Source organism: Hymenobacter guriensis (assembly GCF_015773195.1).
GTDB lineage: Bacteria > Bacteroidota > Bacteroidia > Cytophagales > Hymenobacteraceae > Hymenobacter > Hymenobacter guriensis.
In genome coordinates, this window is record NZ_JADWYK010000023.1 from 1 (window position 1) to 57,671 (window position 57,671).

The 57,671-nt window shown below is 57.3% G+C and carries 50 protein-coding genes (1 of these 50 running past the window's edge); 19 read left to right on the forward strand and 31 right to left on the reverse strand.

The genetic code is table 11. The features are described 5' to 3' along the window. Together I5L79_RS22260 and I5L79_RS22265 are read left to right on the forward strand one after the other, a co-directional pair. Window positions 1-1,752, forward strand: a 1,752-nt coding sequence (locus tag I5L79_RS22260; protein ID WP_196957302.1) for a TonB-dependent receptor plug domain-containing protein, incomplete at its 5' end; no start/stop codon positions are given. Between the two features lie 13 nt (window positions 1,753-1,765). Beyond that, window positions 1,766-3,724, forward strand: a complete 1,959-nt coding sequence (locus I5L79_RS22265; RefSeq protein ID WP_196957303.1) for a histidine kinase dimerization/phosphoacceptor domain -containing protein — start codon at window positions 1,766-1,768, stop codon at window positions 3,722-3,724. 277 nt (window positions 3,725-4,001) lie between these two features. Here the strand turns inward: I5L79_RS22265 and I5L79_RS22270 are convergent, their stop codons facing one another. Both I5L79_RS22270 and I5L79_RS22275 read right to left on the reverse strand, forming a co-directional pair. Beyond that, window positions 4,002-5,129 (reverse strand): alpha/beta hydrolase, encoded by a 1,128-nt coding sequence (locus I5L79_RS22270; protein ID WP_196957304.1) that lies wholly within the window; start codon window positions 5,127-5,129, stop codon window positions 4,002-4,004. A gap of 95 nt (window positions 5,130-5,224) precedes the next feature. Further along, window positions 5,225-5,791: an RNA polymerase sigma factor gene (locus I5L79_RS22275; RefSeq protein ID WP_196957305.1), complete on the reverse strand. Its 567-nt coding sequence runs from the start codon at window positions 5,789-5,791 to the stop codon at window positions 5,225-5,227. 180 nt (window positions 5,792-5,971) lie between these two features. On the opposite strand from I5L79_RS22275, the gene I5L79_RS22280 reads away from it, so the two are divergent. Next, window positions 5,972-6,115, forward strand: coding sequence for a hypothetical protein (locus tag I5L79_RS22280; RefSeq protein ID WP_196957306.1), 144 nt, complete (start codon window positions 5,972-5,974; stop codon window positions 6,113-6,115). A 4-nt stretch (window positions 6,116-6,119) separates the two neighbouring features. Here I5L79_RS22280 and I5L79_RS22285 read toward each other — a convergent pair whose 3' ends face one another. Next, on the reverse strand, window positions 6,120-6,434 hold the full coding sequence (locus tag I5L79_RS22285; RefSeq protein WP_196957307.1) for a hypothetical protein: 315 nt from the start codon (window positions 6,432-6,434) through the stop codon (window positions 6,120-6,122). A 222-nt stretch (window positions 6,435-6,656) separates the two neighbouring features. Here I5L79_RS22285 and I5L79_RS22290 point away from each other — a divergent pair, with 222 nt between their 5' ends. After that, on the forward strand, window positions 6,657-6,857 hold the full coding sequence (locus I5L79_RS22290) for a hypothetical protein (RefSeq protein ID WP_196957308.1): 201 nt from the start codon (window positions 6,657-6,659) through the stop codon (window positions 6,855-6,857). A 26-nt stretch (window positions 6,858-6,883) separates the two neighbouring features. Here the strand turns inward: I5L79_RS22290 and I5L79_RS22295 are convergent, their stop codons facing one another. The 9 genes from I5L79_RS22295 to I5L79_RS23540 form a co-directional block, all read right to left on the reverse strand. Further along, window positions 6,884-7,147, reverse strand: a complete 264-nt coding sequence (locus I5L79_RS22295) for a hypothetical protein (protein WP_196957309.1) — start codon at window positions 7,145-7,147, stop codon at window positions 6,884-6,886. 25 nt (window positions 7,148-7,172) lie between these two features. Next, window positions 7,173-7,613: a hypothetical protein gene (locus I5L79_RS22300; protein WP_196957310.1), complete on the reverse strand. Its 441-nt coding sequence runs from the start codon at window positions 7,611-7,613 to the stop codon at window positions 7,173-7,175. A 39-nt stretch (window positions 7,614-7,652) separates the two neighbouring features. Beyond that, complete coding sequence (locus tag I5L79_RS22305) at window positions 7,653-7,892, reverse strand: recombinase family protein (RefSeq protein ID WP_196957311.1); 240 nt, start codon at window positions 7,890-7,892, stop codon at window positions 7,653-7,655. A 140-nt stretch (window positions 7,893-8,032) separates the two neighbouring features. Next, window positions 8,033-8,416: a hypothetical protein gene (locus I5L79_RS22310; RefSeq protein ID WP_196957312.1), complete on the reverse strand. Its 384-nt coding sequence runs from the start codon at window positions 8,414-8,416 to the stop codon at window positions 8,033-8,035. Window positions 8,417-8,620: 204 nt separating this feature from the next. After that, window positions 8,621-9,388 carry a response regulator gene (locus I5L79_RS22315; protein WP_196957313.1) on the reverse strand — a complete coding sequence of 256 codons (768 nt, stop codon included), beginning with the start codon at window positions 9,386-9,388 and terminating at the stop codon, window positions 8,621-8,623. Between the two features lie 205 nt (window positions 9,389-9,593). Then, window positions 9,594-10,064, reverse strand: coding sequence for a hypothetical protein (locus I5L79_RS22320; protein ID WP_196957314.1), 471 nt, complete (start codon window positions 10,062-10,064; stop codon window positions 9,594-9,596). Window positions 10,065-10,075: 11 nt separating this feature from the next. Then, on the reverse strand, window positions 10,076-10,909 hold the full coding sequence (locus tag I5L79_RS22325; RefSeq protein WP_196957315.1) for a ParA family protein: 834 nt from the start codon (window positions 10,907-10,909) through the stop codon (window positions 10,076-10,078). Window positions 10,910-11,234: 325 nt separating this feature from the next. Then, entirely contained in the window at window positions 11,235-12,230 is a 996-nt protein-coding gene (locus I5L79_RS22330) for a replication initiation protein (protein WP_196957316.1), read from the reverse strand. A gap of 918 nt (window positions 12,231-13,148) precedes the next feature. Then, window positions 13,149-13,271 (reverse strand): hypothetical protein, encoded by a 123-nt coding sequence (locus I5L79_RS23540; RefSeq protein ID WP_262894930.1) that lies wholly within the window; start codon window positions 13,269-13,271, stop codon window positions 13,149-13,151. A 1,772-nt stretch (window positions 13,272-15,043) separates the two neighbouring features. Between I5L79_RS23540 and I5L79_RS22335 the strand changes: the two genes are divergently transcribed. The 9 genes from I5L79_RS22335 (at window position 15,044) to I5L79_RS22375 (ending at window position 26,694) form a co-directional block, all read left to right on the forward strand. Beyond that, the gene (locus tag I5L79_RS22335) at window positions 15,044-15,823 is read left to right on the forward strand and encodes a hypothetical protein (RefSeq protein ID WP_196957317.1); all 780 of its coding nucleotides are present in this window, start codon (window positions 15,044-15,046) and stop codon (window positions 15,821-15,823) included. Between the two features lie 17 nt (window positions 15,824-15,840). After that, the gene (locus I5L79_RS22340) at window positions 15,841-17,340 is read left to right on the forward strand and encodes a DUF5712 family protein (protein ID WP_196957318.1); all 1,500 of its coding nucleotides are present in this window, start codon (window positions 15,841-15,843) and stop codon (window positions 17,338-17,340) included. 78 nt (window positions 17,341-17,418) lie between these two features. Further along, window positions 17,419-20,124, forward strand: a complete 2,706-nt coding sequence (locus tag I5L79_RS22345) for a TraM recognition domain-containing protein (protein WP_196957319.1) — start codon at window positions 17,419-17,421, stop codon at window positions 20,122-20,124. Between the two features lie 486 nt (window positions 20,125-20,610). Next, window positions 20,611-21,237 (forward strand): hypothetical protein, encoded by a 627-nt coding sequence (locus I5L79_RS22350; RefSeq protein ID WP_196957320.1) that lies wholly within the window; start codon window positions 20,611-20,613, stop codon window positions 21,235-21,237. Window positions 21,238-21,423: 186 nt separating this feature from the next. Next, a complete protein-coding gene (locus I5L79_RS22355) occupies window positions 21,424-22,455 on the forward strand; it encodes a Fic family protein (RefSeq protein ID WP_196957321.1) in 1,032 nt (343 codons plus the stop codon). Window positions 22,456-22,829: 374 nt separating this feature from the next. Continuing rightward, complete coding sequence (locus tag I5L79_RS22360) at window positions 22,830-23,093, forward strand: hypothetical protein (protein ID WP_196957322.1); 264 nt, start codon at window positions 22,830-22,832, stop codon at window positions 23,091-23,093. After that, window positions 23,045-23,227 carry a sigma factor-like helix-turn-helix DNA-binding protein gene (locus tag I5L79_RS23855; RefSeq protein WP_394368824.1) on the forward strand — a complete coding sequence of 61 codons (183 nt, stop codon included), beginning with the start codon at window positions 23,045-23,047 and terminating at the stop codon, window positions 23,225-23,227. Before I5L79_RS22360 ends, I5L79_RS23855 begins: the two co-directional genes overlap by 49 nt. Window positions 23,228-23,326: 99 nt before the next feature. Continuing rightward, a complete protein-coding gene (locus I5L79_RS22370) occupies window positions 23,327-26,212 on the forward strand; it encodes a PAS domain-containing sensor histidine kinase (protein WP_196957323.1) in 2,886 nt (961 codons plus the stop codon). A 56-nt stretch (window positions 26,213-26,268) separates the two neighbouring features. Then, entirely contained in the window at window positions 26,269-26,694 is a 426-nt protein-coding gene (locus I5L79_RS22375) for a response regulator (RefSeq protein WP_196957324.1), read from the forward strand. Window positions 26,695-26,737: 43 nt separating this feature from the next. On the opposite strand, the gene I5L79_RS22380 is transcribed toward I5L79_RS22375, so the two are convergent. The 15 genes from I5L79_RS22380 to I5L79_RS22450 form a co-directional block, all read right to left on the reverse strand. After that, entirely contained in the window at window positions 26,738-27,802 is a 1,065-nt protein-coding gene (locus I5L79_RS22380) for a chemotaxis protein CheB (protein ID WP_196957325.1), read from the reverse strand. Between the two features lie 501 nt (window positions 27,803-28,303). After that, entirely contained in the window at window positions 28,304-30,832 is a 2,529-nt protein-coding gene (locus I5L79_RS22385) for a T9SS type A sorting domain-containing protein (protein WP_196957326.1), read from the reverse strand. A 37-nt stretch (window positions 30,833-30,869) separates the two neighbouring features. Next, window positions 30,870-31,169, reverse strand: a complete 300-nt coding sequence (locus I5L79_RS22390; RefSeq protein WP_196957327.1) for a hypothetical protein — start codon at window positions 31,167-31,169, stop codon at window positions 30,870-30,872. A gap of 7 nt (window positions 31,170-31,176) precedes the next feature. Further along, window positions 31,177-32,187, reverse strand: coding sequence for a hypothetical protein (locus tag I5L79_RS22395; protein WP_196957328.1), 1,011 nt, complete (start codon window positions 32,185-32,187; stop codon window positions 31,177-31,179). 286 nt (window positions 32,188-32,473) lie between these two features. Beyond that, on the reverse strand, window positions 32,474-33,238 hold the full coding sequence (locus I5L79_RS22400; protein WP_196957329.1) for a helix-turn-helix domain-containing protein: 765 nt from the start codon (window positions 33,236-33,238) through the stop codon (window positions 32,474-32,476). Between the two features lie 225 nt (window positions 33,239-33,463). Next, on the reverse strand, window positions 33,464-34,033 hold the full coding sequence (locus I5L79_RS22405; RefSeq protein ID WP_196957330.1) for a hypothetical protein: 570 nt from the start codon (window positions 34,031-34,033) through the stop codon (window positions 33,464-33,466). 58 nt (window positions 34,034-34,091) lie between these two features. Continuing rightward, a complete protein-coding gene (locus I5L79_RS22410) occupies window positions 34,092-34,997 on the reverse strand; it encodes a hypothetical protein (RefSeq protein ID WP_196957331.1) in 906 nt (301 codons plus the stop codon). Window positions 34,998-35,112: 115 nt separating this feature from the next. Next, window positions 35,113-36,729 carry a conjugative transposon protein TraM gene (gene traM / locus I5L79_RS22415; protein WP_196957332.1) on the reverse strand — a complete coding sequence of 539 codons (1,617 nt, stop codon included), beginning with the start codon at window positions 36,727-36,729 and terminating at the stop codon, window positions 35,113-35,115. Window positions 36,730-36,735: 6 nt separating this feature from the next. After that, complete coding sequence (locus tag I5L79_RS23705; protein ID WP_196957333.1) at window positions 36,736-37,887, reverse strand: DUF4138 domain-containing protein; 1,152 nt, start codon at window positions 37,885-37,887, stop codon at window positions 36,736-36,738. A gap of 61 nt (window positions 37,888-37,948) precedes the next feature. Then, window positions 37,949-38,659 (reverse strand): hypothetical protein, encoded by a 711-nt coding sequence (locus I5L79_RS22425; protein WP_196957334.1) that lies wholly within the window; start codon window positions 38,657-38,659, stop codon window positions 37,949-37,951. 82 nt (window positions 38,660-38,741) lie between these two features. Next, complete coding sequence (locus I5L79_RS22430) at window positions 38,742-40,334, reverse strand: hypothetical protein (RefSeq protein ID WP_196957335.1); 1,593 nt, start codon at window positions 40,332-40,334, stop codon at window positions 38,742-38,744. Window positions 40,335-40,340: 6 nt separating this feature from the next. Further along, window positions 40,341-42,980, reverse strand: a complete 2,640-nt coding sequence (locus tag I5L79_RS22435; protein WP_196957336.1) for a VirB4 family type IV secretion system protein — start codon at window positions 42,978-42,980, stop codon at window positions 40,341-40,343. Beyond that, on the reverse strand, window positions 42,940-43,263 hold the full coding sequence (locus I5L79_RS22440; RefSeq protein WP_196957337.1) for a hypothetical protein: 324 nt from the start codon (window positions 43,261-43,263) through the stop codon (window positions 42,940-42,942). The genes I5L79_RS22435 and I5L79_RS22440 overlap by 41 nt, the downstream gene beginning before the upstream one ends. Window positions 43,264-43,324: 61 nt before the next feature. After that, the gene (locus I5L79_RS22445; protein ID WP_196957338.1) at window positions 43,325-43,768 is read right to left on the reverse strand and encodes a hypothetical protein; all 444 of its coding nucleotides are present in this window, start codon (window positions 43,766-43,768) and stop codon (window positions 43,325-43,327) included. Window positions 43,769-43,836: 68 nt separating this feature from the next. Next, the gene (locus I5L79_RS22450; RefSeq protein WP_196957339.1) at window positions 43,837-44,142 is read right to left on the reverse strand and encodes a hypothetical protein; all 306 of its coding nucleotides are present in this window, start codon (window positions 44,140-44,142) and stop codon (window positions 43,837-43,839) included. A gap of 186 nt (window positions 44,143-44,328) precedes the next feature. On the opposite strand from I5L79_RS22450, the gene I5L79_RS22455 reads away from it, so the two are divergent. The 6 genes from I5L79_RS22455 to I5L79_RS22480 all read left to right on the forward strand — a co-directional run bounded on the left by I5L79_RS22455 (window position 44,329) and on the right by I5L79_RS22480 (window position 54,357). After that, complete coding sequence (locus tag I5L79_RS22455; protein ID WP_196957340.1) at window positions 44,329-49,746, forward strand: toprim domain-containing protein; 5,418 nt, start codon at window positions 44,329-44,331, stop codon at window positions 49,744-49,746. Window positions 49,747-49,788: 42 nt separating this feature from the next. Then, complete coding sequence (locus I5L79_RS22460) at window positions 49,789-50,034, forward strand: hypothetical protein (protein ID WP_196957341.1); 246 nt, start codon at window positions 49,789-49,791, stop codon at window positions 50,032-50,034. A gap of 97 nt (window positions 50,035-50,131) precedes the next feature. Next, complete coding sequence (gene topA, locus I5L79_RS22465; RefSeq protein WP_196957342.1) at window positions 50,132-52,492, forward strand: type I DNA topoisomerase; 2,361 nt, start codon at window positions 50,132-50,134, stop codon at window positions 52,490-52,492. 156 nt (window positions 52,493-52,648) lie between these two features. After that, window positions 52,649-53,041 carry a hypothetical protein gene (locus tag I5L79_RS22470; protein WP_196957343.1) on the forward strand — a complete coding sequence of 131 codons (393 nt, stop codon included), beginning with the start codon at window positions 52,649-52,651 and terminating at the stop codon, window positions 53,039-53,041. An 88-nt stretch (window positions 53,042-53,129) separates the two neighbouring features. After that, window positions 53,130-53,501, forward strand: a complete 372-nt coding sequence (locus I5L79_RS22475) for a hypothetical protein (RefSeq protein WP_196957344.1) — start codon at window positions 53,130-53,132, stop codon at window positions 53,499-53,501. 142 nt (window positions 53,502-53,643) lie between these two features. Then, the gene (locus I5L79_RS22480; protein WP_196957345.1) at window positions 53,644-54,357 is read left to right on the forward strand and encodes a hypothetical protein; all 714 of its coding nucleotides are present in this window, start codon (window positions 53,644-53,646) and stop codon (window positions 54,355-54,357) included. 86 nt (window positions 54,358-54,443) lie between these two features. Here the strand turns inward: I5L79_RS22480 and I5L79_RS22485 are convergent, their stop codons facing one another. The 4 genes from I5L79_RS22485 to I5L79_RS22500 all read right to left on the reverse strand — a co-directional run. Further along, window positions 54,444-55,790: a M20/M25/M40 family metallo-hydrolase gene (locus I5L79_RS22485; protein ID WP_196957346.1), complete on the reverse strand. Its 1,347-nt coding sequence runs from the start codon at window positions 55,788-55,790 to the stop codon at window positions 54,444-54,446. Between the two features lie 114 nt (window positions 55,791-55,904). Next, a complete protein-coding gene (locus I5L79_RS22490) occupies window positions 55,905-56,168 on the reverse strand; it encodes a peptidase associated/transthyretin-like domain-containing protein (RefSeq protein WP_196957347.1) in 264 nt (87 codons plus the stop codon). A 179-nt stretch (window positions 56,169-56,347) separates the two neighbouring features. Then, window positions 56,348-56,929 carry a hypothetical protein gene (locus tag I5L79_RS22495; protein ID WP_196957348.1) on the reverse strand — a complete coding sequence of 194 codons (582 nt, stop codon included), beginning with the start codon at window positions 56,927-56,929 and terminating at the stop codon, window positions 56,348-56,350. Between the two features lie 63 nt (window positions 56,930-56,992). Next, window positions 56,993-57,671 carry part of the coding region annotated (locus I5L79_RS22500) for a TonB-dependent receptor plug domain-containing protein (RefSeq protein ID WP_394368823.1) on the reverse strand (this coding region is incomplete at its 5' end). Its footprint extends 1,070 nt past the window's final position, so 679 of the 1,749 annotated nt are shown.

Below are 57,671 nucleotides of genomic sequence, written 5' to 3' on the forward strand. Positions count from 1 at the left end.
GGCGGGGCGCTCAACGGCAAGACCGTGTTCATGCCCGGCTGGACCGAGCGCGAAATCATCGCCGGCGATGATAAGGCAACGATGTGGAAGCTGCTACCCTCGGTGCACTTTCTGGTGACGGACAAAATAAAAGCAATGGTGGAGTTCAAGCGGGCCCAGGGCACGACAGCTTACCAGTACACCAACCGCTACCGGTTTAAAAATATTGCTACGAATCAGTACCGGGCGGAACTGAAAAGCGACCGCTGGTTTGTCCGGGCCTACCAGACCCAGGACTTCGGGGAAGATTCGTACGATTTGTCGTTTACCGGTACGTATATGCAAACGGCAGTTGACCCACGCACCGGGACGGCGAACAGGAGTTATGCCCAGCAGTACTTCGGGGCCTATGCCCTGGCCTACAACACGTTTTTGGCCAACCCGGCCAACGCCGGCAACACGGCCGGGGCCGAGCAGGCCGCCCGCGCGCAGGCCGCCCCCTTCCAGCTCATGGCCGGCTCCCCCGAATTCAATGCACTCCGTAAACAAATTATTACGGATGAAATGCCCGGCAGAGGGACGCAGCTCAATCCAAGCTCCTTTTTAAGTGACCTGAGCACTCAGTACGAGTGGCGCTCACCGGTTGCGAATGGGGTAATTGGTGGGGGATATCGCCAGTACCGGCTGGGTTCTAACGGTCAGCTCTTCTCAGATCAGGATGGCAAGCGCATTATCAACGATGAGTATGGCATCTTTACGCAGCTCACAAAATCGGCCTGGAAGGATAAGCTAAAGTTTATGGGGGCAGCCCGCCTCGATGGGTTCCAAAACTTCCCGCAGCTCTTCTCACCCCGGGTTGCCATGATTTATTCCGCCGGCAAACAGGAACAGCATACCTTCCGGGCCAGTTTCGGGCAGGCTTTTCGTTCGCCAACCCAGCAGGGCCAGTACCTGCAACTGGATTTGCAGCGGCTTATTTTGCTGGGCAACGTGAATAAGGGCTTTCAGGGCTACAGCACGGAAATTGAAGGGGTGTTGCCAACAATCCTTTCTTCACAAACTCCGGCAGAGGCTACTTTACAGGCCTACGAAGTCAACATCAATAACCTAAAGCCGGAGCGCGTGGCCACGTGGGAAATCGGCTACAAAGGGCAGCCGGCCGCCAAGCTGACAGTAGACGCGAACTTTTACATCAGTAATTACCGGGACTTCATCCGGCAGGTGAGATTTATTGGTAATGTAGACGGGAGCCGTCCGACGCCGGCGCAGCTGGCGGCGGCAGCCACCGGGGCACGGCCACTGCAGACCGGCCCGACGCGCGTGATCCAGGTGCAGGCCAACGCGGCCCAGCAGGTGCACGCCTCCGGCAGCATGGCCTCGCTGACTTACAGGCCCCGCAAGCAGTTGAACCTGACGGGCAACTACACGCTCAGCCTGCTGGAGCGCAAGCGCCTGCCTGAGCGCTTCCAGGCCTACTACAACACGCCCCGCCACAAGTTCAATCTGGGCGCCTACGGGGAAGTGGGCAAGGCCTTCAACTACTCGCTCAACTACCGTTGGGCCGAAGGCCATCTGTACGAGTCTCCCTTTGCCACCGGCCAGCTCGAAAATTATTCGACCCTTGATGCCGATCTAGGCTTTCGGCTGCCGAAGCAGCATACACTACTACAGGTCGGAGGTACCAATCTGCTTAACTCGCGGAACATACAAGTGTACGGGGGGCCGCAGATCGGCCGGCTTGTGTACCTTGGCCTGACCGTAGAGGTAAAATAACTATTCTGTGAATATGAAAGATTTTACCCTGACAACGGTTTTCTCACCCTATGCCCTTCTCCTTACCAGTTGTTTTCTGATTCCCCTGTCGCTGATTGCGCAGCCAAGTCATTCTGATACGGGTGATTTGATTGAGCATGGGCTTTCTTACGAATCTACCCCCTCCCCTCCTGTCACCAGCATCAGGAATGCGCAGCATGTGCAGCAGCTAAATAAGACGGCTATGCTCATGGTGAATAATAGGGGCCTGGCTGCTGGCCGGCAGCATGCGGGTATAGCCCTGCAATATGCCCGCAAAGTAAAAGACATACCAGGCGAGCTGGACGCACTACGGTTATCCGGCTTGCTGGCCAGTGAGGATGGTGATCTGGGCGCCGCAATGCAGTACTATACAGTCGGGCTGAAAAAGGCCCGAAACTATAGCTACACGCAGGATTATTGGTCGTTTTACAATAGCATGGGGGCAACGGCCACCGATATGGGGAACCACAAGTATGCCGGCAAGCTGCTGCATGAGGCCCTGCAGAGTTATAAACGCTATCCGCCCCTGAGCAAAGATTCAGCAGTAGTCGCGGCATCGATCTGTTCAAATCTGGCGACCTGCTATTCACGTCTGGGCAATCATGGCAAAGCCTTGGCCTATGGACGTCGGGCGATTGCGACGCTGGCGCCTGTTCAGTACCGGGCGAGTGTCACCAAGCTGGTGGCAGGCTTGCTGGAAATGAAATCAGTTCATTACGCGGCCAGGGACTCCGCGCAGCGTCGGCTGCAAGCGGCGACAGCCATCCATCACCGCCAGAACAATGTGCTGGGCGAGGCGCACACGCTACTAGATCTGGCGGACTTCAACTTCAAACTGGGTAACCTGGCCACTGCTAACCGCCTGGCACTGGAGACAAATGAGCTGGCCCGCCGGATCAAGTCGGTTGGAATCCAACGTTCGGCCCTGCAGCTGCTCAGTCAGATAACCGTAGCGAAAGGCAACTTCCGGGACGCAGTTATGTATCGCGACCAGCTGGCGGCCTTGAATTCGACCATATTCACGATTGAAACTGCTCGTTCCCTGGGGCAGCAACGGGCCTCACTGGAAGCCCGGCAGCGGGAACATGACCGGATGCGGATTCAAAAGCTTACACAGGCCAACCTGGAAAACCGGAAGCTAAGTAATACCCAGCGTTACTGGATGATGATCATGTTGGGGTCATTACTGGTGGCCATCATCTGTATCGTAATCGTTACGTTGTATTACCGGAAGCTCAAAGAGCGGAATACCTCCCTCAGTCTGGCAAATGAGGAAATTCAGCGGCAGGCGGAGGAGAACCAGCGGCAGGCGGATGAAAACCACCGTCAGGCGGAGGAGAATCAGCGGCAGGCGGCAGAAAAACAGGTGTTGCTGCAGGAACTACACCACCGGGTAAAGAATAACCTTCAAATTATTAGCACCCTGCTGTCCTGGCAACAGGAAGTGGAGCCAGAGTTGGCCAGCGCTTTGGAAGCCAGCCAGGCCCGGATTCTGAGTATGGCGCTGGTCCATGAGCAGTTGTATGCGACCGACAACCTGGCGGAAGTACAGCTGGATGCATATCTGACCAAACTTCTCGACACGCTGCATACTTCCTACAACTCGACACAAAAGCCGATCATCATAACGAAAACACTGGCCCCGTTGATCATGACGGTCAAGGAAGCAATACCCTTCGGCCTGTTGGTAAACGAGCTGGTTACGAACTCCTACAAGCATGCTTTCGCTGGAAGGGCAAGTGGGCGTGTGCATGTCGAATTAAGTGGCCAAGGGGCCTCATTTCAGCTTTTGGTTGCCGACGATGGCTTGGGCTTACATAACAGCAACAAGGTTCCGACGGCCTCACTGGGTACGCAGCTAATCGCCAGCCTTGCCAAGCAGCTCAAAGCCATCCTGGAGGTCGAATCTGACTGCCATACCGGTACCCGGTGTACCCTTGCACGTGCGTAGTTGAATGCTACCGGCGGAGCTAACGTCAAATCCGAGCAGCCCATGCCGTAGCATGAGCAGATGAACGTGTGTTGAGTTCCATTGCTCGTGTAGGTCGCGCTTAGCCCTGCGGCACCAAGAAATTCGCTTGGCCTGTAACTTCATTGGCCTAGCGATGGCCGGAATAAGCCCTAGAAAATACTTTATAGATGAGGCACTAGCTTGTATAGCATGCATGGAAAAGCCCCGACTTCAGGGAGGAGTCAGGGCTTTTGTGAGTGGAGTACCGCGGGCAGGATTACTGCAGGGCGGACTTTAGGTCAGCCGTCGCTACCCCCTGAGCCTGCTTAGCGTCGGGCACCACGGCTGCCATACCGAAGAACTCATGGGTGGTGCCAGCGTAGAGTTTATAGTTGACCTTTACCCCAGCAGCTTGCAGCTTGTCCGCCAAGGCCTTGCCTTCGCTTTTGAGTGGATCATAGTCCGCCCCGATGATGGTCGTCGGCGGCAGGCCTTTCAGATTCGCCGCCACCAGGTTGATACGCGGGTCCTTGCCGTCGGCCGGTGTACGCAGGTAGTTCTTGAAGAACCACTCCATGCCCGCCTTATCCAGGGGTTTCGTTTCCGTGCTTGCTTGGTACGAGGGCGTATTCGTGTCGGAGCCCGCGATGGGATACACCAGCAGTTGATGCTTGGGCAGCGCCACTTTCTTGTCACGTGCCTGCATACTGACGGCACACGCCAAGCCACCGCCTGCACTTTCCCCGGCCACGGCCACTTTCTTGGCGTCGCCTTTGATGCTGGCCGCATTCTTCAGCACCCACTGGTAGGCGGCAAATGCGTCGTCATGCGCCGTCGGAAATTTATGCTCCGGGCCTTTGCGGTACTCGACCGAAACCACAACGGCGCCCGTCTGCTCGCACAAGGCTTGAGCGGAGGTGTGGTAGGTATCGATGGTAGCAATGACCCAGCCACCGCCGTGGTAGTAGACAATAACTGGAAAAGGACCATTGCCGGTCTTAGGCGTATAGATGCGAGCCTTCACGCCGCTCATCAGGGTCTGGCTGGCCGTGTCGCAGTTCATGGGCGGGGGCGTAATCTGGCTGACCTGCATCTGCTTCATGGCGGCATCCGCGGCCGTAGGCTGCTGACGAGCTTCCGGAGCCGTGAGCTGCGGCAGGGGCTTGGGCTTTAAGCTCATAAGCTGCTCAATCACGGCCTGCATCTCGGGCTTCAGGTTCGGCCCCCAAGCGGGTTTGGGACCGGTGGGCTTTACCTCGCCGGGCGAGCTGCCCCCGGTAGCATATGCTACGGCCGGAGCCTCGGCACTGGTGCTGGTGGCGGTTGTGTTGGGTTTGGAATCACAGTTGCCTAGCAGCAGGGTGCCAGCTAGGGCCGGAAGGAGCAGCCAGGCAGAGGAAGGCATCGGAGAGGAAGAATGTGGCATTAATAAACACGGTTTAGACAAGAAAAAATGGTATTGCGTAGGTGCATACGCAGGCCCTATAGATGGGTTGGCCGCTACCGTTCCCGCCACACAGCGGCTAGCTGCCGAAGTGCTGCCCGATTCTGCGTTTTAACGGTGCCCACAGGCATATCCAAGTGTTCTGCTACTTCCGCCTGGCTCAACCCGTCAAAATACCGCAGCTCCATGAGCACTTGGTAATCAGGCCGTAGATAGCGCAGGCAGGCCCGCACATCCAGGTGTTCAGGCTGAAAGCTTGTACTGGGCTCTGCGGCAGATTTGCCTGTCGCCTGCTGCTCCACACAGGGCCGGTTGTGTACCCGTCGTAAGGTATCCAGGGCCTGGTAGCGGCAAATTTGCAGCGCCCAGGTAAACAGGCGGCCCCGGCTGGCATCGTAGCTGGCAAAGGAAAACCAGATTTTGATCAACGCGTCCTGTAAGGCGTCTTCCGCCATAGCGGGGGACTTGACCACCGTCAGAAGAAAGCGGTAGAGGGTTGCGCCGTAGCGGTCATAAAAGACACTCATCGCGGTCTCTTCCCGGGCATATAACCGTTGCACGAGCAGGGCCTCGGCTTCAGGGGCAGTAGAAATATGGGCATTCGGGCGTAGCGTTGAAAACATAAATAGCCGTAGCCGCTTGTGGCTAGGCCTTAGTACGCAGGAAGCTGGATCGTAAGTTGCCGGGACGCCGTATAGTCTCCTGTTTAAGAAAAAAACTCCCTGGCTGAGCTTGCCTTTTCCAGCAGTAAGGGAAAACTTTAGTCGATGGAAAGCCTCGAAGACCGACGCAAATTGGTGACCATGGCTGTGCGCTTAACCGAGGGCTCGGCCTTAGCGCCGGACGCATACGAGTTGGGGCTGCTACTGCGCTATCTGGATGGCTCACTCACGCTTGCGCAGGTGCTAGAGCGGCTGGAGGTGCGTGAGAAGGTTCGGACGTCCTAGACAGTTACGAGGTCTGCAGCAACTCCAGTGTAACCTTTAGGCTGGCACGCAAAAAGGCCCAGCCAACTATCCCCTGCCCTGCTTCCAATTGCTGGAGAACGGTCTGCTGCTGTTGCCGCAAAACACTGACTTGCTGTAGCAGCTGTAGCTGGTGCTGATTTGCGGGATGGTTTTGCGCTAGTTGCTGGGCATGCTGTATCGTGGTGGCTACGAGCTCTAGTAAAGCCTGTCCATTGGTTTGGGAAGGGGAATCCAGGGGGAGTGCCTGAAGCCGCAGCAAGCTCTGGCGGGCGTAAGTGACACGAAGAGGGGCAGACATAGCGAGCGTTGGCCGTGAAAAAGCGACAGACAAACGCAATAGGTGGTTGGCAGTGTGGAACACAACCGAAGCCATGCAGGGCAAAGATAATAAAACTGTTACAGGATTTTGCGCATAGATAAATGTGTTATTCCCGCATAGCCATTTCCGTAGTTTCCCGCTTGCCGGACGACAGCCTAGCGGCGAATTTTGCTGATTAGTGATCAGCAAAGTCCGTTCAGTATGGCCTATCTACCCAAATACGGCCCACAGGCGCAGACTCCGCAGCAGCGTGCCCGTATTCTGGCCCAGATGAAGGCTGCCAATCCAGCTCTCTATAAAGACCTCCCGCCCACTTTGGAGCAACTGCATGCTCGCTACGTCGCGGGCGAGCTAAGCTGGACGGACGTGTGCTACCTGAGCGAGCATGAGCAAGCCCGGTAACCAACCCCAATTGGGCAAGCGGCTTTCTACCCTTGCTGCATAGCCCGTACCACGGCCTGTAGCAGCACTGGCTTGCCTACGCGCTCGGCTTCGGCCGGGTACTGTTGCAAATAGTAATCGGTCAGGTGTTCGGCGAAGGCAGACGGGCCCATTGTCTCTAGCAGGCGGCGCGGAGCGCGCACGGCGTAGGTGTGCACCCCGAGTAAGTCCTGCTGAAAGAGAAAGCTGAGCGGGTCGGCAGTGGGCTCTTCTACGTGGACCCCGATAAAGAACTTGGCGTTGGAATCCATAAAGGTGATGCTGGGGCGGCGGGGGTCAGATGGTGGGTGGCTGGTCGTGTGCTTGGCCCTCCGAGTGCAGCCAGGCCGCCGCTTGTTCCAGGTCCGTGAATGTAGCCGCGTGCACAAGCTCGCGCAACTGGTGTAGTACATGATCGGTATGCAGTCGCCGAGCAGGATCGTCCTGGGGCAACACAGCGTACCGTACGATGGGTGGCGGTGTGGGGATAGTATTCGGTAGCCACTCCGTTAGCAGCCATTGGCGGTCGGCTACCTCGAAAGCGGCCGGCATGGCGCGGTGGTCAGCGAGGATACCATAGAGCTGGTAGCGAGCCAGCAGGTTGGCGGCGTGCACATACAAGGCGCGCAGCTCCTGGCTGGTCATCGATTCCCCCGAGAAGTGCAGGTAGGCAAAGGCTTTGGGCACGAACAGCACCGAGCCCACGGCATTGGAGAAGTATAGATGAGGAGCGATCATGAGTATGCAATAATAACCACAGTTTGATAAAGGAAAGGACTATACTGTCACCCGATGAATAAGTCGCTGGACAGTCTTAGAGAAGAACAGCTTGCCGCGGCGGGTGCGGTAGCCGGCCTCGTTGAGCTCATAGGCAATCTGCTGCAAGGTGTGCCCCTGCGCATGTAGCAGCGAAGCCAGCCGCGCCGCCTGGCGGTTGGCTTGACTGGCCTGGGCGACGCTCGGTTCCTGATGCCTGGGGAATTTCCTCGGCCGTGGCTGTTGGGCTGTCTGGGCCATTCTCGCCAGCAGTATACACCATGCACATAATACTCCTCACGGCAGAGCGATGGCTAGCTGCAAAACCCATCAGGGGGCATGAACCGCTGGTAAGGTTCATGCCCCCTGATGGGTTAGTTATAGGCTGCCAGACTCGCTGACTAACTTTTGGGAACAACTATATACCAGCAGATATCCTTATCGTTCCACTTCATCTGGGCAGCCGGAACTTCTTCCTGTACCTTCAGGAGGAGTTGCTGTACCAGCTGCTCGTCGGTAGCCGGCACCAGGCGCCTTCTCGGCTTTTTCGTAATCAGTGGGTGGCCGATGCAAATGAATTTGCCAATCTCCTCCTCGCGCGCTTCACTGGTGCGCACGTTTACCGAAACCTCGGCCCCTTTCTTTTTGCGTAGGTCCGATAAGACGATGAGGGTACAGGCGGCGTATTTAGCACCCTCTACCATAACTTCCTTAGCAGGCGACAGGTCGAACCGCAGAAATAGGGCGGGGGGAGTTGGGGTCGAGGCGATAAGTAGCTGGTTCATAAACGGTGGAAGGAAGTAGAGGACGGTGCCTTCTGCTCAGCACCTAGTTGATCTGAGCGGAAGGCAAGACAAATGTGCCATCCTTATTCCACCCGCACCGGGAATTATGATGAGTCAACCAGAATTAGCGGTTGAGTTGCATTTAGAAGCGATTGAAATGCAAGCTATCTAGAATCATCAGCCGATATAGGGCAGGAATTATATCTATCCAAGGAAATTTAGACGCGCTTTTAGCTCGTTTTTGTACGTGCGGCTAACGGCAATATTTTCCTTGCCCACGATTACGACGCTTTCCTCCAGGCCTTCCACAAAATTCAGATTGATGATAAAGCACCGGTGCGGCCGGATAAAGTACGCCGGCAGCCGCGGCAGTAAGTCTGTTAAGGTGGAGTTGAACATATACCGGCCAGTAGTCGTCACCAGCAGCATATAGTTGCCCTTTGTTTCAAAGTAGTGGATGTCGGCCAGGTTTACTTTTTTATAGCTGGTGTTGCTGTTCAGCATGCGCACCATCAGTGGATCTTGTAGCTGACCATTAGGTAAGGTTGAGGCCGTTTGGTCTGCCGGCAAGAAGTGCGGCGTGCTCGCATGAAGTACTGGGGGCTGGTTGGCTTTGGACAAGGCCAGGGAGACCGTCACGCGAAGCATATCATCGGTATACGGTTTCGTGATGAAGCCACTATGATTCACCAACGTAGCACGCTTCAAGGTTTGCTCGTCTGTACTGGCTGTCAAAAACACGACTGGAGTACCAAACTGCCGGCGCACCTGCAGGGCCGTCGCAATGCCGTCGCATTCCCCCTCGATGTTTATGTCCATGAGAACGAGATCCACTAGTTCGGTGCCTAGTACCCCAATGGCATCGTCACTATTATCCACCGGTTCGAGCGGCATGTGGCCCAGGCGCTTCAGCGTGCGGACAATGCCCTGAGCAATCATTATTTCATCTTCGACAATCAGGATGCGAGCCATAGTAAGCGGAGGGTGATGTGGGACTCCTGGTTTGCTGGCCATGCAGATATACAGCCAGGTCCAGGCAAATTCAACTCAGGCGGGGATGGTACTTCTAGGCAGTTCAGGGCAAGGCTGCCTGTTGAGCCTTGCCCTGCCCGCTATTGTTACTTCTGAAGTTCGGGAGAGCTTGTCAGAGCAAACCCCTCCCCTCCCCTCCCCTCCCCTATCGGGTTGGTTTCTTTTCGGGCTTTGGCTTCGCCAGTAATGCTGCAGGCAATGTCTGGTGGCGACGAAAGAAGTCAGCCAGCATAAAGTCCACCAGGTCTTGTTTGAGCACGTGGCGGGGAGCATCCTCCATCATGCTATCGATCTTTTGCACGTACTCGGACTTCACCTTTACTGTCAAATGCTCTAAAGGCTCGGCGGACGGCTTGGGTCCCCTTTTTTTCCCTACGGCCCCAATTGGAGTAGCAGCGGCTGGGCGAGCAGAGCTGGACTCGGCGCCCGGGACTTTTCTAGCGGGTGTGGTAGTTGGTTGCGGGGAGGGAGCAGTTGCTACTGGTTCAGCTGGGAGAGGTACGCTTTCCGGTTCCTCTGGCTCACTGCTGGCGGGAGGAAAGAAAACCCGTTTAGGTTTTGTACTGAGTTCTTTCGCCGTGGCAGTATCGGCGGCGGCTTTGTTTGTCGTGGCCATGGTGTTAGGTCTTAGCGAACTGCTTCTACAAGTTTGGTCGTCAGGGCGTAGTAATCATCCTTCACCCTGGATAATGTCGTGACGTCATGAATAATGCGGCCTTCTTCCTGAGCGGCTTCTACCATCCGATCTTCCCGCACATAACCCAATACTTTATCCCGGCCAAACTGCTCGGTAACTAACTGCTCAATTTTATTGACCGCATTCTCGTGCGGTTTGTGGCGGATTTTGGGGTTGTAGCGCATAATGCCAACTCCGGCGAACTGCAGATTTGGATTAACTGAGTCCCGTACATCTTCAACCGCCTCGAAAATGTTCTTAATGCCATCGTAGCTGAAGGTGGCAGCCAGGGAGGTTACAAAGAAGAAGTCAGCAGCGGCTAGGGCCAGATAAGTGAACAAGGACATCTGCGGGGGGCAATCCAGGAGCACGTAGTCATAGTGGGGGCGCAGGGGACGGATTGCTTTGCGTAGGAGCTGGGGCATTTCAGGCTTTTTGCTTAGCCCTTTCTCATACTGTTCCATGATGTAGGACGCGGGCACAAAATGCAGCGTTTTATCCACTAGGTCCGGGTTCGTTGAGGAGTAGGCCAACACTGCATCTGCCAGCGTAGTCGAACCGGACAATACATCCCCGATGTGCAGTTCAATAGCTTCGAGGGCGCCGGGTTCCTTACCAATAAGATGCTTGGTCAGGTTAGCCTGGGGATCCAGATCAATCAGGAGTACTCGATGGCCAAGCTCAGCGAGCTGAGCACCCAGGGCAACAGTGGTAGTAGTTTTACAAACTCCTCCTTTGTTGTTGGTAATGGCAATAACCCGGCAGACGTGGGGTACTTCGCTCATGGCAGAAATCAATTAATAAGACTTGCTTTGTGTACCGTGTAAACTTAGTACACCTAGTTTACAAAAACAAGCAAGTATATTTTACTTACTCAGTATACTAAGTAATATAGGCAATATTAGTATGTTATTATTACCTGACTTTTATAAATTATAAAGTTATATTAGTTTACTAAGTAAACTGAGTAATGTATGTTTACTTAGTAAGCTCTATAAGTCTAATAAGGGGAGGCGAGCCCGGCAGAATGATCGATCAGAATAGTTGATATACTCGGTAAACAAGGACTATTTAGTATACCAAGTATTCCTTGTTTACCGAGTATATCAACTATTCTTTCTTAGGCGCTTTCTTGCTTGCGTCTACCAGGCCTAGGATGGTCAGGAGCATACCACCGGCGTTGGACTTGACCTTGACCTCACCCGTACGAACCTGGTGGGCAAACTTGAACAGGTTTTTAAGGTGAGCCGGAGAGCTTAATATCTGGTGACGGATTTTTTCCTGAAAAACACCCATTTCATCCAGGAAGCGTTCCGCGCTTTCCATTTGCTGATGTGAAATGCCAGCGGGAGCAGGGGAAGGTAATTTGTGGGAGTTGCCAAAATCAAGCTGCAGGTTGTAAGCTTTATTTTCAATCGTGAAGGCAAAGCCAGTATAGGCCTTGCCGGTTTTTTCAAGCTTTAAAGCAATATGCAAATCCGTTAGCTGATTTATTTGTCGGATTGATCTATCCAGCACTTGCTGCTTGAAAGTGCCAAAGCGGGCGTAGGATTCATTACCGTCCTTATCAATCATGCCCAGCATCTGCTTGAATTCGTACAGATCAAAATTCTGCGTCTGGGGTTTATCTTTCCACATCGAACATATCTGGTAAATACGTTTGGCGTATTTACTGGAGAGCTTTAAAACGGCTTGTAACTCGTAGGAAGTAAAGTTGCCTTTTAAATCAAATAGCAGGGGCAGGATTTTTTCCGATAAGGTAACTTCAATGGTTGCCTTGCCTTCATGGTAGTCCACGGACTGAAACATCCACACCTGACGCTTGATCTCATGCAGGGTGACTTCAAATACCCGCGAGCCCATCTCTTTCGTGGCATCGTAGAGATATTTGGTGTTGTAGTTGTTACCCGTCAACTTGGCCAGCTCGCTGACGTGGAGCAGGTAGGTCAGGTCCTTGGAATCAGCTCGCAGCTTGGAGAGCAGGAAGAACAGAAAGTCGAGTTGAATTTCTGAGTAATCATACTTGGCCAGCGTGAGGGCATTGTGCTGCCGGATCTGCAATTGCTTTGGCGCCTCAGCTACTGGAGCTTGTACCTGGTTCGACATGGGGTAAGTAGTTGATGGTCGCACAAGTATACGAAGTGTAAGACGAAAAACAGCATCTTACACTTGTTAGATCTAATGGCAGGGAAACGGAACCGCCTTGGCTACAAAATATGCCTAACTAAACCTTACACTTGGCTTAGTCAAGAGCCAACTAAACCTTACACTTGAGTGGATATGCAATCAAAATTAATCGCATTAAACGTTGATAAGCAACCACATAACGGCCACTCGCCCCCTGAATCAAGAAGTGAAACCCGGTATTATGAAAGAATTGAAGGCAAAATTGGACTCATGAGGCAAGTGTAAGTGTGGATAAGTGGTCTTACACTTGCCCAACTAGAACTTACACTTGCCAAAACGAAAGCTTACACTTGCCCAACGAAAGCTTACACTTGCCCAACGAAAACTTACACTTACCCAACTAAAGCTTACACTTGCCTGTTCAAAATATCTGATTTACAGCAGCTTACAAGGCCCTACAAATAAGACAAATAGTTACAAATTCCACAACGTTGTGATTCGCGCAAGGAAAAAAAGCTTTTAGGGCTGCTGGAGATCAGCAGCAAGGCAAAGCGGCGCAGCCCAAACAATATGCCCGGTCCCATATTATGAGATTGCACTATTCAAATATTAATTATAATTATATAACGCAACCAGAAACAGCTACTCACCACCTTCTAGTAGCGGATAACCAAGCCCGGAGAATATCCTTACTCATAATAGCCATTTTTCCGGCCTAGAAGACACGAACACCCCTAAAGTGACTGGGGAGTACGTTCAGGCCCCCTGCCCTCGCCAGGGGGCCGAAAAGCCGAAAAAACGCTGTACCTCGGTTGACGCCCAAACGCACACCGGGATACAGCGTGGATCGGGGCACAGGCCAGGAGAAGTAAAGGCTACCCGACAACCCCTGGGCAGCTACGGCAGGATGGAGGCGGGGAAGTCCATGCCCTTCTTTTTCAGGCGCAGCAGCAGCTCAGTGACGGCCTGGTCCACCAAATCCTGTTGGCTGCGGCGGGTACCATCCTGCTGTTCGAGCATGAGAGCCGCATAGCGAATGCCCCAGTCCAGGGGTTGAGACAGCCGGTAGGCTTGGCCAACGCGCTCGGTGGGGGAGGGGGGGGGTACGGCTTTGCGTTTCGTCGAACTACCCGATCGGCCAGCAGCGACCGGGTCAGGAAAGCTGCCTTCGGCCGCGGGGGTAGCCAAAGAGGCATCAGTGTCCGGGTGAGCTGCGCTTGGGGGAGAAGTGACTTGATCAGGAGAAGATGTGGGAGTTTGCATAACGGTCATAAACAGTGAGGCCGGCAAATGGCCAATTGAGTTGGGCAACAAAGTAAGGTAAATCCGACATACGGGCAACCAGGGCGACCGAGGCGCCAGCTTCGCACTCGTGAGCGCGCACGTATCAGGCGCGCCTGTACACGTAAGGCGCGCGCACAACCCCAGCAAGCCAATACCTGGAAGGAAGGCAGTAGTACAAAACAAGCAAGGGAAGAAATCAAGCAGAAACGAGGAAAAGAAGGAAGTCCAAAAAAGCACAAAATCCGAATTGCGAGCCCTGCGCTTTTAGACTACTTTATGCCAAGTGTAAGGTTTAGTTTGTACTGCTTACTTGCCTACTGCTTGGGATGCAACTAGGCTATTTTAGTTTTTGTGCCTTGTGGAAAGTTTGGGGTCGCGCGCCCGATCACACGTACCCACGCAGGCGTGCACGCACGTACGCGGGCGTAGCGCGATGCGTAGGCGGTCAAGTGCACAGGTAGGTACTGGCACACATGCAAACCAGTCGTCGGGAGCAGTAAAGCGAGAAGGTTTGCTAGTAGCTTTTCAAGCTAGGCTAAGAAGCTCCAGTTTCTGCAGCCGCCGCAGGAATAGCATCCCGCGTAGGAGTACGCGTATAGGCGCACCTGAATACCCGTGCCTGAACGTGTGCTCAGGCACGAACTGCTGAGCAGACTGGCTGGCGAGTAGCCAGGTCAGCCATAACGTCGAATCAGCCAAGTGTAAGCTTTCGTTTGGACGGAGTTGCGACCAAGTGTAAGTTTTCGTTTGGGGCACAACCCGACTCCGGCAACGGGAGGCGAGTGTCATTGCAGCAACCAAACCCCGAGCGAGGTAGGGCAGAGGCGAGGGGCAGGGCTGAAGCGCAGGAAGAACTTCCCAACCAAGTGTATTCACCGGGCCGGGAACAAGGTTACTGCCGTTTCGGAAGCGACCACAGCAGCCAGGGTGTAGGTGCAGGCTACTAGCGCATCGGCAGCTGGGGTCGTGAGGATGAACAGTCGGGCATCACAGGTGCGTGTGAGGCGGTGAGTGCGTAAGCGAGCCCGCAGGTACGGGCCACGGGGACAGGAGCACGACACCCTCTACCAAGCAGGCACTGGCAGCACCCGTGACCAGGCCCCAATACAGCCGGCTTCAGCAGCTGGAGGGCTGGCAGGAATTGGGACAGCAGCTAGGGCAGTAAGGCAACCCGCTCGGAGCAGATCCAGGCAACCCTACTGACCCGGCTGACAGCGCAGGCGGATAGCCTAGCTCTATTGGCCTAAACAGGCGCTAAGCATAGTTAGCAAGAGGGGCATCACATACTCCACGCTAAAGCGATGGTAGTCAGTGATTTAGAGCGAAAATCAGAGATTTTCTGACACCAAAAGTTAGTATATAGTTGTTAATCAGTGTATTGTAAGGTGTCATCCCCAAAGGAATTGATACAATTTGCCCAATTCACCATTGATATTAAAATTAATTGCATACTTTTCCCTGCAAATTACTAAATGTCAGCCGTATTAGCGGCACCAACTTGCGTATTTATGACTCCTAATACCGTTGATTCCCCGCCTGACCACCAGAAGCGTAAACGCCGCCTTTCAAGCGCCCGCAAGCAGGTGTACCTGACGCACGAAGCCCATGGTTTAATGGTGCCAGCAGCTACCGCACTGGGGGTGACGGCCTCGGAATATGCCTCTGCGGCCATCACCTATTTTGCCCAGCGAGGCCTCGATCCAGTGAAGAATCAGGAGCGCGAAGGCATTGCCATTCAACGCCGGTTAGGGGAAGTAGAGGAGTTAGTCGTCAAGCTCGGTAACCGACTCTTTGGCTGGCTGACCCAGCACGAAAAGAACGTGAACCGCTCGGCCGAGTACTTGCACCGGGGCCTGTTTGGCTTCCTGCGCGGTCACGAAAAGAGCTTGTTTTCGTACCTCGAAACGCAGGGCAACCACGTACATGAACACCTCAGCGACCAGGAGGAACTGTTCCTGCTGCCACTCATGCGGGAGCTGCTATTGACCAACGTAGAGGCCCTATACGGCCGGCGCCTGGGCGAGCAGATTATGCTGAAAGTGCTGGGCCGGGACCTAGCCGAATACCCCAGCAAGCACCAGGAATTCAACCAGCGCCGGGATGCCGACATGAAGCAACGCCTCGATGCGTTCATCAGCAAACTCCTTCCGCCGCTACCACCAGGCAAGACCGCACCCCCACTAACGCCGGTGCCGGAACGGCCCCATCTAACCGGTAAAGCAGACCCGAAAGCGGCGAAGGCGGCTGTTGAAACAGAGCCCAAGACACCTTCGGCAGAGACGTTTTAGGCATCTACTACGCCCCCATGTACATCTTTATTATCAACCCGGCTATTCACGGAAAGAAGGCCTATACCAATAAAGGAAGCGCCAGGCGCGTAACGAACTATCTGGAGAAAGAAGCCAAAGCAACAGGCGAGCAAACCCTCTTTTTCAATGCAGACCGGACCGATATAAGCGGCAATGAAGCCGTACAGCTCATCGATTCCAACCGGAAAGGGTTGCGCAAAGAGGAGGATAAGTTTCATTCTATTGTGATCAGTCCCAGTGCCCAGGAGCTGGAACATATCGGCCACGATCCGCAAAAGTTACAGGCCTATACGGCCCGGGTAATGCAGGAATATGCCGCCAATTTCAGCACCAAATCAGGTCAGCCCCTGAGTGAAAAAGACCTGGTGTGGGTAGCGACGCAGCATAACGAACGCAAGCATCGGGGCCACGACGGCGCCCCCAGCGGACAAAAAAAAGAAGGGCCACAGACCCACATTCATATTACAGTTTCCGCTCGGGACAAAGAGCAAAAAGTTACCCTGAACCCTTGGGGGAGTGCAGCGCGCTTCAACCGTGTCACGTTTATGGCCAAAGGAAATGTGGCCTTCGAGGACCAGTTTGGGCCCGTAAAACAGGTCAGTCGCGAGGGTCAGTCGGCCGCTGGAGCCAGAGGAAACGATGAGCAGCAGGGACCCACACGCGGGCGGCGCGGGCGACAAACGGCTGAGGAAATGGCCGACTCCATCCGGCGTAGAGCTGCCGCGAAGGACGGCAGAAGTGGCCCCAATGGCGCCGGGAAGCAGGGGGAAAAGATCACCCGAACAGGGGATGATCTGCGCGATAAACAGCTATTCAACCAGGTGGATAAGGTGAATAAACAACTCCCGGCTGACCGGCAGTTGGTGCATAACAACGTGCTCGAAGCCGCTCGAAAACTGGACTACAGCAAGGCTTTCTATGGCCGGCTAGGCCAGCTGGGCAGAGAGGCCCAGAAGCAGCGGTACCACGATCTGCCCTATGAGTTTTTGCGTACTGGCAAAGATGCTAAGACGGCCGCCAACACCATTGCCGAGAATCAGCAGCGGGATAAGCGGCTCCTGGAGCAAGTCGAACGGCTGAATAAAAAGCTCCCCGAGAAGGAACAGTTAGTGCATCATGTGGTGCTGCAAATGGCCCGGGAGCAGGACTACAGCAAGGCTTTTTATGGGCGCTTGAACCGCATTGGCCGGGAGGCTCAGGGGCCCAAACACATCCGCGAGCCGTATGAATTTCTGCGAACCGGGCGTGTTCCCCGAGCAGAGAACAAGTTAGATTCTGACCAGCGGACTTCCCCTGCCTTACCTAGATCACCTTCGCTCGGGGGACAACTACCGGGGCATACTCCCCCTGTTTACGCGCGTGCTGGTGCCAGAACAGCGCGATCATACCAGCCCTCAACTGCCCAAACTGCAGCCGGAATAGGTCATGATTTAGGACGTGCTCTAAGCACTCAGGGCTATACGCAGGACGTGCGGGGCGACGAAGAGCGCGATTAAATTTAATAGCATAGAGGTTGAATTTTGGTAGCTTTCGGGGGCATTCTCAAAAAGCTAATCCACCAACATCCACATTATATGTCCACTGCACCCAGTACACCGACTGCCAGGCCCCCAGGTAGCGGTGGCAATGCGTCGCTTATCGGTTTGGTTCTACTGCTCCTCTTATTAGGTGGGGAGTACTACGTTCTTACAGACCGGGATAAGCCTAAGGCTAAGGCCACAACATCAGCGGCGGCCGCAAAGAAAGCTGCCAAACCAGCAGCCCCTAATCCACCTAAGCCAATTAAACCTGAGCCTGGTGCTCCAATAGATATTTTTGGTGCCGTTAGCGGCAGTGACAGCAGCGGAGACCCTATGGAAGGCATGGGCAATAAGGTGGCCGATATTGGTGGCCAAGCCGTCGATATGCAGGTGGGCCTAGCTGCCCGTGCTATTCTAGTCCTGGTATCTATTGCACTGATCTTCGTGCAGACTCCTGCACCGCCTAAAATTGGGGCTCCCCGGAAGATCCCACGTAAACCAAAAGATGTGGAAATGCCTGTCGTGATACTATGCGCGGTACTGGCGTTTGGAAGCGTCATGCTGCTTCTGATGGGCTATTGCCACGGCGAATTGCTTACAACTGGTTATCCTATCGCTAGTGCCCTGGTACTGGGCTGTGGCTTTATCGCTGGCCAGCTGCGAGCTGCAACCAAGCACATCGGTGGCCGGCTGCAGGCGGAAAAGGTGCGACGAGATACTGAGTATGGCATCGTGCTGCAAGCCGAAGGAAACCAGTTCGTGAACGTACCAAATCCATTCCGTGGAACACTAGTTTTAGGTGGGGCCGGAGCAGGTAAAACGTTTTCAATTGGCGAGCCATTTTTGCAGCAATTCGTCAAGAAAGGTATGTGCGGATTGATATATGATTTTAAATTTCCAGTATTAGCTAGTGCTGCACAGAAATCCTTGATTTATGCCGGTGAATTAGAAAAACCATTACTGCACCGCGTCATCAATTTTATTGATATGGAGCGTACGGAAAAAATTAATCCTTTACGCCCACAGGATATGCCTATGCCCGCATATGCAATGGAGTATGCTAAAACAATTCTTAATAACTTAAATCCTGGCGGCGCAAAAGGAGGTGATAATTTCTTTGAACTAAGCGCCGAAGCTTACTTGACGGGTATTATCTGGTTCTTAAAGAATAATTTTCCTGCCTTATGCACAGTACCGCATGTTGTAGCTATTGCAGTATATGAGGATTTTACGCACGTGCTGAGTATGTTAAAAACCGATCCCAGAAGTCAGGCCTTGGTGCAAAGTATTATTACTGCTGTTGAACAAAAGGCGGAAAAACAAGTAGCTGGCATTATTTCCTCTTTACAGATTGCCCTGGCTAGATTAGCTACGCCAGAAATTAGCTGGGTGCTTTCTCCAGACGAAGCCCGGGGTGAGGGTTTCTCGCTTGATCTGAACAACCCAGCAAACCCCACTATCCTGACCATCGGTAATGATCCTACCCTAGCTCGGACCTTTTCCCCCGTTATCAGCTGCATCATAGCGGTAGCCCTGAAGCTGATGAATCAGCAGAATAAACACCCTTCATTTGTTCTTATCGATGAGGGCGCAACCATCTATGTCCCCGGTCTGGAGGTGATTCCAGCCACGGCCCGAAGCAACAAAGTCGCCATGCTGTACATGACGCAGGACGTGGCACAGATGGTTGATGCCTATGGAAAAGACAAAACGCAGGTACTAATCAGCAACCTTAATAATCAGTTTTTCGGCAAGATTAATTCGGCAGAAACAGCCAAACTGGTCTCTGACATGGTCGGCAAAGAGGATGTAGAAATGGTTTCCGTCTCTGCTGGCAAAAGTATGGGAGGTGGGAAGGTAGGGGGCGGGCGTAACGTGAGCCAGAGTGTGAGTGTGCAGGAGCGCCAAGTCGTACGCGTGCAGGATGCCTATACGCTGCAACAAGGGGAGTTCATCGGACAAACCGTGGAAACACCTATGAGCTTCTTTCAGGCCCAGATACAGCGAGAAATTGAGCCAGGAGATTTCCCCATCCAACCTATTTCGGTTTTTGAAGATGCTGAAGGCGTAGTGACGCCGCAAATAGAGCGGGAGTTGAAGGCTGACCGTCAGCAGGCAGAGCGGCGCTTGCAGGAATTGGCCCGTACGCGTGAGCAAGTAGAAGACAACTTGAGCCGACAGTTTGATATGCAGCGCGCAGCAGCCAAGAAACGGCTACTGGAACGCCAGCACGCCCAAGTGAAGCAGCAGGCGGCAGAAGTCGTTGCTGGTTCCCAGAATCCGGGTGAGGAAAGTGCGGAAGGGTCACCTGTTCCAACGGAACCGAGCAGCACACCTCCAGTAGCCAACACGACAGCTGCTGCCGTCGATTTAAGGGCTGAAGTCGAAGCTGCCAAAGCCGTAGCTGAGCAAAGCCGGCAGGAGCACTTAACCAAGGATACATCGCCGGTAGGAACATTGGCCGCTGCTTCTAAAACAACCAATGAGGCACCTTCACGCGCAGAACCATCGCGGGAGGAGCGCCTACGTGATCAACAAGTGAAAGCGCAGAAAGCTCAACTGGAGCGATTACAAAAGGCGGAAAACAAGCCTTCTGATAGCCCAATGCAACGGATGATTGAGGCAAACCACCAGAAAATATACCGCGAGGTGACGGAGCTTATTGCCGGCATTGATCCAGCTACCCGGTTACCTCGCTTCCCCAATACGCTTCGGCCCAAAAACCAGGTCCCCACGCCAGCTGACCTTGGCGAATACTAAATGCGTGAGACGTCCCTCTTCGACTTGCTACAACAGCACCCGGTAATTTGCGCGAAGCCCTTCTGCCAGTGGGCGGCTATTGACATGACCCATCCCTCAAAAGGGCAGATTAAGCGTTTACGCCACGCCCTACGCGAACTGCTCGGGCAGCTCACGACACTGCAGCGGGTAACTAAGGGTAGTAATTATGACGGCCTGGCAGGCTTTCTTCTACGGGCGGATATAAACGCCCGCGGGTTGCTGGGTGAGCAGTATGCCGCTGCCTATGATTGGCTCCGCATACAGTGGCGGCAGCCATACCCTCCACCTGCCGTAGTGCACGCATGGAAGGTAGGCCTTGGCCAGCTGATCCACTGGGTCCGGTACTATAGCAGACCCCAGCATGATTTAGTCTTGTCGCCGCAAGGCCTGGCTCTGCAGCAGGTCGCCTTATGATGGTGGGTAGTAACCCCTTAACTGACACTTTCACTTTAAATAACTGAACGAATGAACTTCTACCGAAGTCCCGATAGCGATGCCTCAGATGGGGCGCCATCGTACGCTCGCTTGGCAGCTCGCCTGAGATTACTGCCTTCCTACGCCCATCCGAATTCTCAAGCTTTACTGGATAAGTTAGAGCAGGGAGAGATTGATTCTGAAGAATGCCTTCATGAGCTAACGCAGGATGTGATAAAGCGTACGGAGCACGCTCAGGAGCACGCCCGTCAACTTCAACTGCACGATACGGAGCAGCAGCGGCAGCAGCAGGAACAGCGAATGCGCGTTGATGAGGAAATTGCCAGTAATGCTACCACCGACGAGCCTACCATTGTCAATGCCGATGTTGATGCGGAAGATAGCCCCACGTCGGCTGACGATGCGCAAGCCAGCACCGCGCAGGCCTTTTCCCCTACTGCCCCACCTGCATCCACTGGAAAAGGTAGCTCTGGTGGTACCAATGGCATAGCACAAACACCGGGCAATTCCGCTATCAGTGAACTGGGGTGGAGTAGCAGTAATAATGAAGTGGATACTGCGGGGGTACTTGATTCAGGTGCCTTTGATGCCGGCACATCAGGCCAACACGGTTCCCTTGATGAGGATGACGAACGGGATGAGCGATTTGAGGACTGACCTGCCCATGAAGAAAATCACCAGGATTCAGAAAGGAGAGCGGAGGGCTAATAGTGTGGACTTACTGCACGATGGCCCTGAGTTGCCACGCGGGGAGAAACTAAGCCACAAACGCGCCGGGCGACAACTCAAATCACAAACCCCATCATCATCGGCCGAGTCGAACGCCGACCAATCTACTGTCATATGAATTACGGTTTTGGCAGCGGTGATATACCGCCGAACAAACTAGGTATTACTGATCCCGAAGTGATGCGATCAGCACAGCAGGTAACGACTGACTTCAGAACCGGAGAAATCCGGGAGGGACTAAAAGTAGTTCGAGGAAATTTCGATGCGGACCATTTCCGCAGGATACATGAGTACACCATGCAGGACGTGTATCCCTGGGCTGGTCAAACGCGACAGGATCTAAAGGACAATGCCCACCAGGATGTATCGCGCAATCGGCAGAGTATGGCTACTAACGAGCCGCTGGCATTCGAGGAAGCAGGTAAAGTGAATACGCGGCTTAACGCTATCAGTGCCGACCTACAGAAGGAAAATGGGCTAAAAGGGTTAGATAAAGGTGAGTTCGTAAAGCGGCTGGCCACGTACTACGATCAATATTACCAAGTAGCTCCGTTCCGAGCCGGCAATGATGCGGTTCTCAATATTGTCACAGAGCAGATTGGTAAGCAGGCGGGTTACGAGATACAACTTGAAAATGAACCAGGCGTTAAATTGGCGGCTGACAAGACCTTAGCTAAAGATGCTTCTAAGGGCGACCGGAGTGAATTGGAGAATGCTCTAAATGCCGTAACAAGACCTGCGCCAGGGCCAGAGGCTGAGTTGGCTCGCCGCCCAAGCCTACGAGAGAACGAAGTTCCCATCACCCGGGAGCGACACGAAAGTGCGCAAACCCGTGAACTGAATCAGGCCGGTATATTTATTCAGGACCATCTTAGCGGGCGGGTGGGGGGGAAAGACACATACGACCTACTGCGTCAGACGCAAAAGGAAATCAGCAGCGGTCAAATCAACAGCCAGAACCTGGAAGTGGCTCGACACATAAGCAATTCGTTACGAGGTCAGGGGATCGACCCCTACCTTGACCGCTTTGAGAAAGCAACCGCCGAATTGGCTGAGCTGAAGGGCTACTATGTCGAGCGCCCGACACAGGAGCAAAGCGTTTCCCGCACAAGCTTGGCACCCAGCCGTAGTGAGCAGGAACGGTAAATTCGTCCACTCCTTGCGCTATGTAGAAGAGTGGCGAACAACCAGCACGCTGGGTTGGCTTCACTCGCCACCAACCCCCCCCCATTTTTCCATATCTTTACACTAGCCAGCTTACCTGGTTGATTACTCACGCCAGGGAAGTGTCGGCCTTGTTACAGAATGAAAAAGGCCCCATCTGTTGATGGGGCCTTTTTTCTGACTCACTACAATTGAACAAGCTTTGTCATAAGCATGGCGTTGGTTAAAAGTTTAGTCCAAAAGTTGCATTTGACGGGGTAGTCTCTTATCCCCCAGCAGATTCCCTCTCGACGGTAAGTAAGGGGCTTAAGTCGAAGCGTATCGGTTAGGGCTTTGTCAAAGAAATCAAACTCTCCTTGCAGGTTGATGAGCTGCCGACTTGCGGGCGTAGCCGGCTGTTCACCTGGATGGTGCGCGTGTGCTGCAACCAAGCCATTGATGCCATACGCAACCCATCCCTTGACCTGCCCTCCGTGCCGCAGGCCCCGGCCCAGCGCTCGTTCAACCCCAAACACATTGGGGAGCGCGAACTGCTGCTGCACCTCAAGCCCGTCAGCGCGAGGTCATCGACCTGCTCTATTTCGGCGGCTGCACCCAGGCGGAAACCGCTGAGCAATTAGGCATTCCGCTCGCTACCGTGAAGACCCGGGCCCGGGCCGCTCTGCAAGTGCTGGCCCGCGTGGCCGGAGCGGGCTCCCGGCCAGGGCAACCATTATCCAGTGCTTTTTCGCGAGTGAATGCTTCGAAAAGTTAACGCATCTGCTAATGACAAATACCACATTGTATTCAAGGAAGGAACCTTATGGTTTCTCATACCTTTACCGTGCTTGTTTCCCGTCGTTAGCGCCCCCGCATGCCCACCTCTTCGGTTCCTTCCCCCAACGGTTCTGTGGCTCCCTTAGCCGTGCTCGACCCGCTCCTGCGGGATGTGCTGGCCATTTCCTTGACTGCGGTCAACGTGCTACGTCCGCTCCACGGCCCCTCCGGTGAACTGTTGGATTTTACCATAGAGTACCTTAACCCCGCCGCCCAGCGCATGACCGGCCTGCCCGAGCGTCCGGGCGACACGACCCGCAACCGCTTCCCCGACATCTTCACCAACGGCGTATTCTCGATGTACCGCCGGGTGATAGAAACCGGGGAGGACGGCCGCCTCGACTTCAACTACCAGGCCGATGGCCTGGACAATTATTTCCGCGTGGCGGCCCGGCGCAGCGGCGAGTGGCTGGTGGTCAGCTTCACCGACACAGCCGACCAGGACCGCAGCGCCGTCGAGCTGGCCCTGCGCGACAGCCAAGCCGCTGAGCAGGCCGCCCGCGCCGAGGCCGAAAGCCAGCGCCAGCGCTTCTATGACGCGCTCCAGCACTTGCCCGCCCAGGTGGCCACCTACCACGGGCCGGACCATGTGTACCAATTCGTGAACTCCCGCTACCAGCAGTATTTTGCTTCCCAGCCCCTATTGGGGCGCTCCATTCGCGAGGTTATCCCGGAAGTGGCTGAGCAGGGCGTATTTGCCATCATGGACCGCGTGTACCAGACCGGGGAGTCGTTTGCCAACCCGGAACTGGAAGCGTGGATTGACTTTGCCGGCACGGGCCAGCCGGAACAGGTATTCCTCAACATCTCGTTCTATGCCTTGCGCGACATGCAGAGCCGCATCGACGGGTTGCTCGACTTTTCCACCGACGTGACCGAGCAGGTGCGCGCCCGCCAGCAGCTGGAGCGGCTTAACCAAGAGTTGGAAACCCGCGTGCAGGCGCGCACCCGCGACGCCGAACGGCAGCGCCGGCAGTGGGAGCAGCTGTTTCTGCACGCCCCTGCCGCCATCTGCATTTTTGACGGCCCCGAGTGGGTGTATGAGTTCGTGAACCCCGGCTACCAGGCCATGTTTCCCGGCCGCGCGCTGCTGGGCAAGCCCCTGCTCGAAGCCCTGCCCGAGCTGCAGGGCCAGCCCCTGGTGCCCCTGCTGCGTCATGTGTACGAAACGGGCGAGCCGTTTCAGGAAACCGAGGTGCTGGTGCCGCTGGCTCGCTACGAGGGCGGCCCCGTGGAGGACATTTACTTTGACCTGACCTATACCGCCCGCTACAACGAGCAGGGGCAGATTGACGGCTTCGTGACGTACGCCTACGACGTGACCGAGCAGGTGCGGGCCCGCCGCGAGCGGGAGGCGATGGAGGCCGAGCGGCTGGACGAGGCCGAACTCCGCGCCCAGGAGCTCGAAGACCTGTACCAGGTATTCGAGCAGGCCCCGGTGGTGGTGGCGTTGCTGCGCGGACCCGAGCACTTTTTCCACTATCGCAACCCCGCGTTCCAGGGACTGTTTCCGGGCCGTCCCCTCACCGGGCGGCTGTATGCCGACGCCATGCCCGAAATCGTGGCCGCTGGCCTGATGCCGGCGCTAGACCGCGTGTATGCCACCGGGCAGCCCTACATCGGCACGGCCGTGCCCTTTGTCACCACGCCGCCCGACGGCTCAGCACCCCACGAGCGGTACTACGATTTCAGCTACGAGCCCTACCGGGAGGCCGGCGCGATTGTGGGCGTTTCAGTCTTCGCTTACGACGTGACCGCGCAAGCCCGCGCGGGGCAGGAGCGCGAAGCCCAGCGCCAGCAGCTGGCCGCCGTGTTTGAGCAGGCGCCCGTGGCCATGGCACTGCTGCAGGGCCCTGACTACGTGATTGAAGTAGCCAACACCCGCGTGGCCGAGCTGTGGGGCCGCACCCCGGACCAGGTGGTGGGCCAACCCCTTCTGGAGGCGCTGCCGGAGGTGCGTGACCAGGGATTCAAGGAGCTGCTCGACCAGGTAGTGGCCACGGGCGAAGCTTTCGTGGCCCAGGAAGTAACGGCCCTGCTGATGCGAAAAGGACAGCTCGAAACTGTCTATTTGAACTTTGTCTACCAACCCCTGCGCGACGCGGAGGACGCCATCCGCAGCGTGGCGGCCGTGGCCGTGGAAGTGACCGGGCAGGTGATGGCCCGGCAGCAGGTGCAGCGCCTCAACGAAGAACTGCGCGCCAGCAACCAGGAGCTGGGCACTTCCAACCAGCGCCTGACCCGCACCAACGTGGACCTGGACAACTTCGTCTACACGGCCAGCCACGACCTGAAAGCGCCCATTACCAACATTGAAGGGCTGCTTAATACGTTGCGGGAGGAGTTGCCGCCGCAGGAGCCCGGCAGCGAAGTGGTCTACATTCTCGACCTGATGCAGGACTCGATTGCGCGCTTTACCCGCACTATTACCCTGCTCACCGACGTGGCCAAGCTGCAGCAGGAGTACGACCAGCCGGCCGCTTCCACGGTGCTGGCCCCGGTCATCGACGCCGTGCGCCTGGACCTGGCGCCGTTGCTGGCGCAGGTCGGGGGCTCGCTGGAGGTCGCCGTGGAGGCCACGCCGACTCTGCCCCTGGCGGAAAAGACGTTGCGCTCGGTGGTCTACAACCTGGTGAGCAACGCCTTCAAGTACCATGACCCGGCCCGCCCGGCCCGGGTCATGGTGCGCAGCCGGGTGGAAGCGCCCTGGCGGGTGCTGGAGGTGCAGGACAACGGCCTGGGGCTGGACCTGACGCGCGAACAGGGGCTGTTTACCATGTTCCGCCGGTTCCATAGCCACGTCGAGGGCTCGGGCGTGGGCCTGCACATGGTGAAGAAAATGGTGGAAAACGCGGGCGGTAAAATCGAAGTAGCCAGTAAGCTCGGCCATGGCTCGACTTTTTCCGTATACCTGCCCGGCTAACCCTGTTTCCGCAGCTCGACGCTGTGCCGGCTGTTTTCCTTAGCTGACACCCCGCCATGCCGCTGCGCTCTGTTCTGCTGGTCGACGACGACCCGACCACCAATTATTTAAACCGCAAGCTGCTCACCAAGATGGGCATCACTGCGGAGGTGCTGGTGGCCCTCAACGGGCAGGAGGCCCTGGCGGCAGTGCATAACCACTGCCAGGAGGAGAGCCCTACGTGTCCGGAACTGATTTTTCTGGACGTGAACATGCCCCTGATGAACGGCTTTGAGTTCCTTGACGCCTACCGCGAGCTGCCCCCGGCGCAGCAGTGCGCCACGGTGGTCGTGATGCTCACCACCTCCCTGCACCCGCGCGACGTGGAGCGGGCCCAGGTGCTGCCCGTGTCCGGTTTCCTGACCAAGCCCCTGACGGCGGACAAGGTGAATGAAATCATTCGGGCGCACTTTGCAGCGGCCCCAGGTCCCCCGGCCGACTAAGCCCAGCGAGTGGCCAACCCAGGGGCTGCGCAGAGCCACCGCGCTAGCCCGGCTTCTTTTTGCGGAACTGCAAGTCACCGCTGAGCGCCTCGTGCTGGAGAATTTCCTCGTGCAGGTGGCGAGCCCGCGCGCCGGACTCTTCGGCTTTGCGGAAAAACAAGCCCGCCACCGCAGGCTGCTGGTCCTGCTGGAAGTGGTTGCCCAGCGTACTTAACAGCATGTGCGTTTCCTCCAGGCCGCGCATGGCCTGGTAAAGAAAGCCTTCGACCGACTGGGTCACTTCGCCCAGCAAGGCACTGACCGTATAGGCGTGGCCGGTGTGGCAGCGGTAGCGAATCAGGCGGCCTTCGATGAGCTGCGTGAGGGCGCCGTGGCACTCGGGGCAGGTAAAGGAGGTGAGCTGGCCGTGCGCGATGATGCCCAGGGCAAACGCGTCGCCCGCCTTGGCAATTTCCAGTTCCAGGCCCAGCAGGTCGAGCTCGGTTTTCTTTACCCGGGGCTTGGCGGGCGCCGGCTCGGTGGTGAGTTTCACCAGCAGGGCCGCTAACTCGGCCAGGGGCACGACGTGGTCGGCCTGCACAAATTCCAGCGCGTTCAGCGGCATGGCCGGGGATTCGGCATCCAGCGGGTCCTGCACCACGGCCAGCCCGCCCAGGCGCTGCACGCTCCACAGCCCGGAAGTGCCGTCGTCGAGGTAGCCGGTGAGCACAACGCCAATTACGCGGGGGCCGTAGCCGTAGCCCGCCGAGCGGAACAGCGCATCGATGCTGGGCCGGAAGCGGTTCTCTTTCGGACCCCGTTTGACCAGAACCTTGTCGTCCTCCAGGAGCAGGTGGTGGTCGGGCGGGGCCACGTACACGGTGCCGGCGGCAAACGCTTCGCCATCGCGCGCGTGTTTGACCGTGAGCGCCGACACCGCGTTCAGTAGCTGGGGCAGGATGCTCACGGAGTCGGCCCCCACGTGCTGCACCACAAAAACGGGCGCGGGAAAATCCGCCGGCAGGGCTTTAACCAACTCCAGTAGGGCCGTGACGCCGCCGGAAGAAGACCCAATAACCACAATGTCCCGGTGGGACCGGTGGGTTCTATTCGGAGGCTGATGCGTCATAGTTCCCTTAGTGAGTAAAGCGGAGAGAAAGGTCGGCTAAGCTTGCAAAGTAAGGATTTGCCTCAGCCCTAACACGGCAACCGCGCGCGGAATAGGCCCTCTTATAGCAGCAGGGGGATAAACTTACTCTAAGCAACCTGCGCGTAGGCCCAGAAAGCCACGCCGTATAGAGCCTAGTGCTAAACGAGATAGCAGCAACTGGTCAGTGGATGAGGCAAAGCATCGCCATAGGTTTAACAAGCTAACCTCGCTGTAGTTGAGCCAGGTCAATGGGCTAGTGCTACGAGAATCGATAGTACTTGCGGGAATGTTTAAGGATTGGTAAATGCGGCTTTTGGACCAAACTTTTAACCAAGGCCAAGCATCTGGCTGCAGGACGGGCCATTTACCCGGCCAAGCCGTGACAAAGAACTAGATTTCCTATACGTGCCCCTTACCGCTACCTCCCTAATCGAGAGAGCCTACTGTATAGCGAAGAAGGACAGCAAAGGCTACCAAGAACTACTCTATTACCAGCCGGGCGAAATGACGCCCAGCGGAGGTTTGAACTTCAATCAGGTAGACGCCCGGAGCATAGTGTGCCAGCGACCAGCTCCATTCGACAAGGGGGAAGGCCTGCAGCTGCTTGTGGTGCAGCAACTGGCCGGTGAGGGTCCGAATATAAACCTGGACCAGACCAGCCTGATGATCCAGGCCTGTTAAGTGCAGGGAGGCTTGCTTGCCGGCGTGCGCCGGATTCGGCCAAACCTTCAGCTGCAGGGTATGCCGAGCTGGCTGCAACGAGATACTTTCAGAGTAGGTAGCTGCGCCATTCTGATCTACCTGGTGCAGGCGATAATACGTCAGCTGCTCCAGTGGGTGAGGGTCCACCAGGCGATAAGCACGTTGCTGCGTCGAGGTGCCGGCCGCGGCCTGGCGCCCGACCGGTACAAAGTGGAGTCCATCCAGACTTCGCTCTACACTAAAGTACGCGCTGTTCTTTTCCTGGGCGGTACTCCAGTTGAGGGTTGCGCGGTTTGCTTCACTTACCTGGCCAGATAAGCGGAGCAGTTCAACCGGTAATGGTTTGCCGGGCGAAAGGAGAATAGTATTGGAATACAGCCATTGGCCATCCCGGTGGTACATCTCGACCTTGAAGTAGGTAGGTACGGTAATGGCGGATAACGGCCGCGTCAACGCAACTCGGCTCACCGAACTGTCTTGCGCAATGGGTATACCCGGGCCGAGAGGTAGAAACTGGGTGTTGTCCTGGGACGCAAAAATCCGGAAGTGCTCAGCATGATAGTGGCCACCTACGGTCCAGGTCAAAGTAGGGACGTCGTTGATTAGTTCACCTTGCAGAACCGGCTCCATCCTGGCGGCACGGAAGGCCATTGGTATACTTCCCGTGTACTTTGGTAGGCCGTTGCCATCCAGCACATATTCGAAAATGGCAAGCTCGTAGACGTGTCCGATAGTGAGGTTGCGCAGGTATACTATCGTATCAGCACCACTGCTAGAGTAGGTACTCCTGGAGAGTATGTATGTTTTATCTCCTACGCGAGCAGCAGGGCTAAAGTCATTATTCAGTTTTTGGTTATACAGAATTCCGTCTACTGGCTCATACAGGGCTTGCTGCCCTTCGCGCACTTCCTGAGCAAACACCACGTAGTGCGACCCGGTGCCAGGCTTCCAGCTTACCTGGGTCAGGCCTTGATTGTAGGAAAAGGGCACAGAGTAGTTTACCCGTAGGTCAGACGGTGCTACTGGCTCTGGTTCCGGGTACGTTTTAACCAGTGTATAAGCTGGTGCTTGGCTGAGTAGATAGGTAGGTTTTCCACGCTGATCTACATTGTACTCATATACTGCCAGCTGGTAGTACGTATCAGGTTCCAGGTTAGAAACCGTCACGCTGCTGTCCTGCCCGGCGTACACCACGAAGGTACCGGGCTGCGTTTGACTGCCCTGGCCAAAGGCAGTAGCGCCCTGGTAAAGCGTGTTTTGCTGGGGAAGCATCAGCCCATTGCTGAAGGCAATTTGATTAACAACGACAAGGCGCCGTACGCCATTGCCGTTGGTCCACCGTACCCGGGCGGTCGTAGTGGTTGTATCACTCTGAGCTGCGCTCGAAGCCGCTACCAGCGGTTCCGTAGTGCTGCAGCGGGGAACGGTGAAATAAGCCGTGTCCACGGGCGCAGCGTAGCCAGGATTCGTACATGTATTGCCCCCGGTTCCATCCCGCTCGGTCTGGTATTCATAGGCAACGAACTTATACCGTTCTCCAGGGATCAGGCCGTACAGAGTGGCCGTCGAGTCGGGGCCCAGATACATCGCGTAGGTATCCGGGGCCACCGCCTGACCCTGCCCATAGAGATAATTGGGAAAGTAGAATTGACCGGACTGGGGCTCGGTACTCAGGCTTACTCCATCGGCCCCGCTGGGTAGTCGTTGAATTACAAACAGCCGGCCATCACCGTTTCCTGGGAGACACGTCAGTTGCGCAGTTGAGCAATCTACAATCGAAGCCGACGCCCCCGATGCCCCAAGGCTCGGCGGCGTAGATGAGGAGAAGTCAGGAGTAGTAAAGTAGAGAGTTGCCGTCGTGACCAACGGGCTATATACCGGGCCGGATGCAGCGTCAAGGGAAGTAGAATCGTAATAGGCAAACACGTCGGCTCGGTATTCGGTATTAGCCTGCAGCCCGCTGATGGTAGTAGCCTGGCCACTATCGGCATACACGACAAACTGACCCGGTGCCAACTGTTGCCCGGCCCCGAAATAGGAGCTGGAAATGTAGGAAATACCTTGTTCAGGCTCCGGCATTGCGTTAGTAGCCGAAACAGCCTGCAAAACAAGCAGGCTACGTTTGCCATGATAGCCACTGGAGGGCGATGCAGTCGCTGAGGTCCAGGCAATAGTTACCTGGTTGCAGCTGGGAGGTGAGGTAACCGGTAAATGGAGGGCCGTGTCAGGTGGCGGTACTACTGCGTAGGCCGAGTAGGAGCAGCAAAGAAAAAGCAGCAGCCCCCAGGCTTTGAGAATGATGTTCATGGTAAGTCAGGAAAGGAAGAGAGAGGAAGCCGCAGCACTAACCACGAAACAGGCTGAAACTGAAGGCCGAGGCGAGTAGTGTGGTACCGGCCATGATCAGCGCCACCGCAACCAGGTTTCGCAGGTTGCGACGCCAAAATGTGCGGCGCTGCCGGCGGCCGCGCAGGCGGGCAGCGTGTGGCCTCAATGCGCAGGGCCGCATAGCGGCATAATTCGGAGCAGGCGGAGCCGTAGCAAGCGGCTGATACACCCATTGATGTACCCGACGCACAAGCATCGAGCAGCCACCGGCCAGTACTACCGGGGTGAAAACGGAGCGAGCAGAGAGGTGATTCATGAGGCGGCTAGTAGTAGAGATAGGGAAGCCACAGCTCACTCAGATTCACCGGCAACAGCGGCGCCGGCAGCAGCTGGATATGCTCACGGGTTTCGTTCAGGTACTTGCGCCCCGAACGGTAGGTCAGGCCCAGCAGCAGCACCACGGCCGCGGCGATGGGTAGGGTCATAGAGCTGATGGTCGTCAGCATTGAGCCGGCCAGCAGCAGCAGCAGCGCTACGAAGGCGCCCAGTACCAGCAGGACCGGCAGATACAGCAGCTGCCACGGGCGGCGGGCCAGGTTTCGTGCTACCGCTACCGAGTCGGGACGCAAGCGGGCGGGGCGGGCCAGCCAGGCCTGCGCAACCGACTGCCGGTAGGAGGAGAGACGCCGGAACAGCAGGCCTCCAAACCCCATCGCGCCGAGCAGGGGCAGCAGAAAAAGGGGCCATAGGGCAGGACTTGGACCGGCGTTGTAGATATACACTACCATGGCCACTGCCCCAGCCAGCAGCAGGGGCGTTGACTGGAGCAACCAACGAAACATGGAGGGCTGGACCACTTTGCCTGTCGCAGGCGATTGCCAACCGGCATCCAAGTCAGGAAGGAACACCTGGGCGGATTCCCTGCCCATGGCCAGCAGACGTAAGTGTGATAACCGGCGCTGGCGAAGCCACGTGGCTGCTTCCAGGTCTTCGGCAGGTTGCGGTGCGCACAGAACCTGCGCGTGCAGCGCGTCGAAGGCGGTGGCTTCATCCGGTGTGGTCTGGAGTACCAGGTCAGGCACGAGCTGGTCTCGGCCAGTCAGTAGCAGCAAACTGGCCGAGATGCCCGCAACACGTAACGTCTCGATGACCTGCGCGACGCTGATACCTACCAGACCCCGCGTTTCCGGTTGCTGCCTGAGCAAGCCCAGGGCCACGACTTCTGCCTGATCAAGACTAATAAGCGGAGCTGGTAACAGTTGATCCTGCCAACTCCGGTGGCAGGAGGGAAGTAGGCCCGAGGAGTCGGTGTCAGCGGTTAGGGTAGAGTGCATTTCCATACTGGCGGAGCTGAAAGCGTGAAGGGTGAGAGAAGCGTAGGCATAAATGATTTGGGGAAAATGTAAACGCAATTAATTCTAGTTGCAAGTAAGTTATTTGAAGATGATAATGCGATTAATTATAGTTGCATTAGGGCGCAAAAAAACGGCCTGTGAGTACAGGCCGTTGAGGTGATGAGAGGGCAGAGGACTACAAACGAGCTATAGCCTTAAAGGCTAAAAGCCCCGAAGCTGGTGCTATATGCGAACCGTTGGGGTCATAATTGGTAGCGAGGGTTACTTATAGAGAAGTGACAATTTCTGAGAAAGGATCGTATCCTGTAAGTGAAAAGGCGCCGATGTAGCCATCCAGGGCGCCGGCTTTGAGAATGAGCCTTTCCAAGGCCTCATGCTCATCCATACCATCGGGAATATCGCGCTGCGCCAGCTGCACGGAAGCTTCGGTGCCGTCGGGCATCTCCAAGCCGATATGAAAGACAACAAAGTATTCCTGCTCATCCACTTCAGGTTCAGGTTCCGTAAGGCCCGCTGCCCGGGCTTGCTTGAACAACTGGTACCGCTGTTTCCACTCCTGAGAATGAACTAGGTCTTGTTCAAAAAGGGTGGACATACCAAAGGTATAGAACATCAATTCAGTTACCTGGTGAGGTCCATAGGCATACAGGCGGCCTCCCAAGGGTGTATCTTCATAAGCTTCCCGGCTGGCAAATCCCTTTGTTGCCAGTAGCGCCAAGTGCGCCGGCGTTAACTCGTCATAAGCCACAAATTTGAATTTGGTTTCAGATAGATAGTAGTAAGTCGTTTCCAGCATCAAATCAATGTCGGTCCAAGCTGTGCTTGCCGGCTCGGGCATTGCCTGCAGCAGCTGGCTAACTGGAACGTGCAGAAACCTTGCAATGCGCTGCAGCATCTCCACGGCCATACCGGTTTTTCCATTCTCCAGCTTGTTGAATGCCGGGCGGCTCATACACAGATGATCGGCAATCTGTTGCTGGGTAATTCCTTGTTTCTGGCGTAGCAGCCGCACTTGACGATGTGGATTCATAGTTTCAGTCGTTTTGCCAAAGCAACGGTTTCCGGCGCAGCCGTGCCAGTATGTTCTTTCTTTTCACCCCCGGCAACGAAAGGCCTGCAGCAGGTCATTGCTTGCCTCTGGCCGATACCTGTATTCGTACCCATGAAATGTAGAAAGCCCCTTGACCAATAGGCCAAGGGGCTTTTTCATCAGTACCGTTAAGCTATTGCATAGCTCAGTAAAGGTACCCGTTTCTTAGCGAAAATGGAAGCGTATCCCCCCGCCGTAATAGCGCGGCCAGCTAGTGACGGGAGGGCGAAAGGCCAGGTATCCCTGCGATGCCTGGCCCGACAACGAAACCCAGTTGGTCAGGTACACATCAGCCGTAACTCCAATTTCCGGCCCGGCCGAGAACCCTTGCGTTACCTCCCGGTGGCCGCCGCTGGCCTCAGTTGAGGATTGAGTCATTCGGTCGTAGCGCCCGTGCAGCTGCAGCGGCAGGTGCACGTACATGGCCTCCCCCAAGCGGAATAGCTTTGGTGCGATTCCTAAGCCAAAGTCATACCCATAGTAGGGGGTATTGCGGCCCGTTTTTGGGTGATCTTCCCGACCGGATTCGCGTAGGGCTACCACGTCGAGGCGGACGTTATCGGAGAGGAAGCGCGAGTAACCGAATCGGTAGTAAGTGCCTTCCGAGGCCTTGCCATACTGCAGAGTAAGGCTGTTAAGATGCTTGACCTCGCGCTGAGCATGGGCAGCCATCGGCCGCACCAGGCCCAATATGCTAACCGCGCCGAAAAGGGCGACGCGCAGAAGTGGGTTCATAAAATGTAGAGTTAGTACCTGAGAGTAAAAGAGTCACTAGGTTCGTTGAAGCGCAGCGTTAGAAGCTGGAGTGCTGCGTCTCCAGCATGCCCTGCATCGAGGCGACAAACACCTGCTCCGACACGGCCTGCTCCGTGGCCAGCTGCGTCGGGCCCTTTACGGCCGAGGCCGCGAGCAACGATTCAGCTTTTTCCCGGTATTCCTGGGCCTTCGCCATGTTATCCGCAGCGCGGGCATGAGCCAGCACCCGTTCCCCATCCGTCATCGAGAACTTGTTGGGCGTGTTCAGCCCGTCCTGCAGCTCCACGGCCTGGGCGGACATTTCATCCGCCATTTTCTTGTAGCGGAAAGCCATCGCCACTTTCTCCTGCTGGCTGCTGTTTTCCAGGGCCAGCGTGTTCAGCACCGCCAGTTCCTTTTGCTCCTGCATCTCCAGTACGTTCCGCCGAGTGCCTGACGTGCTCGATACAACGTTGAACATCTCCTTCACCTGTACGGCATCAGCATCGGTGGCCGAGGCCAACCGTTGCCCGAAGCTGGAGCCCTGGCCCAGGGAGGGCAGAGCCTGGCCCAGCTTGATGTTGGCCAGGTTGGTTACCAGCGTTTTCAGGTCCCGCATATTGGATATTTTCAGGTCCTTGATGGCAACTACCTTTTTCAGGTCTTCCCGGATCTGCCGCTGCAGCGACAGTCCGTCCTCCGTCAACGAGCGGACTTCGCCGGTAATGTCACGGATGCGCCCGGATATATCCTTGGTTACGCCGGCAATGCTTCTGGCATCCTGGATGATTTTGTAGTTTTCAACTGTTTTAACCCAGTCACGGGCCTTTTTGGCAAACTCGGCAACCTGGGTCGCGATGTGCGGCAAGTCGGTCGTCAGCCATTGCGCCGCCGCTGGGCGCGGGGTAACAGCCAGCGCTGTCCCGAAGCAAAGTGCGACTACTGCTTTCTTGAAGTTTTTCATGGGTAGAAAGGTTAGGTGAACAAAAAACGGCCCCTCGCCGGCCAGCTGACGGAGCACTCACGGGCCGCCTAGAGTAACGCCGGGCTAACCAGGAGAAGAGCAGCAAAAAGTGGAGTTACCGCCTAGGAGCTTCAGGCGTCGCGTAGGCGGGGGGCAGGTTGTCATAGCCAGGCTGCCCAGGGTAGCCCCCCTGACCAACGCCCTGCATCAGCGGGCTTTGCATCGGGTTGCCATCCTGGCCCATCGGACCCGAAGTTTGCGTCAGGCCGCCTTGCTGGTAAGCGCTGGCAATTTTTCCGGGGCGGGTAAGCAGTACCGGGTAGCCATCGGGCAGCGTCACGTCGCGCAGGCGCACGCCACCACGCGGCAAACGCCCCAGCATGGTGACGCCGGCACGGCCGGCGATACCCTTCCAAGAGTTGGCGGCCTGCGTGCTTTGCATGATGGCCGTGCTGATTTCCTGTGAGCCCGTCTGCATCATGGAACTGCCCAGCCCTTCCTGGCCCTGGGGCTTCACCCGTTTGGCCGGGTCGATCATGATGCCCGGCATGTAACTGTAGTTGTATACCTCAACGCCCACCTTGTACTGCCCGAGCCGATCAATGGTGAGCGTGACCCGATTGCTCTCCACTGTAGCCAAGGCGGAGAAAATCATGTTGCGAGGAAACGTTACTCCCCCAAACGTGGCTTCCTCGGAAAGGCGAAGCATAACCACCGAGCCGGTGCGAACCACCTGGGTACCCTGAATACTGCAGCGGTAGAAAATATCGGGCAGGATCATTTCCTCCTCAGCCGGATTCGCGTTGCTGCCCCGGTAGCGAACGGTATTAAACCCATCCATACCAGGTATGTAGGCCATCTCGGCCCGGCGCTTGTCAGCCTCGCTGACTTGCTGCTGCTGGCTGGCCAGCAGCGGCCGGTACCGGCGCCCGGTCATGCGCTCGTAGTTATCGTGCACGCCCTTGGGCAGGTTCTGGAGCATCATGTTAATCTCATCATTCGTCTCGAAGGGCGTCCCATCCTTATCCCGGGTTGGCCGGGGGGAATAGGCGCTTGCCTGATTCAGGTTGCCCGTGGACGTGGCCGACCATTGCGCCCGACGCGGAGCAGCGCCATTATTAAGCGCCACCCGCTGACGGGAAGCGGTCTGCTGGCTGTATTGTCCCGTGGAGGGGTCACGGCGGGTTTCCTGCACTTGCTCCGTGTTGGCCGCCCGCGCCGCATCGGCCATTCGGGCCCGGTTGGCGGCTTGTTCGGCCGGAGTCAGTTGCGGCTCAGCAGGCCGGGCCGGCGCCGTTTGTCCGCTGGTAAGCAGATCCTCCGGGGCTAATTCTTCCTGCTGGGCGGGCCGGGCGTTTTCAGCCATTGCCTGATCGACCGCCGCGAGGGGTTCTTTTGTATCGGGCGGCGAAGGCGACTGAGTAAGCGCATCCATTTGCTCGGTCGAGGCAGCGGCCGTAGGCGACTGCGCGGCGGCCTCGCTTTCCAGGGAAAACCAAATTGCGGCCACACCGCCCACAATTAGGACGACCAACGCAATAAGAACCGTGAGCTTGTTGTCGAGCAGCTTCTGGCCCCAGTCTACCTTTGCTTTCTCTGGCTTTTCCGCTGCCGCAGGTACGGCAGCGGCTGCTTCCGGTGCAGGGGTTGGGCTTTCAACTTCCGGGGCCGGCACCGGTGGGGGAGTAGCCTGTCCCCCGCCGATGGGGGTCATGTCTTCGATCGAATTCATACCTGCTTATTGAATGAACGTTGGAGCCGTATTGATCACGTGGCTGGGCACGCGCAGCTGGATTGCCCGCGCTCCACTTAACTCACGCAGGCCGACCGCCAGGTGACCCTCATTGGTGGCCGCGTACAACGGCACAGCATAGTAGATATAGCCGGTAGAGTTGCCTTTCACTCGCTGATTGGGATGTCCGCCAGCCGGCATCATCGGGCGCCGGGCCTCATTGCGTTTTTTTCCCAGGAAGCGGCGTTTGTCATTTTCTACCAGGGTGAAATCGGCAAAATCTACCTGGTAGTCGATACTGCTGTTATTAACCAGCTTGAAGCGCATGTACGTGAACTGCTTGTCATTGCGCACATTGGTCAGGGAGAACGACAGGCGGTTGTCTACTATGGCCACGCTATGGATTTCATCCCTGTATTGATCAAGGCGGCGCAGCAAGGCGTTGATGCGGGCTTTCTTGCTCGCGGCCCGGTCCATGGCCAGCTCGTTATCGGGTCCGACCCCGGTAGAGGTTTCCTGCAGGACCGCGCCAGTGCCGGTCTGCAAACCTCCATCCGTGGATTGTACGTCGCCGCTCAGATCTACCTGCACATCCCCGACAATAGCATCCGGGCTGCCGAGCAGGTCCGCTCCAGTAAGCGCCGCCGGGGCCGGGGGCGGGTTCAATGCTCCCGGCTTCGTGAAATCATACAACGTCAGCACTGGGCGCTTGACGGTGACCAGCCGGCCAATCCAGTACTTGCTGCCATGCCGGACCATAATCGGCGTAGGAGCTGAGGCGTTTTTGCGACCCCGGATAAAGACGGAGTTGGCCTCAATCTTCACCAGGTAGTTATCCATCATGCCGACGTCCACCAGTGACACCGTACCGGGAAACACGAGGTACGTCGTGGAACTGTCCGAAACGGCAATGTCCAAGGCCGTAGCAGTAGCACCAGGCGGGGTGGGCGGCGGGGGAGGGGCAAGGCGCTGCATAGTGAAATGCTGACCTTCGGAGGTATAGCCGCCCGTGTGCATGCCCGCGGGGCCTGGTGCAGGCGCCGCCGGTGAAGAGGGTGAGTAAACGGAAAGCTGGGCCGGCAGCGGCTGCGCGCGACGCTGCGCGTGAACGGTGGGAGCTGCAAGTAATCCCAGACCGAGCAGGATATAAAGTTTCACGAGAGTGACCGTAAAGAGTGAGTGATGGCCCGGGGCTCTCAGGCCCCGGGAGAGCAATGGCTTATTGAGCTGCCTCTTTCTGGGCTGCTTCCGCTTCGGCTTTGGCCTGCTGAAGCAAGGCATCGTCGCGGTCCTTCTGCGCCTGCAGCACCCGTTTCTCCTTCTCAGAGGCCTCCGGATTGTAGGGAATGTAGTCGAACCGGGTTATCATGATCCCGAAGGGATTGAAGTTGCTGCGGTGAGTGTTCGTCAGCTCGAAGCTCATGCCCATCGGCAGCGACTTGCTTTGGCGGTCGCCGATAAAGGCTTTCTGCCGGATGTAGAGTCTGCCTTTCACGGGCAGAGAGTTTGTATCAAGCACGATGCTATCCACGGTGGCCGTGGTCCGGGCGCCGAACTTGATGTAGTTGTCGAGCACGGCTCCTTTCTTGAAGCCATCGTACAAGCGGCGACCGCCCATGTCGTCGATAAGCGGAAGGGCCGTGTTCAAATTGTTTTTGAACGTGTACTGGTCGTGGCCAAACATATTCAGCGCGAACGTGCGGACCAGGTTGCGCATCTCATACTGCGTATGATCTTCGGGCGAATCGGCCAGTGCCATTTGCGTCGTACCACTGTTACCAACCACATACACCCGCTGGCCAACGATGCCATAGGCGTGAAACACCAGGGAGCCGGCCACCAGAATAGTCAAAATGGCAAGGGCAACGGCCGCCAGCGCCACCAGACGCATGGAGGTGTAGGTTTGATTTAAGTCTTTAATAGAATCCATTTTGTGTTGAGTAAGGGTGCCTGGAGCCTTTCTTCCCGAATGCCCAGGTTACCAGGGGTGAAAAGTGAATGAGTGAAAGAGGCTAGAAGGAGCCGCCGGAACCGCTATGGCCTAGGCCAGGGGCAATCATCGTTGGGGGCTGGGGCTTGCCACCCCCTGGGCCGCTGGTGACATCGACGGCGCCGGTACCATCGTCGGAACCACCCTGGGAGCGATTTCCGCCCGTGGAGGAAGGGGCCGAAAGTGTCGGCGGCGCTGGCAGCGCCGCCTGCGCCGAGGTCCCAGCGCCGGCGGATGGCGGAGCAGCCCCCACCTGACCCGTACCGAAGGCTGTGCCCCGTAAGGTGTTGCTGCTGCCCAGGTTGACAATGTGGTTTGGAGCACCTGGATTGGAGGGCGCCGCGGCTCCCCAAGCCCCGGCCGATCCGCCGGGTGACGAAGACGGTGCACCAAGTGAAGTCAGGGGCGGAGAGTAGCCAGCGTTGGCGTAGCTGTTCGCTGTGCGGGCCGAGCCACTCACGGCCCCCGCTCCGGGCATCATGGGGGCAACCCCCATCGAGGCGCTACCACCGGCGGCGGCCCCAGCGGCTGCGCCCCCTCCGCCCCCGCCAAACCCACCAAATCCACCCATCGCCGTATTGATGGCCCCACCAGCCCCTCGCAGGTCGTTGGCCATAGCCCCGGCCATTGTTGAAACGCCGTTGCCTGCGGCACCGACGGCGCTGCCCACGGCCTTTCCGGCACCCATGGCTGCGCGGGAGGCAACCAGGCCAGCTGCAGCCCCGACGAAGCTCTGCGCTGCTGAGGAACCTACAATGAGCGAGGTCATGTAGGGCACCATCAGGTACATGACAATAAAAATAATGCAGGCTACCTGGTACTGTCCATCGGAGGCGTAGGCGGCAAAGTATTGATCGACGGTGGTAATCTTAGAAGCCGCCAACGCCGCCATTGCCGCCGAATACTGCGCGAACAGCTTATTTATGATGGCGAAGGTCACCGTCCACAAGTTCACGCTCAGAAACGACTGAAACCAGGACTTCATCAACCCTCCCCAGCCAGGCAGCATGGAGAGGGTGAATGCTATGGGGCCGACCACGAATAGGAAACCTGCCAGGAAAGCCTGGATAAACAGCATGCAAACCTGAATCAGCTGAGCAATGGTACCCGTGGCCAGCTCCAGGAGCCACTGGCGCATCGAGAACCCGGAGATAGAGCCAGCAATGGAAGCTATTTCATTGGCCAGGCCAGAAATGACCGAGGGCTGATCCTGCGTGCCGTTGGCTACAGAGCCCGGCGTTGGCGGGGCCGGGGCACCAGGTGGCTGAGGCTTCAGGCTTTCCAGCGTCGCGTAAGCTTGGGCCTGCGCCCCGTTACCCGTCACGGCCCGCGAGATCCAGTAAATCGAATCACCCACTTTCGGCATCAGGGTCCGATAGGAAAGCAGAAAGCCGGCGATGAACAGGATTTTGAATAAAGGGGCCAGGTCAATCTGCAGCGACTGCCCGCTTAGATACCCACGGCCAATCGTGGTGACTAGCGTAATCGTCATCATGATGGGCACCACGGAGGAAACCAACAGCACAATGACGTTGCGGGTCATGTCGTACGCAGCCTGGGAGATCTGAACATTCAGGTCCCCGCCGATGCCCGAAAGAAGTAGGGTAAGGAGCATAGCAGGCTATTTTGAGGTGGAGGAAACGAACTCATCCACAGCGAAATCAAGGCGCTGCTCAATGATGGTGGAGTATTCCGGCAAGCCATCCGGGCCTATCTTCGGCCGGCCGGTTTGCGGATCAAGCACGGCCACCGGCAGGCGGCGCTGGTAATGGGTTACCAGGCTGTTAAGCAGGTTGCGATCGGCCGCCCGCGAGCTGAGAATAGCGTTCAGCGCCGGAGCCGCTTCCAAGGTGTAAATCTTGGCGACGGGACCCTGCTTGATGAGGAACTGCCGCCAGCCCTCCCCGGACTGAATGGAGCGGATCAGGCTCATTTCGTGGGTAGTAAAGCCCATTGGCTTTTCCAGGCGCTCCAAGCTGGCCTCGTTGGTGTGGCGCAGGATGATTTTCGTGGCCGAGTTGTCGATGAGCGTGTAGCCAATCGGGGATTCCACGATTTCCTTTATCCCCTGGGTGATGATACCGATGGAGCCATTCGTTTTGCGAATGGTGCGGTACATGTTCACGATAAAGTCCTCCAGGGCTCCGCTCAACATCGACCAGGCTTCATCCATCAGGATGTACTTCACGTCATGCGGGAACTTGCGGAACAGATCCAGCGACAATTCCGTGATAAGCATTGCCACTACCGGGTAGAGCGTCGGGTCGGCCTTCACGCGCAGCATATCAAAGCAGATCAGCCGGTAGTCCGACAGATCCACGTCGAGCTTCGCGTTCAGCACCTTGGCGTAACGTCCCCCTTCCACATATTCACCCAGTACCAGAAAAAACTCGTCCATCTGGATGTAGGCCGAGTCCTTGCGGTATTGTTCCCGCTGCTTGAGTAGGTACGGGTCCAGCTTCTCCAGCTCAGCTGCGTCCAGTCGCACGGTCATGCGCTCGTGGTAGTCCTGCACAAAGTTGTAGAAGCTCTGCATGCCAGGGTAATTCTCATCGTGGTGGCCGAGCTTGTCGTCCTTGTTGAGCGTGGCATAGTAGTCCTGCAGAAAGCGGGAGAGAATAGCGCGCTCGGATTTGGTCAGCACGCCGTCTTTGCCCGACTTCCACAGCGCCGCCAGCAGGGCCAGGTGGAAATTGAGCTTTTCATCGGTGTAGAGCCACTTATTTTCCGCATCGCGCGGAACAAAGAAGGGCGCGAACTCAATCGGGTTGGCCGGGTCGTATTCGAAGTAGGACTTATCGAAATCCGGTCCGTTAAGTGACTGACAGGTATTGCGGTAAGAGCCGCCCACGTCGATAATGATCTGCCGCGCGCCGTTCTCAAACCGCTGGGCAATGAAGTTGCCCATAGTATAGCTCTTGCCCGAGCCGGAGGGGCCGATCGTGATGCTGTTCTGGTTGTCCTGGGTGACATCAAACAGGTTGATGCGAACCAGGTTGCGGAAGCGGTCACAGATGTATTCCCCCGTGCGGGCGGACTTAAAGGTTGTCGTCCAATGCACGTAGCAGGCCGCCCGGTCCGTGGTCGTCGGCAGCCAGCGGTCTGGCACCTGATACCCGTTGCAGGGCAGGGCCGCGAAGAAGAGGGGCAGCGTAAGGAAGTTCTCGACAGCTGCTTCCGAGCTGAACATGGAGCGCATGGCAGCGGCGGCTTTCTCCACATTTTCTTTCCGCAACGCATCCTGGGTTTCCCAGGTCAGGAGGCTGACGTGGAGCTTGCAAAGCTGTTTGCCCTCGGCCCGCACTTCGGCCGAGAAGGCATCAATTTCCGCTACACGCAAGTGATTATCCTGCGTGGCCAGCTTGGAGAGCGATTTATTGATGGTCTTGTCGCGGTCCAGGGTTTCCAGCTCCGCTTTCGTGTCAACCACCTGGATAGACTGGGTCAGGATGTGCGGGATTGCCAGAAAATGGGTGAGCGGGTACAGCATGGGGGAAGTCACCCCGTAGTTGTTGCGCACGCAGGGAAACATCTGCAGGCCCTGGCCCGTCAGGCTCACGCAGGAGACTTTTTGCTCCCCGACGGCCAGCGTACCCACTTCGTTATACAGCTCCCGTTCGTAATGCTGGGGCTGCCGGTCAAAGTCCAGGTTTAGGAACTGCAGGTACAGGGCACGGATCTGGTGCTCATCCATCCGCTCCAGCGTAATATCCGGTATGCCCCGCATGGCCTGAATAAACTCCTGGGTATACTGGTCGGCCAGCGCCAGCGTCTGGGTTACCGACTCGAAGGGGTTATCCGGCAGCTTCTGATCCACATTGTTGATCAATGCGTTCAGGGCCGAAACCGGGCGTGGAGGCTTTTCCTTTTTACCGCTGGGTTTACCACTTGACTTGGACGATACGGGGGCGAAGCTCAGAAATAGGTAAGGCGAATGGTAGAGCACCATACGGTTGCCGAAATACTGGCCCATGCGGCTGCTGAAGTACTGGCCAGGCGCCGGCGGATGGACATAGGGCCGGTCGTAGTACACATCGGTTTTCTGCACGACCGTGCCGGGCGGCAGCACCTTCAGCGCCGCCTGGAACGCGACGTGGCAGGCCGTATACTGGTCCGGGTCCCACAGCTCCATCTCCACGGGAGTAAGCTTGAAAGCCACTCCAACCCGACCGTCTTTCAGGACTAGCTTATGATTGTCGTAGAGATATACCGGGAGGGCATCACTTAGCCCGCCCTGCTTTACCTTTTTGCTTTTGAACATGGTGAATGCCTATGGTGAGGCGTTTAGGTTGGCGTAGATGGTAGCTGGCGTAGCCCATCAGAAAGCCGGGGGGGCGGTGCTTATTCAGGTACCGCAGCGTGAAAAACAGGCCCACCGCCGTTAGAATCAGGATCAGGTAGATGAGCGGATTAATCGTAGTGCCCATGCTGAGCAGGGCCAGGAGCATCCCGCCACCGATGACAAGGCCAAAAACAAGGCCCAGGCTCTGGATATCCATTCCGAGAACCTGGGCCGGCCTTTCAATGCTTTTGTAGGAGCGCATCGAACGTGCTTATGAAAAAGAAGAGAAGTAGGGCGGCGCAGGTGCCGCCCTACTGCGTTCATTATTCCACGTTACCGCCGCCACCGCTGTTGCCGGTGTTGCCCACGATTTGAGATTTGAGGGAGTTGAAGCCCCAGAAGAGCAACACGCCGCCGGCCAGCCACATCATGCTGGTCATGGCGTCCGGCTCGCCACCGATGAACTTCTTGGCGGTTTTAACCAGGCCGATCATCAGGAACACGGCGAAGATGCCCTGCGCTATAAGCAGCACCGTGGCCTTGAAGGAAGTCAGCGTGGAGCTGACGCCGCCAGTCTGGGCATTCACTTGCCCGATGAAGCCACCCAGTACCATCAGGGTGCCATAAATGCGGCGGTCCCACTTGGTCATGTTGTGTGACTGGAAATGCGCCTTGTTAAAAGCGACGGTTGCATCAGCCACCACGGTGGCGGTAGCTCCCTGTGCCCGGTTCCAGGCCTCAGTGATTTTGCTTAGAACGTTGTTCATGGTAATTGGGAAAAAATGAAAAAATGTGAGAAAGGGTAAATGGTGAAAAAAAGGAGGTGAAATGGAGGCTAGGCCTCCGGTAAAGGCTGGTTCTTCAGCTGCTGCCACAAGGTCCACTTGGACTGCTGCTCCAGGTACTCAGCATACTTGTCAGGCTGCTTGGTTGGATTAGGGGGAAGCTCTGGCTCAAGCCGGTACGTGGTGCGTGGCAGCGACTCATGATTCTGCCCGGGGGCAGGTGGTTTGAGAGCCGTCAAACGCTTATTCTGTTCCCGTTTGTGGGCTGCTCGCTGCATGCGGTTGATCACCACATACACCAGGATACCCATGCCGGAAAGCCACCCGGCGAGAATCAGATAAAGGGAAGGGTTCACGGCTTTACGCGATTAACTTTGATTGCATTTCGCTGCCAAAGATGCGAAAAAACCGAATCAAAAAAGACTTTGCGCAATTTTTTCTAATTGCAGTACAGCAATTAAGATTAATTGCGTGATAAAGGAGGCGTCATTGCGTAGTATTGTCTACTTAATGTCCATTTTCCTTCTTCATCCCAACTGCCCATGAACTCACCAACGGGGGGCCGCCCGCGGCCAAACGACGACTCGGAGCTGGAACGCTTCAAAGACCAAATACCTATCGTACCCCTGGCCACCGGCCGCTATGGGTATGACATTACCGACAAGGCCCGTAACGACTCCTGGCATAAGCTGGAGAAGGGAGGGGAAATCCTGATTGTAAGCAAAAAGGATGGGCGTGACGTGTACATGAACGCCCACGACACGAAGGACAGCGGCTCGGTAGTAGACTTTGTAAAGACCCGGGATGGTCTGAACCTTGGCCAGACGCGGCAGCAGCTACGTCAGTACCTGGGAGAGGGCGGCCCGGAGCAGGATCGGCAGCAGCTGGCCCTGCGGCCGGAACCGACGCGCACGCGCCAGGCCGAGCGCGGGCCGGATGCCTCCCTGCCGGAGGACCCCCGTGAACGGCGAGATGAGTTGCTGAAGCGGACCCTGGGCGTACAGCCGGCCCTGACCGATAAAAGCTACCTGCGTGAGCGGGGCCTGAGCGACGAGACGATCAACGCCCCGGCCTTTCAGGGGCGCGTGTTCACCGGCCAGAACGGCCCGCATAAGAACACGGTGTTCCCGCTGCTCAATGAAGGTGGGTTTTCGTCCTACGAGGAGCGCAACCACAATTTCAAGTCACAGATGCCCGGACCCCGCGACGGCATCTGGGTCAGCCACCCTACGCAGGGCAAGGGGAGCGCCGTAGAGCGTATCGTCGTCGGGGAAAGCCCGATTGACGCCATGAGCAAGTACCAGCTGGAGCAGCCAGGCGGATCAGGGCCAAGTACCATGTACATCACCAGCAGCGGCACCGTCTCGCAGCGGCAGGTGGAGCTGATGCAAAAGGTCATCGACCGGCAGCAGCCGAAAGAGGTGGTGCTGGCCAACGATAACGATGCGGCAGGGGTGCGCTTCAACCTCAACTACATGAACGACTTCCGGGCACCGCGGCAAAACGTGGCCCTGGAAACGGGTAGTGAGACGCCCGAGCAGCAGCGCGGCAACGTTACTTGGCGGGCCCAGCGCGGGGGTGAGTACCACACGGATCTGAAAATTACCTTTGAAACCGAACGCCAGCGCGAGGGGCGGGCGGCCGTGGCCGGCCTGCAGGAAAAGGTTGACGGCTGGCGCAAGGAAGGGGGCGATCAAGCTGCGTCGCTGGAAGTGGTCCGCATGGGCAGTGACCAAACCGTAGCCCGCGTGACGGTTACCAACGACCAACTGCCACAGCTGCGCGGTTTGGTGCAGGAGCTGCACGCCCAGCGTGAAGCGGGCATGCCGGAAGCGCAGCGCACACCGCCTGGTTTTTTCAAGTGGGAAGCGGCCCTGAGTAAGGATTATAACCAGGACCTGACCGATCAGCAAACGGAACAGCGGATGCAGCGCGCCCGCGAGCAGGCCGGATTCGACAAAGGGGTGACTGCCCAGCAGGCTAGCGTTTCGCCCATCGAGCGCCCCTTGATGCTGGAGATTGTCGAACAAGGCCAGCGGCAGAACGGGGGCGGAGCCGCCGGCCAGATTGAGCAGGACCTTCGTAAGGCTGGCCTATCAATCCTTGACCGGAAACAGGAAATTGACCAAGCCAGCGGTGTGCGCACCACGCACCTGCAGGCGCAGTACCTGGTGACCGACCCCGAGCCACAACGCAAGGCAATCAGCACCCAGCTGGAAATTATCAGCCGCGCCCCCGGCGTCACGCTGACCGAAACCGAGGCGCACGCGCAGGAGCGCCGGCAGCTTACAAACGCCCCTGCCGTTAAGCCAGTAGAGTTGCCGGAGCGCCAGTTGGCCGAAAGTAAAGCGGTTTTCAGCGCAGCAACGAAGGAGTTAAGCAAAGGCCTCGAAGAGCAAGGTATTCCCCTGCAGGCGGCCCGATTAAGCGAAATAAGCCGGAATGTACTGGAGCGGGATATTATGCCTTTGCGGGGCCTTGACCGCGAAAACCTGAATGGGGCGATAGCGATAGCGGAGAAATTGCCAGCCCTGCAGGAAAAAGGGCAGCCAGGGCCGTTGGTACTAGCCGTGCAGCAGGCGGACAAGTCAATGCATGAGCGCTACCAGACGGTTCAGGAACTAGGGGGAAGTGGTGTGCAGCGAGGCGCTGTAATCGTACTCGATGAAAAAGCCGGGGGAGAAAACCGGGCGGTACCGGTATGGAAAGATCTGAAAGCCGAAGGCGCCGGCGTGGGCAACATCGTGCAGCGCGAAGTTGCTCCAGGAATCATGGAGCGACGGATAGATTTCAAATACGATCCGGCACCCGGCCAGGCGGCTGCCGGCGTAGAAGCCGTACTGCGGGCTGCTGAGCGCAGTCCCGGCGTGATGGTCGAGGAGCCCGCGCAGGCCCGGCAGGTGCGCCAGGCGGGGGCCGCCGTATTCAGCCAGGAAGAACAGGCTGCCGGCAGGGCGGTAAACTCGCTGCGCCCAACGTATCCATCCAGCAGTACCGAATGGGTAACCTACGCCGTGACCAGCGCGGCTCCAAGTGGCAGCCCCGAGCTGCGGGAGCAGGCCGATGTGGTGCGAAAAGCGGGGGGGGTTATCGTGCCGTTGGCGGGGCAGAGCCAGGGTGAGCAGACGCAGCTGGTTAGCTTTCATTTACAGGACCCCCGCCTGGGCGCCATCAGCGAAGCTACCCGGCAAATGAGTGAAAATGGCGGCAACCGCTACGATGTGGAACGCCGCGTAAGCGTTGGGGAAGCCGGTGGGTGGGCTGCTGGCCTGGTCCGCCTGACAGAGGCCCAGGACGCGGCTACGCGTACCCCACAGATCCTGGATGATCTGCGCGCTAATGGCGTCCTCATTCAGGGGCAGCAGCGCGTCGAAGCGCCGGCGGGCTTCGTGCGCGAGGAGCTACGCATTGCCTATCAAACGGAGCAGAATCCCCTGGGCATCGGAAACGTGCTGGATGCGCTCAAACGCAGCCCCGGGGTAGAGCTGGAAGAAGGAGCCCGGCAGCAGCAGGCCCGCGAAGCCCTGGCCAACGCTGAACGGGAGCGACAGGCGGAGCTACGCCGGCAGCAGGCCGAGCAGGAAACGGCTCGGCAGCAAGCGGAGCGGGAGCGGCAGGCTAACACACCGGAGGCCCAGCGCGCTCGGGAGGAAGCCGACCGGCAGTTGACTTCGGGGCTACTAGCCGCAGCGGCCGCGCAGCAGCGCCAGCAGCCGGGAGGAGGTATGCACCCCATGGAAGGCCTGGACCAAATTTTCCGGGAAAAAGCAATGGAGGGAGCCGGAACCAAAGCCCCAAGCTACGAGGACGTGCCGCGCAGTATGCACACGCCCGATGCTTCGCATCCGGTTCGTTGTGTGCAGTTGGAGGCTGGTAGTGGTGCGGAAAATGCGCAGCGTCTGCAGGAATCAGTGCGGCAGTTGGAGCGGGCCGGCGCGACCCCCAGCCCGCTGCAGCAGGAGCCGGGCAGTGGCGTACAGACGGCGATGGTCGCCTACCGCCTGGACCAGACGGAGCTGCCGCAGATCCACCGGCTTTTGTCGGAAACGCAGAAGGAGGGCCAGCTTCGCGTCAATGAGCAACCCGGCCTGTCAGCCGAGCGCCTGCTGGAGTTGGAGCGGCGAGGACAGCCGGAAGTAGGGGCGTCAAAAGCGCCAGCATTCGACCTGGCCACCGAGCAGCAGCGCTCCCCGGCCGTGGAGCACCCTTACCGCTATGCCGAAATCAATATGTCGGCAGCCGGCCACAACGAGGATAAGTTGCGGGTGATGCGCAAGGACTTTGAGCAAGCCGGGGCGTCTGTTACGGCCGTGGAACCACACCGCGACCTGGCCGGCCGCGAGCAACTGCGCATCATGGTGGGCTACCGCATCGACCAGCCCGAGCTACCCCAGATACAGGAGCAGCTACGGGCCGCGCAGCAAGCCGATACAGTACTCTATAAGGAACGGGGTGGCCAGGCCATGGAACGTAGCTGGGAGTTGGAGCGGCGCCAGCGCGAACCCGGCGTTCCCCTGAACTTCGCCCCGGAGGCAATCCACCCCAAGGACCCAGGCCGCGAGGCCGCCGTTGCCGGGCAACAGGGCACTGGTGCAGCCAGCGTGGGGCAACAAAGCCGCGATTACTATCCGGCGGAAGGCTGGAAAACGCAGGTATTGCGGGACCGGCGCGATGATGAACTGGCACCGGTGACGGCGCAATTGGTAAAAGTAGGGGCGCAGGTAGGCGGTACGCTGCCCGACGGGGCTGGTGGCCGCGAAATGGTCGTCAGCTACCATCCCGCCGCCGTGCCGCAGGACAAAGTGCTGGAGGTAATAGAAACCCACCGCGCGGCCCGCGAGGTAACCGGGCCACAGCAGGCAAGCACCCCGGCCCCAGGCGCTGAGCGGGCCGTAGAGGCAGCCCCCGCCGTGCGCACCCCGGAACGGGCCATTGAACCCGCGCCAGCACCGCAGCCGGCCGTGGCCACGACGACGACCAGCGTGAGCGAGCAGCCGTTCCGGACAGTCGGCATCAGTATCGTTGAGGAAGGCCTGCAGCAACGCGCCCAGCAGCTGCGTCAGGATCTGCAGCAACAGGGAGCCATCGTCAGCGAGTTGCAAAAGCGCGAGAGCGGGCAGGACCTGAGCCGCCAGCATTTCACGGCGAGCTATCCGCTGGGCCCACAGAGCGCCGGCATAGCCCAGACTTTGGAAACAGCAGGCCGCCAACCCGGAATTAACCTGGAGGAATCCATGACGCAGCAGCGGGAGCGGCAACGCCTGTACGGGGGCGAAGTACCGGCCATCAGCGGCACAACGGTTGCGGCTGCATCGGCCTACGCGGCCGGCCCGCCCCATGGCCCGGGCAATTGGCAGCAAGGGGTGGTGCTGGTGCGCGACACGGAGGAGGAACGCACGCGCTCGGCCACCGTGCGCGAGGCCCTGCAGAAAGCCGGGGCGCAAGTCGGGGCAGGGGGGGAACGGGGCGACGGTGTTCCCGGTACTGCCATCCGCTATTCCTACCACACCCAGCAGGAGCAGCTGGAGCGCGTAAACAAAGTGCTTGATACGGCCGCGAAGAGCGAAGGCATCGAGGTAAAGGAACAAAAGCCCCAGCAGCCGGGGCCGGAGCTGGAAACGCGCACCGGCAAGTTCAACCAGGCCGTGATTTCAATTGATGATACGCCCGAGAAGGGCAAGGCCCGCGCCGAGACCATCGGCGGCGAGCTGAGCAAGGGAGGGGCCATCGTCGGCGAGGCCAAAGTAGTCGGCAACCACGTCGAGATGCCGGTGAGCTACCATACCAAAACGCCCAACATCCAGCACATCAACGACACCTTGGACAAGGCCGCCAACAGCAGTGGTATCCAGGTGAAGGAAAATGGGGAAGACCGGGGCGCCCGCCTGCAGGGCGCGCGTGACGTAGCCCGGGAATCGGGTGGCAATGGGTCCACGTCGATGGAGCGTGAACGAAGCTAGCCCTTACTGTTGCTGCATTTTTTCACTTTTTCCTGCACCCTGATGAATACATATGACATGTTTGTGCTGCTGGGCTGGGGCCTGTTGCTGGGCGGCATCCCCACGGCTGGCTATTACCTCTACCAGTATGGCCGCGCCCTGATGGAACGGCGGCGAAACCTGCCTTTCGACCCCTTTACCCGCCAAGAACGGGCGGCATTATGGAAGCAGGAGATAGACTTCCGCTTTTTCTGCACCGCGTTGGCCTTGTTTGGGCTGATGCTCTGCAACTGGCTGGCAAAATCCTAACCGGGCGCACTGCCATAGCACGAGAAAAAGGCCGTTGGACAAGCTGTAGGCCCCAGCGGCCTTTTTCCCTGCCGCCCCCTCACCTCTCAACCTGAAGATGAACTTACTAATCGTAGAAAGCCCGAATAAAATAAAGAAGATAAGTGCCCTGCTGCCGGCAGGCTGGCACGTGGAGGCCAGTGTCGGCCATATACGGGATCTGCCGCTGAAAGAGCTGGGCATCGACCGCAGCAACAACTACCGCATGCACTACCTGATCAATGCCGATAAGGAGGGCACGGTTTCTAATTTGAAAGCGAAAGTGCGGCAGGTCGGCCCACAGAACGTCTACCTGGCCACGGACCCGGACCGGGAGGGAGAGGCCATCAGCTATCATCTTTGTCAGGTATTGGGCCTGGATGTAAAAACGGCCAAGCGCGTGACGTTCCAGGAGATTACCGGGCCTGCGATTCTGGCGGCCGTCGCCGCGCCCCGCCGTCTGGATGTTGCGCTGGTAGCCGCCCAGGAGTGCCGGCGGGCCGTTGACCGGCTCGTTGGCTGGGAAGTCTCGCCGTTGTTAACCCGCCACTTTCAAGCGAAGGGCTACTCAGCCGGCCGGGTACAAAGTGTCGCTACCCGGCTTGTCGTCGAGCGGGAGCGAACGATCCTGGCCTTTACCGGCAAGCGTACCTATCCTGTCAGTGCCGTATTTCAGACGCCGGCGGCGGAGCTGTTACCCGCCCGTTGGGTTGGGGAGGCGCCGCAAACCGAAGAGGAGGCCCGCTCACTGCTGGAGCGCATCACCCAGGCCCGGGACTTTGGCGTGATGAAGGTTGAGCAGCAGCCCGTGGCCATTAGCCCGCCTGCCCCTTACTCTACCAGCAGCCTGCAGCAGGACGGAGTGAAGAAGCTGCACCTGACGGTGCAGCAGGTATCTGACCTGGCGCAAAAGCTGTTTGAAAGCGGCCATATAACCTATATTCGTACCGACAGCGTGAACTTAAGCGAGGAAGCCCGTCGGGAAGCGGCCGCGCAGATTCACCTGCAGTATGGCCCATCGTACGCCGTGGGCGGCTCCGGCCGAACGTTCCGCGAAAAGGCTGGGAGCCAGGGTGCCCATGAAGCTATCCGACCAACGCACTGGGATCAACCCAGGGCCGGTGATACGGAGCAGCAACAGCAGCTCTACCAACTCATCTACGCCCGGGCCCTGGCCTCGCAAATGAGCAATGCCCAGTTCGACCAGACGACTATTCTACTGGCGGCGGCCCGGCCCGGCCCGGAGGGGCTCACGTTTCAAAGCACGGCCCGCGTACTTCGGTTTGATGGCTACCGCCGGGCCTACCAGGAAGCAGCAGAAGAGGTCGATGAGGATACGGCCGTAGCCGAGGGAGCAGAAGGGGGCACGCTGCAGCATCCAGTGGCCGAGGGTGAAGGAGTCGAGCTGCGCCGGGTGCGCGCCGCCGGCCGGAGCCAGAAGCCCCCGCGTCGATTCGATGAAGCCACGCTGGTAGCCGAGCTGGAGCGCTTGCAGATCGGGCGTCCTAGTACCTATGCCAGCACCTTGCGGACTATTCACGCCCGGGAGTACGTGGCCAGTGGTAGCGTAGCAGGCAAGAAAGTCACGGCAAAAACCTTGATTTGGGAAGGCGGAAACCTTAGCGAAGAAACTCGCAGTGAAACGATTGGAGGAGACAAAAACAAGCTGCTGCCCACGGAGCGCGGCAGCGGCGTAACGGACTTTTTACTGCGATACTTCAGAGATATCGTGAACCTGGACTTTACCGCCACGTGTGAGGCTGAATTCGATGAGGTAGCGGAGGGCAAACGGCGGTTTGTTGACGTAGTTCCGGCTTTCGACGGTCGCCTGACTGCCCTGCGCACAGCAGCGGAAGTGGATTTGCCGCCGCCTAAAAAGGCTTATCAGGTCGGAAGCTGGCTGGATAAGCCCATAACCAGCGGAAAGGGCCAGAATGGTGACTGGGTAAGATATGATGAGCAGTTCTACCCGGTGGCTGCCCCCCTGGACGCGTTGGCTTTGACCGTTGAGCAAGCAGTCATACTCATTCAGGAAGGCCGTAAGCGCCAGAAGCGGCAAGTAGGCAGCTTGGAAAAGAAGCCCATTGAAGTCGGCATAAGCAAGAGCAATCAGGTCTACTTGGTATGGAAAGACCAGGTCTTTTTCCTGGCTGAGAAAGATCAGCCCCAACCAGCACTCGAAACAATTACCGCTAGCCAGGCCGAACAGGCTATTCGGGAAGCCCTAGCGCAGAAAGAGGCTGAGATAGTACATCGGATAGATGAGAAATGGACCCTTCGCAGAAGCAAGCAAAACAAACTCTACCTGACAAATGGGACCGACTCTGCTCCCTTAGTCAAGGTCACGGAGGAAGAGGTACGCGGCTGGGACAAAGCCCAGGCCCAGGCGCATGTAAAGAAGTTCAAGGCCTTATTAGCGAAGAAGGCGGCGAATTCCTGAGTAAAAAATTATGGTTTTTTAAAAGGATAATGATGTAAAACGCGGCTATCTGAATTTATTTTGGCATATTTCCAATGCACTGTTATGCTACTAAAATTAGTGGCATATTTGCATATTTTCCACTTAAAAGGACGGGCTGACCGCTCGCTCCCGCACATGCCGAATGCCCGCACTATCCTCGACGAACCCCAAGGCTGGCAGCACCTCCAGTCTTGGTTTGAACGCAATGATGACCCTAAACGCCCCTGGAATATATCGGCCATCGGCCGGCACGTGCGGCTGCCTCAGGCAGTAGTCCGTGCCCTGCTGAAAGGCCCGAAAGGGGCCTTTGGTATGAGCCGAACGGCCTTTACCGTCCAACGGCTTCGCTTGTTTCAGCGCATGTTCCGCAACTACGGCTACCGGGTTTCGGTAGCGGAAGAGCTAAGCCCGGATGGTAACTGCCGCGGCTATGTAGCTGCGAGCGGTATCCAGTTGGCGCCTTATGCCTTTACGGGGCCGCCGGAACTACGAAGCGCTCGGGCTGACGACGACGAAGCCGATGGCTAACGCCCGGCAACAGCCCATTTGCAAACCCTGGCCTAACGGCCGGGGTTTTTTGCTTTAGATGGGTCTTTCTACATTTGGGCGTTGCCCGATGTCTTCATTCTTGCCGCTTCACAACCTGAACAAGCCGTTTTTCATGCCTAAACCTTCAGTAGAGTTCCCAGGCCAGGCCGTGCCCATTGCGCCGAATGCCCGCACGTTTGCTGAAATGGTAGATTCCAAAAAAGCACCGGTACGCACTATCACGGATCGATTGGGCATGACGTTTCGCACCTATCTGAAGCGGCGCAAAGATCCAGCAGGGCTGAGTTTGGCGGAGGTATTTCGGTTGGCAGACTGGCTGGCGGAGGCACCCGAAAAAGTGCTGGCGGAGCTGATGATGCATACCGTCCTGGACTCCACTTTATTGGGCCCGGGCATTACGCGCCATCCGAACGGAATTGACCGGACAGGGACAAAATAGGGGCTACTTTTCTTACCCGATTAAAAAGTAGAATTAATGCTTTGTGTATTATCTATTAAAATATTATGATATGCCGATTATTGTTGCTATACTCATACTGCCAACCTGTTTTGGCTAATTTTATAAAACTGACTTGGAACCCATGAAGACCAATTCTCTCGGTTACTTAACCTTAACTTGTCTTCAACTGGTATTGATTTCAGCTAGTTTGATGAGCTGTAATCAGAACGATAAAGTATACGATACCCTCCACCCTATAGAGGAAAACAAAAGCGCTCCTTTAAAATTTACTGATAAGCAGCTTACGAAATTGACTTCGGCATTGGCTATTGCTGAAAATTCTATTAATGACTCTCTATTTAGGAGGATTCTCATTGCTCAATCAACTGCTGGAGTCTATGAATGGGATCATGATCGGTTAGAGGAGGTTCCTGAACAACATCATAAAGATCCTGTTACCTTCTTCCTTTCTGAGTTTCGGTCGCGCGGCTTGCCGACGGTAAAGCAGTTTGTTGCTAAAGACGGCTATACTGACGACGATGTCACAGGAAGCACAGTAGCTTGTTCAGAAAAAATCAACTTCAATGTTGACAATTTAGACAGGACCTCTCGCACCCCTACTTATGTTGCAGGCACTATAGTGCATGAAAGAGTGCATAGTTTTTGTTATCAGCATAGAACTAATGATTCAAGTGAAGATTTCAACTTATGTGATTTCGCATATCATGCAGGACATTTAGCCATCGTTATAGCTCAGTACAGAGACAATAACTCACAACCCATTACCAAGCCGTCAATAGAAATATGTGCTTCGCTTGTCAAACGTCTTAAAGATGAAAAAATTATAATAAGGTAGCTTTTGATGAGGCCTGCCATCTTGCACTTTGCAAGAAAAAAGGGAAGCCTGCTCCAGGCTTCCCTTTTTTGTCCTCGTGCCGACTATTATAACGCCCGCAGAATGCCGGCGAAATAACAATACGTCTGCGTGAAGCTGGCAACGGAGACGCATTCGTTTTCACCGTGCATCCCCTGAGGGTCAGTAGTGGGGGAAAAGCGGTATATATCCGTCGTAAGGGGCTGAAAGTGCCGGGCATCGGACTGGGCAACGAACAGAAAGGGCGTGGTAACCACTCCCGGCACCAGTTGGTGCAGCTGCTGGTCAATGAGGCGGTAGCCCAGCGTTTCCGTCGAAGCCGCCGCCGTCGGTTCCGAGACCGGGCCCACGGGCCGGACCTGAACGCGCTGATCCGGCAACCAGGCCCGCACCTGCGCCAGCGTGCCGGCGGCCGTAGTGGTTGGCAGTAACCGTAAATTCACTATGGCTGAGGCCGAAGCCGGGATGACGTTATCCTTCATACCCGCCTGGAGAACAGTGGGCGCAATCGTCGTGCGGACCGCTGCTGCGCCGGCAGCCGTTGCACGGTAGGCGCGCAGAATAAGCGGCCGCAACAGCCATTGATTGGCAAAGGCTACCCGTTGGCCGAAGGGCATGTGAGGCCCGACGTGGGTGGCAAAGTCCTGCATGGCCGGGGTCAGCTGGGCGGCAAACTCCTGCTGCTGGAGCGAGGCCACGGCCCCGGCTACCAACCCGACAGCCGACTCTTTTTCCGGCATGGCCGCATGCCCACCGGCAAGGCTGGCGCTCAGCTGCAGGGAGAGATAGCCTTTCTCGGCAGTGCCAATCAACGCAACCGGGCGACCAACCATGCCCGGAACCTTTCTGCGCGTGATGTAGCCGCCTTCATCCAGTACGAAGGCCGGGCGGATGCCCCGCCGCTGCAGCAGCTGCGCTACCTGGCGCGCGCCGTGCATACCGCCAACTTCCTCATCGTGGCCCAGCACCAGAAAAACGGTGCGCCGGGGCTGCTGGCCACGCAGAAGGGCACTTTCTACGGCTTCCAGCAGCGCCACCGCATTAGCCTTGTTATCCGTTGTGCCACGCCCCCAGATGGTATCATGAGCCTGTACGGCCCCAAACGGCGGGTATTTCCAGCGGGGCAGCGTGGCCGTATCTACCGGGACCACATCATAGTGCGCCAGCACAATAACTGGCGCGGCGGAAGGCTCCTGGCCGGCCCACTCATAGCAAAGCGAATAACCGCCGACAACCTGGCGGCGCAGTGTCCGATGCAGTAGCGGGTACGTGCGCTGCAGCAATCGGTGAAAGCCCAAAAACTGGGACGTATCCGCCACGTTGCCCGAACGATAGGATTCCGTGCGGAGCCGCACGGCTGCCTGCAGGTGCTCAACGGCGGCGGCCGGCAGCTTGGCCACGACCGGGTTTTTCACTGGTGCCGGCGGGGAAATTGGCGTAAACCGAAGGGTTCTAAACAGGACCACGGCCCCGAGTAGGGCCGTGGCTACCAAAAGGACAAGAAGAAGTGGGCGAAGCATGGGCGCAAGTTACATGAAGCGGCGTAGGGTGCTGCTGATGGCCCCACGGTTAAAGCGGCGATAGAAACCAGGTATTGGTTGAAGCACCACGTGCAGGGTTTCCCCTCGGCCGATCAGCACCTGCTGGGCGTAGTAGCCTTCGAAGGTTACGACAACGGCGCCATCTCCAGTGGCCGGTATCTGCAGGCGAAATCTGCCTAGGGAGTCCGTTACGCTTACCTGGGCAAACAGCCCCCGCGGGCGCACGGATACCCCGGAAAGCGGGTTGGTCATTTCGTCGGTAACGGAACCAGCAAGCCATCGACGGGCTGGACGCTCAACCTTGCTGAAGCGGCCAGCCGATGGCACTGCCCCGTCAGCAGGGCAATCCAGCCTGACACCGGCAAGCCATAGTTGAGCGAGTAGAGGACCTAAAAGATAGGGTGACATCTGTTGGGCTAGGTGAACAATGCTCAGGGAGATGTAGTGGAAACGATCGTGGAGCTAGGCAGCACGGGCGCTGGCTCCGCCACCGCTGCCGGGGCAGCGGGCGCCATGGGGGAGGGAACCGGAATCGGGTGCAGAACGGCGATGTAGCGATACTGGCCTTTCTTGCCACTGTAGAGCGTTAAACTGTAGAAGGCTGTCTCATATCGCTCCCCCTTACCTTCCAGGCAATAAACGGGCGTAGGCTCAATTTTCATCCGCTTTAATTCCCGCCGCAATGGCTCGAAGTTGCGCGCCAGCTGGGTTTTAAACAGTACGTCCGTAAGATTGCCCGGCATCGGCCGGAGGCTAAGCCAGGATTCGGGCGTTTCCCCATCTAGGCTATCCGTGGCCATCAGTTCGGTTGTCCAGTAAACTTCAGGAGACATATCCAGGTGGCCCTGGTAAGTCCAGCCAACCGGCAGCAGCACGGTCGTCATTTTTGCCAGCGGCAAACCCTGGGGCAGCGTGCTGAGCTTATGCAGCTGTTCCAGCGGTAGCGATTGCCCCTGGGTCTTTGCCATTGCCATGCCTGCGAGCAGGGCTAACCAAATGCGCAAGTGTTTCATGGTCGAGGGTATAATGGTACTGGCCCGGCGGGTGGATACCCGTCCGGGCCAGTCCGGTAGAAGTTATTTCAGTTCAACAGTTAGGCCCAGATAGGCTAGCCGGCTAATCTGGGGGCCGCCGTAGACCTGTATGTTGGTCGTGTTGGCCAGGTTAGTGCCCCCGGCCTGGACCGTCGTATGATACTTGCTCAGGTGGTAACCAACCTGCGCATCGAGGGAGGAGTAGGCCTTCAGCTCACCGGCAGCAAACGGCGACTCAAATAAATGGCCTTCGGCCCAGCGGTAGTTGAGCGAGTAGTTGAAGGCCTTGCCTACTTCCCCGTAGGCGCCCAGATTGAACTTGTGGCGGGGCGTGTTGTAGTAGGCCTGGAAGCGCTCGGGCAGGCGCTTGCGCTCCAGCAGGCTGAGCGTATAGTTGCCCGTCAGGTTCAACTGCTTGCGGGGCGTGTAAGTCAGCGAGGCCATGCTGCCGGAGGCGTGCACCTGCTGGGCCGCGTTGGCCTGCACCTGGATCACGCGCGTCGGGCCGGTCTGCAGCGGCCGTGCCCCGGTGGCCGCCGCCGCCAGCTGCGCCGGCGTCGGACGGCTCCCGTCTACATTGGAAATCAAGCGCACTTGGCCAATGAAGTCCTGATAGCTCGACCGGTAATAGTTCAGATCAAGCACGACATTTGGCACGACCAGCCCCTTGTAGCCGATTTCCCACGTGGCCACACGCTCCGGTTTGAGCCGGTCAGCATTC

Excerpts from the sequence above, each read along its gene's own strand:
- I5L79_RS22265 (WP_196957303.1), top strand. The coding sequence starts at position 1,766 with ATGAAAGATTTTACCCTGACAACGGTTTTCTCACCCTATGCCCTTCTC.
- I5L79_RS22270 (WP_196957304.1), bottom strand. The coding sequence starts at position 5,129 with ATGCCTTCCTCTGCCTGGCTGCTCCTTCCGGCCCTAGCTGGCACCCTG.
- I5L79_RS22275 (WP_196957305.1), bottom strand. The coding sequence starts at position 5,791 with ATGTTTTCAACGCTACGCCCGAATGCCCATATTTCTACTGCCCCTGAA.
- I5L79_RS22280 (WP_196957306.1), top strand. The coding sequence starts at position 5,972 with ATGGCTGTGCGCTTAACCGAGGGCTCGGCCTTAGCGCCGGACGCATAC.
- I5L79_RS22285 (WP_196957307.1), bottom strand. The coding sequence starts at position 6,434 with ATGTCTGCCCCTCTTCGTGTCACTTACGCCCGCCAGAGCTTGCTGCGG.
- I5L79_RS22290 (WP_196957308.1), top strand. The coding sequence starts at position 6,657 with ATGGCCTATCTACCCAAATACGGCCCACAGGCGCAGACTCCGCAGCAG.
- I5L79_RS22295 (WP_196957309.1), bottom strand. The coding sequence starts at position 7,147 with ATGGATTCCAACGCCAAGTTCTTTATCGGGGTCCACGTAGAAGAGCCC.
- I5L79_RS22300 (WP_196957310.1), bottom strand. The coding sequence starts at position 7,613 with ATGATCGCTCCTCATCTATACTTCTCCAATGCCGTGGGCTCGGTGCTG.
- I5L79_RS22305 (WP_196957311.1), bottom strand. The coding sequence starts at position 7,892 with ATGGCCCAGACAGCCCAACAGCCACGGCCGAGGAAATTCCCCAGGCAT.
- I5L79_RS22310 (WP_196957312.1), bottom strand. The coding sequence starts at position 8,416 with ATGAACCAGCTACTTATCGCCTCGACCCCAACTCCCCCCGCCCTATTT.
- I5L79_RS22315 (WP_196957313.1), bottom strand. The coding sequence starts at position 9,388 with ATGGCTCGCATCCTGATTGTCGAAGATGAAATAATGATTGCTCAGGGC.
- I5L79_RS22320 (WP_196957314.1), bottom strand. The coding sequence starts at position 10,064 with ATGGCCACGACAAACAAAGCCGCCGCCGATACTGCCACGGCGAAAGAA.
- I5L79_RS22325 (WP_196957315.1), bottom strand. The coding sequence starts at position 10,909 with ATGAGCGAAGTACCCCACGTCTGCCGGGTTATTGCCATTACCAACAAC.
- I5L79_RS22330 (WP_196957316.1), bottom strand. The coding sequence starts at position 12,230 with ATGTCGAACCAGGTACAAGCTCCAGTAGCTGAGGCGCCAAAGCAATTG.
- I5L79_RS23540 (WP_262894930.1), bottom strand. The coding sequence starts at position 13,271 with ATGCTCGAACAGCAGGATGGTACCCGCCGCAGCCAACAGGATTTGGTG.
- I5L79_RS22335 (WP_196957317.1), top strand. The coding sequence starts at position 15,044 with ATGACTCCTAATACCGTTGATTCCCCGCCTGACCACCAGAAGCGTAAA.
- I5L79_RS22340 (WP_196957318.1), top strand. The coding sequence starts at position 15,841 with ATGTACATCTTTATTATCAACCCGGCTATTCACGGAAAGAAGGCCTAT.
- I5L79_RS22345 (WP_196957319.1), top strand. The coding sequence starts at position 17,419 with ATGTCCACTGCACCCAGTACACCGACTGCCAGGCCCCCAGGTAGCGGT.
- I5L79_RS22350 (WP_196957320.1), top strand. The coding sequence starts at position 20,611 with ATGAACTTCTACCGAAGTCCCGATAGCGATGCCTCAGATGGGGCGCCA.
- I5L79_RS22355 (WP_196957321.1), top strand. The coding sequence starts at position 21,424 with ATGAATTACGGTTTTGGCAGCGGTGATATACCGCCGAACAAACTAGGT.
- I5L79_RS22370 (WP_196957323.1), top strand. The coding sequence starts at position 23,327 with ATGCCCACCTCTTCGGTTCCTTCCCCCAACGGTTCTGTGGCTCCCTTA.
- I5L79_RS22375 (WP_196957324.1), top strand. The coding sequence starts at position 26,269 with ATGCCGCTGCGCTCTGTTCTGCTGGTCGACGACGACCCGACCACCAAT.
- I5L79_RS22380 (WP_196957325.1), bottom strand. The coding sequence starts at position 27,802 with ATGACGCATCAGCCTCCGAATAGAACCCACCGGTCCCACCGGGACATT.
- I5L79_RS22385 (WP_196957326.1), bottom strand. The coding sequence starts at position 30,832 with ATGAACATCATTCTCAAAGCCTGGGGGCTGCTGCTTTTTCTTTGCTGC.
- I5L79_RS22390 (WP_196957327.1), bottom strand. The coding sequence starts at position 31,169 with ATGAATCACCTCTCTGCTCGCTCCGTTTTCACCCCGGTAGTACTGGCC.
- I5L79_RS22395 (WP_196957328.1), bottom strand. The coding sequence starts at position 32,187 with ATGCACTCTACCCTAACCGCTGACACCGACTCCTCGGGCCTACTTCCC.
- I5L79_RS22400 (WP_196957329.1), bottom strand. The coding sequence starts at position 33,238 with ATGAATCCACATCGTCAAGTGCGGCTGCTACGCCAGAAACAAGGAATT.
- I5L79_RS22405 (WP_196957330.1), bottom strand. The coding sequence starts at position 34,033 with ATGAACCCACTTCTGCGCGTCGCCCTTTTCGGCGCGGTTAGCATATTG.
- I5L79_RS22410 (WP_196957331.1), bottom strand. The coding sequence starts at position 34,997 with ATGAAAAACTTCAAGAAAGCAGTAGTCGCACTTTGCTTCGGGACAGCG.
- traM (WP_196957332.1), bottom strand. The coding sequence starts at position 36,729 with ATGAATTCGATCGAAGACATGACCCCCATCGGCGGGGGACAGGCTACT.
- I5L79_RS22425 (WP_196957334.1), bottom strand. The coding sequence starts at position 38,659 with ATGGATTCTATTAAAGACTTAAATCAAACCTACACCTCCATGCGTCTG.
- I5L79_RS22430 (WP_196957335.1), bottom strand. The coding sequence starts at position 40,334 with ATGCTCCTTACCCTACTTCTTTCGGGCATCGGCGGGGACCTGAATGTT.
- I5L79_RS22435 (WP_196957336.1), bottom strand. The coding sequence starts at position 42,980 with ATGTTCAAAAGCAAAAAGGTAAAGCAGGGCGGGCTAAGTGATGCCCTC.
- I5L79_RS22440 (WP_196957337.1), bottom strand. The coding sequence starts at position 43,263 with ATGCGCTCCTACAAAAGCATTGAAAGGCCGGCCCAGGTTCTCGGAATG.
- I5L79_RS22445 (WP_196957338.1), bottom strand. The coding sequence starts at position 43,768 with ATGAACAACGTTCTAAGCAAAATCACTGAGGCCTGGAACCGGGCACAG.
- I5L79_RS22455 (WP_196957340.1), top strand. The coding sequence starts at position 44,329 with ATGAACTCACCAACGGGGGGCCGCCCGCGGCCAAACGACGACTCGGAG.
- I5L79_RS22460 (WP_196957341.1), top strand. The coding sequence starts at position 49,789 with ATGAATACATATGACATGTTTGTGCTGCTGGGCTGGGGCCTGTTGCTG.
- topA (WP_196957342.1), top strand. The coding sequence starts at position 50,132 with ATGAACTTACTAATCGTAGAAAGCCCGAATAAAATAAAGAAGATAAGT.
- I5L79_RS22470 (WP_196957343.1), top strand. The coding sequence starts at position 52,649 with ATGCCGAATGCCCGCACTATCCTCGACGAACCCCAAGGCTGGCAGCAC.
- I5L79_RS22475 (WP_196957344.1), top strand. The coding sequence starts at position 53,130 with ATGTCTTCATTCTTGCCGCTTCACAACCTGAACAAGCCGTTTTTCATG.
- I5L79_RS22480 (WP_196957345.1), top strand. The coding sequence starts at position 53,644 with ATGAAGACCAATTCTCTCGGTTACTTAACCTTAACTTGTCTTCAACTG.
- I5L79_RS22490 (WP_196957347.1), bottom strand. The coding sequence starts at position 56,168 with ATGACCAACCCGCTTTCCGGGGTATCCGTGCGCCCGCGGGGGCTGTTT.
- I5L79_RS22495 (WP_196957348.1), bottom strand. The coding sequence starts at position 56,929 with ATGAAACACTTGCGCATTTGGTTAGCCCTGCTCGCAGGCATGGCAATG.